Raw genomic sequence first — 57039 nt, forward strand, 5'->3', positions numbered from 1 at the left:
GAAAAGGGAATACCTGAATTTGCGTCAAAGGCAGCGTGGTATTTTTCCCGGATACGGTGAAGATAGAAAGTGACCGGCAGGCCTTCAAATGCACGAATAACGTTATTGAGATGCGTCGCCATTAACGTCAGGTGGTGTTCGTCCTCGCATTCAAAAACGGTGCCCTCCAGCTCCCAGCTGGCAACCAAATCACCCTGGCGGTTTCTGATGACGTGCGGGTGAATATGGGAGGAATACGGAATGTATTTATCCAGCGTAACGTGCTCGTTTAACTTCATTTTTTCAATAAACTCCGAGACGTCGACGGCGTCATAGCGGTTTGCCAGCAGGGCATTGGCACCAAAAAGTTTATTGGTGCCAAAACGGCCACGGGTTTTAAAGGCCAGCCAGAGCAGGCCGAAATAGTGAATATCGGTTCTGGCCTTTGCCTTCATCTCCAGCCAGGCGGGAATAAGCAGTAATATCAGGTAATAGCTGACATAGACCGCCAGCAGGACGATGGCCCCGCTGACCATCACGAACGGCACGAGGGGAATGCCGGCTATGGCGGCAGGTCGCGTCAGCGCTTTGTTCAGCGTAGCCATCGTTGCCTCCCTTATGACGCCCAGTAGGCACCGAAACCTGACGCACCGACGATAAGGATTGCGCCAATGATGACGTTGCGCATGTCATGCAGGCTCTTGCCGTCAAATAAGACTTTGTATCCCACCCACATGGTGGCCAGCGTGATGGTGACGGCGGCCAGCCCGAGCAGGCCGGTAGAGGTGTTGCTCAGCGTCTCATTGGCTTTATTAAACCCGCTGTCTGCTGCCAGCACCGGGTTTGCCATTAGCAAGGACGTGAGGACGGGCCAGTCAGTCTGTTTTCGTTTCATCATTGTTCCTCCTGGGGGCCGGGGATGGGTAACGCGCCGCGTATCACGGCGTTGGGGTAGCGCAGGGATGTCAGAACTGGCGTGGCGTTATCGGTAAGCTCGCCACGCATGACGGCGGTGGGATAATGGATTTCCGGCACGAGCTTTTCGGCGGGAGGTCGCTGCCGGTCTTCCCGCGTTGACGGTACGGCGTAGCCGATGCGCTGGATGTAGCTGGTGTGGTTAAACGCGGATTCCGGCTGTTGGCCGGTCGTGAAATTTCCCGAGTAGTAGCAACTGAGCGCACGCTTGAGGGAACCGCCGCGGCGGTAGCAGTCGGTGAGGATGCGCTCAAAGACGGACAGGTTGGTACAGGGGTCAAGAAGGTCGCGGGCGCTCACGCCGTAATGGCGGAAATTGGTGCTGGTGATTTGCATCAGCCCGACCGAATAGCGTCGGCCCTGTGCCGCCAGCCGCCCGGTGAGGCTGAGGGCCTCATTCCTGCTGGCGGGGAAATGTGAAATCACACCTTTGCCACCGGGCAGAATTTCAGCGATGGCATACGGATTCAAACCGGATTCGACCCGCGCCACATCGAGTGCCGTAGACGGGTGAACGCTGGCGGCGCACTGCATGGCCGCCGCCAGAAATACGGTGGGGGAAAGCATGGTGGCCTCGGAACGATAAACCGGGCAACGCGTACCGCCATCAGACGGCACAGGGCCGGGAAAAGGGATAAGGGCGGTTAAATGGCCTGAGTATCCTGTGTCGCCTCGCCGTCATCCCTGGGCTCAAGGAGCACCAGCTTTCCGGAAACGGCAATGCCGGGTATCAGTACCACGTTCAGGCCGGGTTTACCGTGATGGGCAAAAGCCACGCCGACTTTCGTCCACCAGGTGTTTTTTTCACCCTGTGGGTCGGGCTGACTTTCCTGGGTGACAAATACGTGATAAATAGGTTTTCGCATGTGGCCTCCTCTAATAAAAAAACGATGAGTTAAATAAATGTCACATCCCAATTCTGCATTCCGGTTTTAACGGGTCAGCGAGAACATTCAGCGGCACCCTGAATTGTGGTTATGTGACAGCCCGAACCTTATTTTTAAAGAGCAATACCCGATCTGGGAAAATTAACGACCATTCGGGCAACCATTCTGTAATGACGTTTTTATGATCAGATATCCGGGGCGGCATATAAACGATAAATTCAAAGTTAAAATGAGAGAGATAAATTAGCGGTGGAGGGGGTAAACTCTGCGAGAAATAAAAGGAAGTGAAATATATAATAAAGACGACTGTGTATTCATAGTTAATGATAGAGACATGCAGGGGAAATATTCCTGCATGTCTCTGTGACCATTATTAACGTCTTCGACGTTCAAGTTTTTCCTGACATTCCGTGCAGGTAGTTATGCCCGGCAGCGCCTGCCGTCGCTTTTCAGGAATGGGCTTACCGCATACACGACAATGGAATAATGATGGCGTAGACCCTGACTTAAAACGACTCTGTTCAATCATCTCCTCCAGTCGTTGCTCATTAAATTCCTGATCGCGGTCGATCTCATCCGGCATGTGTGGCCCTCCGGTCTGACGCCTCCTGTTCGCAAAGTGCGATACGCTTCCAGACGATGGTCAGTGATAACCCTTCGACTTTCGCCAGCAGGGTTTGCGTTACCTGCATCATGGCGGCCAACGCATCGGTCGATTCCAGGTTGGCCACCCGGCATTGTTGCCATTGCCGCCAGATGGCCGCATCCGTCTCTTCGTCCGGTTCTGGCGTCCGGCCATAAGGCACACGGACGCCCAGTAACCGGCGACGAAGGCAAACTTCGTTGGAGGTGAGGCCAAAATACTTATTGAGGAGCGCAATTGACCCGCCGAGCCGGATGGCATGATTGATACGTTGCTGCTGCAGAACCTCCTCACGGGATTTAGCCAGAAGCAGGTGTAATGCGTCGTGATGAACCGTCACAGCCAAAAACTGCGCAGACTCCCGACTGAGGATAAACAGCTCGTCCAGTGATAATTGGTTGAGGGCATTCATTTCGTCGAAAGTGAATCCTAGCGATTCACAGTAACGAATGTTGCCATCCTTCAATGCATGCAGGGCATCGGTTAATACGGCGTAATTAAGTGATGGGATAATCATGGTATTTTCTCCCTTCAGCCTATTGAGCGGCGGACTAATTTAATATTGATCCATTCGTCAATTTCCGATTCGAGCCAGGCGACACTGGCCGGGCCAATCTTGATTGAGCGGGGGAAGGTGCCGTCTTTCATATACAGATAGATTTGAGAGCGCTTCAGGCCCGTTTTTTCCTCAACCTGTTTCAGACGTAATAACTGATGAGATGTCACGTTATTCTCCTGTGGCAGATATAGCGCTAGCCGGGAGATAACACGACAACACAAAGTCGTGGTGTGGAGAAAGTTGATTAGCCCGTATTACGGGAAATACAATCCTTAATACGGGTTTTCATAGCGAAGGGCATCATCTTACTTTTGTGTTGGCAGGGAAGGGGGCGAGCCGCGCTCAAGCGCAGTCTTGAGCGTGTCGCCACTGAATCGATCGGTAATGCCTTCCTCAGATGCCCATTGTTCAAAAATGGACAGTAGTTTATACGGTTGCATGATTAACGGACTGATAGTTTCATTATTTTTGCAGGCAAGCCAGAAGAGGCGTGATAGAGGGGTGGATATCCGAGTTGGAGACGGTTGAAGTATTTCTTTTTCGATCGGTTTGTTGATCAACTTATCAAGTTCACTTTTTCTGAGGACAAAGCAGGCATCACTCGGTAATTCATGCATAGGAAAATAATATTTATGCGAATCTTTCTTTGTAGCGTTTAGTATTATATCTTCGTAATCATCTGATGAAATATCTTTAGGTAGCCTTTTTACGTGTCGTTCGATTCTTTCATGCCATGTCATCTTTTCGAAAAGTTGAAACGATTCCCCCAATAAACAGACGGTAATACCATAATTATTCGACTTTGCTCCTGTTACAGGTGATGGTATCTTTAATGAATGTGCAAGTAAACGCTGTATAAGGACATATTCATAGCCGAGTAATGTTGTGTCAATGACTCTTTGTACAGGGTGGATATATCTTCCTTCAGTACTGAAAGTTAAATTGTTCTCGTTGACAAAGGAACTTTCGGCAGGCATGAATGATTTCATCGTTGACGAGTTTTTTATTGGTCTTAGCTTTAATTTATGATTTCGTGATTTAATTTTCCTCAATATTACTGGGGATTGAAAATATATTGAAAACCGAATTTTCCCTTGCAGAGCAAATCGATAAAAATCACTTTTTCTTATTTTACACCCATTCAATGCATTGAGAAGTCTTACCGCCTCCCTTATAGTTATCCAGTCTGGAATTCCATCTCTAATGTTTAGGCAAGTTGGATTGTCTGACATAATACATCTCCTTTCACACAATGATATTGCTGATGAATTTCGCTGTGTTTTTGAAAGATGTTTAAAATTCTGATTGATATGAAATAGATCAGAATGACATGGGCTGATTTTATAAAATAAAAAATAACCTATGTTTGGTTGTGACATTTTTCAAAGAGGTAAAATAAAATGGCTCAGTGATTTGGTGTTCACTGAGCCATTTTAAATGCTATGTGTACTATCAGGAGTAATCGGAGGTGGTGCGTCTTTTATTAGAATTTATTTGTAATAACATCCATAAAATACCAACGATTACTACTCCGCCTCCAACCCAAGTAGGGCTTGTAAGACCAGTAACATCCAGTGCTACCCCCCCCAATAGCGACCCTAATGCAATTCCTCCGTTAAAACCGGCAATATTCAGTCCTGCTGCCACAGCTGGAGCTTCAGGTGCATGTATGTGAGATAGCCCTATCACTCTTGCTTGCATTGAGGGGACCGCTGCGTATGTCAATGCTCCAAGCAACCCAATAAACAGTGCCATTAACATTAAGGATGAGACAGAGAACCACATAGCAAAGAGGACGATCGCCAGACCAATAAGAATTGTCATCACGGCACGATCTGCACCTTGCTTGTCAGTCAGGCGACCACCCCAGACATTCCCGATAGCGGCCATCACGCCGTAGACCAACATAAGCAAACTACTCGTACGCTCGTCTACATGCGTTACCTGAAGTAGAATCGGGGAAATATACGTATACAGGGCAAAAGATCCTGCATAGGCCAAAACTGTAATTCCTGCTCCCGCAAGCAGTAGTGGGTTGAACATGGCTTTTAAACCGTCCATGGCATTTGCTTGCAAGGAGGGATCATTTTGATCCGTGGGCATCAGCATTGCCAATCCAATGAAACCGATCGCTCCACTTGCCGTTACTGCCATGAATATAGACTGCCAACTCAACAGACTACCGATGTAGGTACCAAGTGGTACGCCTAATGCCAACGCAATTGTAAGACCGCCAAAAACGACCGAAACAGCGGCGCCAGCACGATGTCGCCCAGCCAGTTGGGTTGCCACACTTGAAGCAACAGCAAGAAACACTCCGTGCCCTAAACCGGAAGCAAATCGTGCAATCAACATAGGCGTTAGGGACTCAGACGCACCGACGATACCATTGCCAACTGTAAACAGGCCCATAGCAACAAGTAATAATCTTTTACGAGGCCATCGTGTTGCCAACGCAGTTAATCCCGGAGCACCAATTACGGCACCGAGGGCGTAGGCTGTCACCGCTGTACCTACATGACTGACACTGACGTTTAGATCAGCTGATATCCTGGAAACTAAGCCGATCGTGACAAATTCAGTGAATCCCAAAGCAAAAGCGCAGAGTGCAAAGACATATATAACAAAAGGCATGCGTTCTTTCATAACTCAGGCTCTTCTATTTTCAATAGAAGCCAACAAAGGCAGCATTGCCTCAGCGACTCCTTTTGCGGAAGCGGGATTCTGTCCGGTCACTAATCTCTCGCTGACAATCACCTGTGGCTGAAAATTTGCGGCTGCAAGATGCTCAGCACCTCTTTGCTTCAGCGTGTCTTCAAGTAAGAATGGAACAATGGCGTACAACCCTACAGCACGTTCTTCATCGTTGGTAAAAGCTGACACCTTTTTGCCCGCAACCAGATATTCATTATCGGAAAGCCGAATATTCACCAATCCGGCGGGGCCATGACAAACCGCAGCGACAACGCCACCCTTTTCATAAATTCGTGATGAAACACCCGCCAACTCTATATTGTCAGGGAGATCCCACATCGTCGCATGCCCTCCTGCATAGTAGACGGCGTCATAGACGTCAGGATCAATCTGCGAGGGTTTTAATGTGGTTTTAGTTGCCTCGCGTAAGGAATCATTATTCCAAAAGGAGGCGTTAACCGGATCGCTGAGGTCTAAACCGTCAACATGTGTCTTGCCTCCCTTGGGACTCACGAAATCAATTTCATATCCTTCTTTTGTGAGTACATCGTAGGGGTGAGACACCTCAGAAAGATAGAAACCACTGGGTGCGGCATCTTTACTCTCGGCTTGACCTTTACGGTCATGGCTGGTCAATACAAACAGGATACGTTTGGGCATTTTAACTTCCTCTATATGGGGGGACTTAAAGCAAAATTCTTCTGACTGCATGCGACATAACAGACTTGTCATATTGAGTCTTATTGTGGAACAATCTATTTATCCTTTAAATAGACCTAAACGGACAAACACTTACCCCAAAATGAACAAAATAAACTTGAGAAATGACGACCTTGAAGTGTTTTTACACGTCGTCGACAGAAACAATTTCTCTGCCGCAGCACGAGACCTACAGATACTCCCCAAGATGGTGAGCAAGCAGATAGCCAGGCTGGAAACTGCACTTGGCACTACACTTTTTGAAAGAAACACCCGTAATCTACGTATTACAGACGAGGGCAGAGCTATAGCTGAGAGGGCTCGCGTAGCGTTGGCCGTTCTGGATGAGATGAAGGAACTTTCCCGAGGGGATAGTGAGGAGTTAAGCGGAAATATTCGTTTGACTGCGCCCGCACCGTTTGGCCGAAAATATGTTGCTCCTGCGATCGCTGCATTCTGCCAAGTACATCCGAGGGTGGGCTTTGATTTAAGGTTATCTGACCAAATCCAGGATCTTTACAGTGGTGATTTCGATCTGGCTATTCGTATGGGGGATCTGGCTGATTCTCGCCTTCTGGCCAGAAAAATAGCAAATAATAGACGTATTCTCATCGCATCGTCCGAATATCTGAAGAATCATCCACCCATTGAGCGGCCAGAAGATCTTTTAAATCACAACTGCTTAGTATTCGCTTACCCGGGTTTTTTACACAATTCATGGACGTTACGTAAAGCCGGTCATGAAAGAAGCATCAGCGTTACTGGCAACCTTATCAGTGACAACGGAGACGTATTGCATGCCTGGAGTTTGGCGGGGCTTGGCATATCTCTTCGAGAAACTTGGGATATTCATGATGAATTGAGAGCTGGGAAACTTTGCCGAGTTCTGCCTGATTGGGAAGCAAACACATCTCAGATCAGTGTTGTCCGGGCGCGGCGAGAACCAATACCCCGTAGGCTAAGTGTATTTATTGATTTCATGACTGAAAAATGGAAACGGGCACCATGGGATGATGATTAATGTTCCGAGAGGTAGTCCGAACCGGTCTAAAAGAAGCTAACCGCTTCGCTGACCAACGGAATTTGTGATAACTCGATTTGAGTTGAGGTCGTCAACGTTAATAGATAAAAATACAATGATTGTTTAGTCAATTTAAAGGTTTAGCGACTATCACTCCCCAGAGAATGTAATAGAAGACAACACGCCAATCCGAATCTCATGGCATGCTTGAAACCTTAATGCCAACCAGTATAACGCACGTAAAATATAGGTATATCAATGGGTTATCTTGATATGTTCTATCCTTGCCCTATAAAATCCTTTAATTGTTAAAATAAGTTAATATGTATAGAAGCATTAACGGAACATGTTTATAACATAATACTGTGCAGGCTTTCGATTTTATGTCGTAATCGGAGAGCTTCAGGCTCTTAAGGATGCGCAGTATGAGCTATCTGGTTCAGTTACGAAGTTTTGTTGAAGTATACAAAGCTGGTTCGATTTCAAAAGCGGCAATGCGGTTGGGCATAAGCCAGCCTGCAATGTCTGCCCACATTCATTCACTTGAGGCTTTTACCGGGTGTGTTCTCTTTACTCGTCGTTCACATGGTGTGGTGGCTACAGTGGATGGGGAGGAATTGGCGAGATTGGTGGCTTCAGATTTAGAAACGATTGAACTGAAGTTGTCGATGCTTAGATCACGTACAAGAAAGTCCTCGGGGACAGTATCTTTCATCGGGCCAGCAGAATTAATGTGGTCAAAATTACCGTACTTGGTGAAAATATTATTCAATGAAGGTATTAAATTTAAAGTTTTGACAGGAAATAGGAAGCGCATATACAGCTGTCTTCTGGACGGAAGTTGTCAACTAGGTTTCACAACTTCTATGCCGGATAAACAAAAATTTGGATATGCTGAAATTGGAATGGAAAAGTTAATAGTTGTGGTAGCGTCACTCATAGCAGACAACTTCAAAGAAAATGAGGACGTGATTGATACGCTGTTGAAGCTTCCTCTAATAGCTTACGATGAACAGTTACCCTTGATAAGGGAAGTTTTCCAGGATTCTTCGCGATTTTTTGCACTGCTTCGTCCGTCTATTACTGTACCGGATTTGCGGATTTTAGAAAGAATGATCCGAGAAAATATTGGTTGGACTGTGATGCCTGAGTATTTATGCGCCCAAAGCATAGCAGGAGGTCAGATCGTTGAAGTGAATGTCCATGAGAGACTCCCTATAAATTCAATCTATTTGGTATGGATTGATAGCTCATTACGTAACCCACTCGTTTCAGGAATAAGAGACAGAATTCTCGAACTATCAAAAAATAGCGGATTTATGGTTTGAGATACATAAAACAGGCAGCCTTATCGGCTGCCGTGTCATTATTTTATCCGTGGAGATCGCTTGGCAAAGTCATCTGCAATGTCATTCAATTTTAGGAATTTCACCCCTCGATGACCAAGCATATGAGTTAAGAGGCGTTCGAGCATCATTAACACGTGCGGGCGTCCAGATACGTCCGGGTGAATCGTAAAAGTAAAGATCGCATATTCATGCTCACGGTAGACCCAATCGAATTGATCTCTCCACAACTGTTCGATGTCCCTGGGATTCATGAAACCTTGGCTGTTGGGTTTTGTTTTCATGAACATGAAAGGAGGAATATCGTCGATTGTCCAACTGGCGGGTAATTCAATAAGGTCCGTCTCTTCTCCGCGTACCAGCGGTTTCATCCATTCGGTCGGTGTCTTGGAATAATCTATCTTGGTCCAGGAATCACCTTTCCTGACATAATAAGGCTGATGATCATGATGCATTAGTGAATGGTCATATTTGATGCCATTTTCTAATAGAAGATCTGTGGTTACAGGAGAAAATTCCCACCATGGAGCGACATACCCAGTAGGTCTCTTCCCTGTTAATTTTGTGACCATGTCAATGCCTTTTAGAAGGACTTCTCTTTCTTGGTCAGGCGACATAGATATTGGGTTTTCATGACTGTAATTATGAACCCCTACCTCATGTCCAGCATTGACAACTGCTTCCATTTGCCGAGGAAAGGTTTCGATGGAATGACCAGGCATAAACCAGGTGGTGGGGATATTAAACTGGTCAAATAGATTCAGAAGACGTGGAGTACCTACTTCGCCAGCGAACATACCGCGAGATATATCGCTTGGAGAATCTTCTCCCCCATAAGAAGATAGCCAGCCTGCAACGGCATCTACACCCACTCCAAAACCACATAGTATTTCTTTCGCCATGAGTTATTACTCCTCATACAGAAAAAATTGAAATAATATTGCGTTAAGAGGGTTTCTTGACTAATTTCAAGAGATCCTCGGTATCTAATTCATTAATTCCTTTTTGAAGTGCCATTAATTTATGCTCAGGGATGTTGTATCCCCAATTAGCCCAAAATGATTGAATGCCATGATCTAATGCATCAATAACATTTTGGATATTGTCATCAATAAATAGAATATCCTCGTTTTTATCGAAGGCTATTGATTTTAGCAAGGTAAGAGTCTTGTTTTTGTCAGTCATCCTCCCATATATTTTATTCGCGGGTATGTTTAAACCATATTTACTTAGAATGTATAATATAGACTCTTCATCCTTTCCTGATACAATATAGATATCATTAGCTGTTTCAAATAAATTTGAAACATCCAATAGCGGACGGTGTAGTTCAGCCCAAAAATCAGGGTAGAGACTTCTTGCCAGCTTCCTATAATGGATGAACTTATCCCTGAATATTTTCTTATCTTCAGTTGGAATTGATTCATATATAGCAGTGAATCTGTCATTATCTATAGCTTCATTACCAAATTCAGTGAATGAGGCAATAAAGTGACCGTCATGGCGTACAAAATTCCTTAATTTCCTGAATCGTTTAGCCATCAGGCGTGGGATGTTTTGAAGTACATCTTGGTTAAAATCACTGAGAGGTCTGTCATGTAATACATTCCATGTAATTAGCATGCATTCGTCTACTCCATCAACCACGACCCCGTCGAAATCCATTGCTATTAACATCGAATTATACCACCAGCGGTTCTTTAAGAGTTTCGCCGCGCTTCCATCTATCTATTGCATCGAATGTCTGACGCATAAATTTTCCACATTCAGCATAATAGGAGCAAGTTATGATATTCCCGTCGACAACTACATCTGCTTCAATTACATGGGCGCCGGAATTAACCATATCGTCTTTCAGACCAACATAAGCGCAGGTGAGTTTGTCTCTTAGAATACCGGCAGAAATCATAATCCAGGGACCATGGCAGAGCCCAGCCACAACTTTCCCCTGTATTACCATCTGCTTTAGAAAATCTTTAACTCTCTGATCTTGGCGAACTCTATCAGGCGCTTCATGACCGCCAGTGAGAATAACAGCATCAAAATCAGTGGCGTTGAGTTGATCAAAATTAATATTGTCTTTGGATCTTTTATCCATAGGAACAGTGATGCCATATTTCCCTGTCACTGCACTTCCATCCTTTGTTGCAATAGATATATCGTATCCTTCCTCTTTAGAACGATAGTAAGTATAAACTACATCGTGATCCTGAAAACCTGGACCAGTGATTATCACTACTCGTGTCGGATTAGACATGTTATTTTCCTTCTTATTGCGTTACGGGACGTTAATTAAAAATACATTCTGACCACAGTACATTTCTGAGATGGCATCTTTAGCTCGTAGGATATGGATCTTTCCCATTAGATGGCTTTTTACATCTAATGAAATAAAAATAAAATCATCCTCGTCATTCAACATTTTTCTATCAAGATTTTTGACGGAAAAGTATGCTAATTTGTGTAGGTCATGTTCTCTGATCAATGTGCCTGCAGCTATCTGTTGCAAAGGAGGTAAAAGATCATGTTCCTGTGATTTCTTTTCATATGCCATATTTTGCCGGCCATAATTATCTTTAAGTCTGAGTAAGTCGAATTTGTTTCTTGGATTTTCAACTTCGATTAATTCGATGCCTGATTTTCCCGAAATAGTCTGATGGAATACACCTTTTGCAATATATATGCTGTCCCCAGATTTTAACGCCTGATGTGTACCATCAAGAAATCTGGTCTCGCCATCACCATGTAGGCATATAAGGACGGTGTCTTTGAGTATATGACAATGCATTGACGTGGATTGATTCTTTGATATATGAAGGCGCCATACATCAAAAATAGAATCACAATAAACTCTATACTCATATCCCCATGGTTTTTCTATGAATCCATTGAGATGTAAGTCTTTCTCAAATGACTCACCATTATTTGAAGTTGAAAGTAGAATTTTGTTTATTTCAAGCAAGTCATATACATTTGGAGTCCGGTTGTGGATTTCCATATGGTCGCTCCCCCGCTAATTGAATTGCTGAATGTTGATTTCACTTCGGTCAATCGTTCTGTGATTTCAGTCTATAACGGTTATTTAGTACGAGAGAAATAACTTTTATGATGATTGCCTATATTGTTTCTTTTGATCAGTCCTTCATACTCAATAATTACTGAAAACTATGCTTCTATACTTGGGTACTGTTAAAGATGCATAGATTCTATGCCGTCAGGAGGTCATAGCTCACAAGCGATTAAGATGCTTAGCAAGATGCCGAACTCGGACGTCAGCACGATACATCGCATAATGTAGATATCGCAGCGTTTACGTCCCTGTTTGTAGCTCTATCTTAAGAAGTTGCCCCCATAGTGGTAGACAACACCTCAATCTTAAAGTAATCTACCATCTAGTAGGTTGATTGCGTTTGGCACCAACCTTATCTTTGAGATCACTCGACACTTCAGGAGTTGTCATGACTAATTCAAAAAAACCTTTTGCTGACGCTAATGTTATTCGCGGTACACGAGAAGCTATTCGCCAGCAGCCAGAGCTGGGCAATCTCACCTTTAACATGAAGAGTAAATCCAACGGTGGGGTATCCGTCCGTGTGGAAACTCATGCGACTATCCAGAACGGCCAGGTTGATACCAGTCGCTCCGGAAAATTTGCTAATGTTGGCGATGAACCTGCTGATTTATCGGGTACTGATAGCGGTATGGGCCCAGCTGAGTACATTTTGCAGGCACTTGCCGGCTGTTATACCGCGACTCTGACTGTGATGGCGGCAGAAAAGGGCATTGAGCTTGATGGTATTGAACTTGACCTGAACTTCGACATTAATCTGAACGGTTTCCTGGGTCTTGACGAAAAAGTTCGCAACGGGGCGAAAGCGATCCGTGTTGGCGTTAAGCTCTCCAGTCCGACCGCCAGCCGTGAACAGCTTGAAGAAATGGTTCGTGCACTGCCAGAAAGCTCGCCGATCCACGATACGTTGGCGAACCCGGTCAGTATTGATACCCGGTTGGTGTAGGTAAACCTCAGAGAGGGAAATGCCTGATGGCTATTAACCCCGACCAAAACGCGTTATCAGAGAAGGTTAAATCGCTGTTGTGAACTGATGTCCCCTTGCAGGGAACAACAGGCGCAGATAATATCTACCAACTAGTAGATTATAATTGTGAGGATTATATGTCAGTCATGACACGAGAAAGGCTTCTGAATGAAGCGGACCATCTGATGCGCGAACGGGGTTACTCTGCATTCAGCTATGCTGATTTGTCAAAGAGCATTGGTATCACCAAGGCCAGTATTCATCACCACTTCCCAACAAAAGACGTTTTGGGCGAACAAGTGGTGATTCAGGCCCATACCGATACCAAAAACCGATTTGAACAGATTGAAGCGACGGAGAATACGGTTGCGCAGATGCTTACCGCCTATGTAGAGCTTTTCATCGAAAGCTATCGCACGTCGCGTATGCCGCTGTGCTGTGCTTTGTCTTCGGAAATGGCCAATCTGCCACCGAATATCAGAGTACAGGCGACCGAATATTTCGATATGCAGATTGCCTGGTTGACCAAGATTGTCAGCCGTGGTGTTGATGCAGGGGAGCTGACTGCTGACCTGCTGCCATCAAAAATGGCTCTGCTTATTTTGAATTTATGCGAGGGCGCTAGCGTTGTTTCCCGGGCGATTAATAAGCCTGAGCTTTTCAACGATACGCTTGAACAGATCCTAATGATTGTTAAAAGAAAATAATTCTGGAGATGACCCCATGTTAGATTGGAATGAATACCGCTCAGAAGTGATGCAACGTGTTGGTGATCTGGGTAAGTTGACCCCGGAAACACTAAAAGGCGTCATGGCTTTGGGCAACGCCGGCAATAAGACCAACCTCCTGGGCGCGAAAGTGCGTGAACTGATTGCACTGGCTTGTGCGGTGACGACTCGCTGTGATGGTTGCATCGCCGTCCATGCCGAAGCTGCCGTTAAAGCTGGCGCCACAGAAGAAGAAATTGCTGAAGCCCTGGGTGTGGCAATCAACCTGAATGCAGGCGCTGCCGTTGTCTATTCCGCACGTACGCTGGATGCGATTAAGCAACTGAAAGCGCAATAGTTATCGCGTTGAAAATATAAAAGGGCATTACTGCCCTTTTTTCAGCTCTGACATACATTTTCATCATGCTCTCTGGCATTAGGTCTGATATGGCTTACATTGCCCTTTATCAGAACGAAAACAGACTTTATTCCTCGTTAAACACATTTCTTACCCATTCGGCCAAAGCCTGAACGCCCGGTCGGTTAAGGTTTTCTCGTGGCATAATGAGGTCATATCCTCGCCCGGCGGGTATTTCTATTTCAAAAGGGGCAATCAGTCGGCCCTCATCGAGGTAATGTCGAATGAGTCGTTTTCTGCCCATGATGATACCGCCGCCATTGAGTGCCGCTTCAATAGACATCTGACAATTGTTGAAGCTCAAAAAATTATCTTCAACAGGCAGGTTTTTGCCAGACTCCCTGCACCATTCTCGCCATTCGGAAAAAACATTCTGGGAGTCAACGGATTCAGACGTATGAATGAATGGGACTTCAGCTAACCAATTGTTTGCTTGCCTGATTTTTTTTGCAAGAGATGGAATACAGACGGGAACCAGCGTCTCTTCAGATAACCGTTCGCAGTAGAGATCGGGGTATTTTAGATTACTGTAGTAGATAGCGACATCTACCCGTTCAAGATTAAAATCTACCAGACCGGCTCTCACTCTGAAATTGATATTCAGCCCCGGCCACCGTTCGGTAAATACCGGTAAGCGCGGCATCAGCCAGAGAAAAGCGAAGGTAGGTGGAAGGCCGACAGACAAGGTTCCTCTCAGCCCCTGCACGCGAATATCTTCTATTTCATCACTGATGCGTTTAAGTGAAAACGCGAGTACGCCAAGTAAACGCTCCCCTTCATCGGTCAACTGAAGCTTTCTGGTCATTCTGATAAATAGTCTGAATCCGAGCATGGATTCAAGAGAACGAATGCGTTGGCTAACGGCCCCTTGCGTCAGATTGAGGGTAGTCGCCGCCTTAGTAAAGCTCATATGCAGTGCTGCCGTTTCAAACGTATGCAATAGTGCCAGTATGTTCTGTTGAGCGAGCATTCATCATTTTCCTTCTTAATTTTTCTTATGCATTATTTACAGTAATGCATATCCCAGAATTGATCGTTTGTCCACTAAGCCCCTTGTCCTCTTTAATTGGCCCAACAGACGTCCTGACAACAACGATGAGGGGAATATCTAATGAAGGGTCTTAAGTTAGTGGTTATTGGAGCGGGTTCAAGCTACACACCTGAACTGATGGAAGGCATTATCAAGCGTCAAAATGAATTTCCGATCCGCGAGTTATGGCTGGTTGATATTGAGGATGGCCGTGAAAAAATGGCGATCATTGCTGGCCTCACCCGACGGATGCTGGAAAAAAATGGGCTGGATATACCGGTTTATGAAACCCTTGACCGCACAGAAGCACTGCTCGGTGCCGATTTTGTTTGTTCTCAGTTCAGGGCCGGCTGCCTGGAAGCACGGATCAGCGACGAAAGGATATCGCTGAAATACGACATGATCGGTCAGGAAACCAATGGGCTGGGTGGGTTTGCCAATGCATGCCGCACTATCCCGATTGCATTGGCTATAGCGAAAGAAATGGAACAACTGTGCCCGGATGCCTGGTTGCTGAACTTTACCAACCCGTCGGGAATGGTCACTGAAGCGATACTGAAATACAGCAAAGTCAAAACCGTAGGGCTGTGCAATGTGCCTGTTATCATGCAAAAAGGTATTGCCAGTGCTTTAGGTGTCAGTGACATCAATGAATTTATCATACAGGTCGCGGGACTTAATCACTTCATTTTTGCGCGCCATATTTTTCATGAAGGTAAGGATAAGCTGCCTCAGGTTATTGAGCTGATTTCAGAGGGGAATGATCCTTTGGTGCCTAAAAATATTCCTCCTTTCAAATGGCCGGATCGGTTGTTGGCGAATATGGGAATGATACCTTGCCCCTACCTGCGTTATTACTACATGAGCGACGACATGTACCGTCAGGAGCTTGGCGAAGCACAAGGGGAAGGGACTCGTGGTGAGATCGTAAAGGAGCTCGAAAGAGAACTATTCGAAATTTATCGAAACCCGGAACTCGCCGAGAAACCGAAAGCGCTGGAAGGTCGGGGAGGGCAGTACTATTCGGATGCGGCATGTGAATTGATGAGCGCAATATATAACGACAAACGCATCATCATGCATGTCAATACGCGAAACGATGGTGCGATTGCGGGCCTGCCGGATGACTGTGCGGTTGAGGTCAGTTCAATGATCACCCGTTCAGGACCGATACCACTGAATGTCGAACCTTTCCCGGAAGATGTACTTCGTCTGATTCAATTGATGAAAAGCTTTGAGCAATTAACCATTGAGGCGGCCATCAGTGGCAATCGGTATACGGCATGGCGCGCTCTGGTTATTAATCCCCTGGTCAAAAGCGGCCAACTGCTTGAAAATGCATTGGATGAAGTGATCGAACATAACAAAGCGTTGATGCCGGCCTTCCAACGCAATAAATAACGCTAAGCAGACTGGTCGGTTATTTTATAACAAAGCGGTTATCACTCTGAACGAGGGGTAACCGCTTGCCGATGAGGCATCAGACCGCTAAGAGACTTTTTTAAACATAGATAAAAGGGCATTACTGCCCTTTTTTCAGCTCTGACAATGCTTGCTGATAAAACCCTGCCGATTTAACACCCGGTATACGCTGGACCAACTGCCCATCCTTGAACATCAGTACGGACGGCAGGCCCCAAATTTCATATTTGGTGGTCAGCACCGGTGCCAGATCCACATTCACTTTGCCGACTTTGACGTCGCTTTCAATCTGCTCGGCAAAATGGTTAAAAATGTCTTCACTCATCTGGCAAGGTGGGCACCAGGGGGCAGAGAAGCGCACCACAGCAACTCCTTCATGCCTCTCGATTTCTCTAAAATTATCTTCATTGTAAAGGGTTAATTCACGCATCATTCACTCCTGCAGGATGTAACTTTGCAGTAATACTACCTACCAGTTGGTAGGTTTAATTAACATAAAAAGCTATCATCGATATAAAGGTGCTTAAGCGAAGACAATGCCATGTTTTATCATTGGCTAAGCGTCATCTTATGTGGACGGCGTGCTGAGGATTATGATATTTCACTCCATCTGAATAAGAACACTGACGTATTGTAAAATCGGGATTACTTTATAAAAAAGCAAGCCCATCCATAAAGTGTCGGCCTACAGGGCAGGCCTATTCCTTTTCGTAAGGCGATGATGGAAAGAACATTATCCAGTCGTATTAATGTGGGGAGTACAGCGCATGTACTGCATACGCAGCCCCTGATGATGCGCCATATCACTATAGATGAACCCACAATCATCCTGGTCCGCCATGGCAGGAAAATAATCCGCTGGGCGCAAGAGGAGATAACGCTGGAAGCGGGGGACGCGGTGGTCATCGGGGAGGGGCACTCTTTTGATATCATCAATACACCATCACCTTTAACGGGTACGTACGAAGCTTCATGGCTGAGTTTTTGTGCCGATTTCGTCCAAAACTACTGCTTCATGCATGCCCCACGTATGAGCATGCACGAAGCAAATAAAATGGCGGAGCCAGGCAACAGTTTTCGCCGGGCCTTTTATCACACCGCGGAGGCCATTACAGATACTGAAAACATACCTGAAAGTATCGTGGCCAGGCGTATGGAAGAGATGCTGAGTTGGCTGGATGAATACCGCATTTTCTTCGCGCTGAAACAACATACCGGACTGGCGATAAAAATCCGCAAACTCGTTGCAGCAGACATATCACAAGACTGGAATACTGCGCAGGTAGCGGCTGAATTGGGTATGTCGGCCACCACCCTGAGACGCCATCTGCATGCCGAAAATACGTCATTTACCCATCTGGTGACTGACATTCGCATGTGCCGCGCCCTGACACTTTTGCAGGTGACCGATCTTTCAGTCACCCGCATATCCCTGGAAGTCGGCTATGAAAATCCGTCTAAGTTCGCCGCCAGATTTCGAACTCGCTTCGGATTCAGCCCCAGCCTGGTCCGGGTTTCCGGCCAGGCTATCGGCAACCTGGCTGCGGTTAGCGGCCCTGCGTAATCTGAAGATGCGCTTCGCCCAGTGAGTTCGCTTTTGCCATAAAGCCGACCAGGGCGGGCGTCGAGTCCGCCGTTATTCCCGGAAGTTTGTCGACACGAAGTGCCGTCAGCGTGATCTCATAACGGTGCGTTTCACCCTTCGGCGGGCAAGGGCCGCCATAACCCGGGATACCGAAATCAGTCCGGGTCTGAAGAGCCCCTTGCGGGAGATTTTTGTTATCCGCCGTTATCCCAGCCGGTAACGAGTGAAGAGATGAGGGAATATTCACCACCTGCCAGTGGATCCAACCGAGGCCTGTCGGCGCATCCCTATCATAAATTTTGAGAGCGAAGCTTTGAGTTCCTGCCGGCGCGCCACTCCAGTTAAAAGAGGGGGCAAGGTTTCCACCGCTGCACCCAAATCCATAAGGTGAACTCAGGGTCTGAGCTGCGGGGAAACGGTTTTTTTCAAGCTCATGACTTGTCAGCGTAAAACTGGCTGAAAAAGCGACCTGGCTCGACAACGCCAAGCATAATGTACTGATAACAGTAAGGTGAAGTTTGGACATTTACTCTTCTCCATCGGGGTGATTAATATCCCAATGATAAGGGGAGAGAAAGACTCCTCGCCGCCCTGAACCGGCCAGTCTTAGCTCCATAACGCCCAATAATGATATTTGTAATTCCCTGATTTCACAGGATGACGACCATCTCACCGACGGGAGCTCACCTTACACAGCATTCCCTGTGCCTGTATCCGGTGACAAAAGGACAGCATGATTTGTTCTTTTACCTATTGACCAATCAACTAGTAGGTAGGTATAGTGCAGCCATACGCTTAACCGGCATCAGGAAGCGATCGTCAGCTCCCCGGCCCGCTAAGTATTAACTCCGGCCCCAGCGGGGCTTTTCTCTCTTTCGCCTTGCGAGGTATACGATGAGTAAGTTGTTCACCCCCTACAATCTGTCAGGCATGCAGTTAAAAAACCGCGTGGTCATGGCCCCGATGACCCGCACCCGCACAATGAACGACGTGCCGGATGACGTCGTTGCACTTTACTACGCCCAGCGCGCCTCTGCGGGGCTGCTTATCACCGAAGGCATGCCTGTTTCTGAAGAAGGGCGCGGCTATCTGTATACCCCGGGGATCTACAACGCTGCACACGTTCAGGGCTGGCGCAAAGTGACCGATGCGGTACATGCGAAGGGCGGTCGTATTTTTGCTCAGTTGTGGCATGTGGGGCGGATGTCTCATACCTCTATTCAGCCGGGCAACATCGCGCCAGTTTCCGCCGGTACCGTACAAGCGGTTAACACCACCGTCTTTGCACTGACCGATTCTGGCGAACCGGGGCCTGTCGTTCCAAGCCAGCCGCGTGCGCTGGAAACCGCAGAAGTTCGACGCGTTACCGCTGACTTTGTCCATTCAGCGCGTCTGGCAATGGAGGCCGGGTTTGACGGCGTGGAAATCATGGCGGCGAACGGCTTCATTTTCGACCAGTTCCTCAGCAGTGAACTGAACCCTCGCACTGATGAATACGGTGGCTCTGTGGAAAACCGTCAGCGGTTCCTGCTGGAAACGGTTGATGCCATCTCTGCGGCTATTGGTAGCAATAAGGTGGGCTTGCGCATTTCACCGTTCGGGCGGATTTACGACCTGGCGCCTTATGAAGGTGAAGAAGAGATTTGGGCCAGTATCGCTGCGGCCCTCGGCCAACGTGAGCTGGCTTATGTGCACCTCTATTATCAACCTGTTTATACCCAGGCACCGGTACCTGCCGGTTTCAAAGCCGCGTTCCGTAAAACTCTGGGGGGCACCGTTATTGCCGCCGGCGGCTTCACCCGCGAGATTGCCGAAACCGCACTTGAGGCAGACGAACTGGATCTTGTTGCGTTTGGCGTGCCGTACATCGCCAACCCTGATTTGGTCGAAAGAATGCAGAACGGCTGGCCGCTGGCTGAAAGCGATCGCACGACGTATTACGGCGTGACGGGGTCGCCGGAAAAAGGCTACACCGATTATCCCGCCTGGGAAGCCAACTAACGCCACGAAGCCGGTGGTATTTGCGGTGCTCACATAAAGAGGCACCGCCAGACGACATTAATGGGGTATTCAGGAGCCAATATGCAAACCCTTAAGCCGATTATTACGATAGATATCTGGTCAGATCTGGTCTGCCCCTGGTGTTGGATTGCCAAAAAGCGTTTCGAACAGGGCCTTGCCGCCTTTGAACACAAGGAACAGGTCGTGGTCCGCCACCACAGTTTCCGTATTTCCGGCGACCGGCCTGCCGTGCCGTTCCGCAAAGCCCTTTACAAGAAGTTTGGCGGGGAACATGGGGCGGAACTGATGATGAATCAGGTGGGCACGGCCGGGAAGGCAGAAGGGCTCCAGTATAACTTTGACACCATGCTCTTTGGCGATACCGAAGATGCCCATACGCTGCTCGCGGCTGCACGTCACGCCAATATGGGCGACGCCATGGCAGAACGGTTTTATCGGGCCAGTGTGACTGAGGGGCGTTCCATTTTCGATCCGCAGGAGCTCATTGCGTTAGCTACAGAAGTGGGCATGTCCAGAGCCGACGCTGAAAGTGCCCTTGCCAATGAGGCCTTCCGTGCATCGGTGGCTGAAGATGAAGCCCATGCCCGGTCGATCGGGGTCAGCGGTGTCCCGCTGTTCCTGCTCAATGAAAAATATGCCATCAGCGGCGCGCAATCTGCGGACAACTTCCTGAATGCGTTGAAGCAAGTCAGGGAAGAAAAAGCGGCTGAATTGGCAAAAACCGACGGCCAGACCTGCGGCGCTGACGGTTGCAGCATCTGAAACCTGAACGAGCCGGCTGCATGACTGCCGGCAAATCTACCCTGCAAATAACGGAGTTCAAAATGAGCGATTACTTTAAAGGCAAAAAAATGCTTGTCGTGGGTGGCACCAGCGGCATGGGTCTGGAAACGGCGCGTATGGTGCTGAAAGCCGGTGGCAGCGTGGTACTGACGGGCAATAAAAAAGACAAGGCAGACGCGGTTCAGAAAGAGCTGAGCCCACTGGGTTCCGTGTCCGTGATTGCGGCAAACCTGATGACCGAAGAGGGCATGAACGCCATTCGTCAGGAGATTAATGCTAATCATCGCGATATTAGCCTGATGGTCAATGCGGCCGGGATCTTCATGCCGAAAGGCTTTACCGAGCATTTGGAAGCCGATTACGACATGTACCTGATGTTGAACCGGGCAACCTTCTTCATCACGCAGGACGTGGTGAAGAACATGCTGGCCGACGGCCGTGAAGGGGCGATTGTGAACGTGGGCTCCATTGGCGCGCAAGCCGCACTCGGCGACTCACCGGCTTCCGCGTACTCCATGGCCAAAGCCGGTCTCCACGCCTTGACACGCAACCTGGCCATTGAGCTGGCCAGTGCGGGTATCCGCGTGAACGCGGTCTCGCCAGGGATCGTGCATACCCCGATTTATGAAGGCTTCATGGCGAAAGAAGACATTGCCGGCGCAATGCAATCGCTGAACGCTTTCCATCCGCTGGGGCGTGTCGGCACGCCGGAAGATGTGGCCAATACCATCTTCTTCCTGTTGTCCGACAAAGCCTCTTGGGTGACTGGCGCAATCTGGGATGTCGATGCCGGTATCATGGCCGTTCGCAGATAAGCTCGTCGTAACCTCGCAAAGCCGCCCCATGATGGGGCGGCTGATAGGCATCTTGCTTGTAATTCAACCATTCTTAAAGTTAACATAATGAAAAAATTGAAATTTACCTTCAAAAATGCAGAAGGTGAGGAACTTGCCGGGTTGCTTGAATTGCCAGAAAATCCAAAAGCCTTTGCCCTGTTGGCGCACTGCTTTACCTGCGGGAAGGATCTGAAAGGTGCTGCACGCATTGCCAGGAAACTGACAGAAAATTCAATTGCGGTGCTTCGCTTTGATTTCACCGGGTTAGGCAACAGCGAAGGCGATTTTTCCAATACCAATTTTTCCTCGAATATTTCTGACCTGCTGTGCGCGGTCGATTATCTTCGTCGGGAATACGAGGCTCCTTCGCTGCTGATCGGTCACAGCCTTGGCGGTTCGGCAATCCTCTCTATTGCAGCCAAAGTGCCTGAAGCCAGAGCGGTCGTAACCATAGGTTCGCCAGGCGAATTGACGCATGTACAGCGGTTGTTCAAAGACAATATCGAAGATATCAGGAACCATGGCGCTTTCCCGGTAGAGCTTGCAGGCCGGGTATTCACGCTCAAAAAGCAAATGCTGGATAACATTCAGGAGCATAAAATAGCGGAGAAGGTATTTACCATGAATAAGCCGCTGCTGATTTTTCATGCTCCCAATGATGATACCGTGCTGATTGAACAGGCAGAGAAAATTTTTAAAGCCGCCAGACACCCCAAAAGCTTTATCTCACTGGGTGAAGCAGATCATCTTCTGACGCATCCTCAGGATGCGGAATATGTTGCCGGGATTATCGTTGCCTGGAGTTCTGCTTACATTTAGAGGGCGTGTAAAGCTTCGCGAAGCTGCTGGTGCTGTCGTTGGCCACTGAATAAACGGGTGTAGCATTTTGATTGCACATACAAAACTGCGTAGCATGCTTTCTTTACGCGAAAAAAGCCCTGCTTAGATGCAGGGCTAAGGGCATTGTTGCTATGGTTTATTTTTATTATTTCCCTGGCATTGCTCAACTTCCAGGTTTATTACCTTCAAGTTGAGATTCAATTAATTTAACTTTAACGCTCTCTTATTTTCCTGGAAAAATTGAAGTCACTTCGCGGGCGGTATCGACCAGAAGCTCACCGATTTTGTACCTCTCGCTCACTTCTCCATTGTTGCCGGTAGCATTTTCAGGTCGTTCAATAAACTGCCCCAGCGGAGTCGCGTTCTCATCCAGTACCACGGCAAACGGAATTTTGACTTTATCGACACCAAAGTGTGCCTTAAAGACGGCTTCAGCCTTGTCGCGGGTGATAATACCCAGACGTATTGCCGGCGCTGACGCGGCAATGGCATGGATTACAGGCAAGTTTTTATGGCAGTCGGGGCACCACATTTCAGCAGCTACCAGAATGCTGTACGAACCCGGAAGTTGCGAGAGCTTACTGATGACATCGTCAGGTAATGCCTCGTTGGCAAGCCCCTCAAAATGCCGTAATGCATTGCGGTCTTCTTCTGCTCCGCTGCCAACAAATTCGTTATAATCTGATGCTGCTTCGAGCAGTACGTTGAAATCTTGCATATGTTCTCCTTTATTAGTAACAGGTCTACGGCTTCACATAAATCTGGCAATGATAAAGGCCAATGCTCCAGGCATGACCTGAAAAGGCGTACCATTTTAGTGTCTGGCTGCCATAAGTAGACATTGCCATCCTACCTACTAATTGATAGATTATCACGTAATTTGTTAATTTTGAGGCGTCACGCTGATGGGGCGGTCTGTTGGATTCAAGATAGTGATAGCAATGATGGCATTCGCAGCCAATTCTGTGCTCTGTCGGATTGCGTTGAAAGGCGAACATATTGACCCGGTGACGTTCAGTGACCTTCGCCTGATGAGCGGGGCGGTGGTCTTGTTACCACTGTTGTTGAGACGTGAGGGGAAAAAGCAGGGCGTCTGGAGCTTGAAAAGCGGGTTCTTTCTTATGGCCTACGCCCTGTGTTTCTCCCTTGCCTATATCCATTTGGATACAGGAACAGGTGCTTTGCTCTTGTTTGGCGTTGTGCAACTGGCGATGGTGGCTCATGGCCTTTTCCATGGGGAAAGGCTGTCTTTTTCCAGAGCAACGGGGCTTGGGCTGGCTGTAGCCGGCATGGCTGCTCTTCTCTTACCTGGTGCCAAAATGCCCCCCTTGGGCAGCGCTGTTCTGATGGCGCTTTCAGGCCTTGCCTGGGCGGCTTATACCCTTTGCGGAAAGCGCTCTCCCAATGCAGCGCAGGCCACTGCGGCAAATTTCATCCTTGCTGTACCTTTTGCCCTGGTGTTGTCGCCGTTCATTAGCCAGGGAGCGCACTTCGACGGTATCGGAATTCTCCTGGCAGTGCTCTCTGGTGCGGGTGCTTCTGCAGGAGCCTATGTGCTGTGGTATTCACTTTTACCTCGTCTTGAGTCTGTTGCAGCCAGTACGGTTCAGTTGAGTGTGCCCTGTCTGGCGATGCTGGGAGGCGTAACATTTTTGGGCGAGTCATTGAGCCTCAGAATGGCATTTTCAACGCTGGCAGTCCTTGCGGGCATTCTGTTGGTGATCAAGGCACCGGGTCAGAAAATACGGCAGTGATATCAACGTGCCAGTCATGACTTGATCACTCTACAAATGGTTTTTTAGGTTTTAAAGCAATGGAATATCTAATCGTTAGCAAAATCAGTGACGCTGTGACCTCTTTGGATAAACTAATCGGGTAACCTCTATGAAATACGATTTTGATGAAGCAGTGGACAGGGCAGGGACAGACAGCTTAACCATCGACGGCTGGCGTGAATATATGTTTGGTGCCCATGAAGGCCCCGCGCCGGAAGTACCGGCCAATGGTTTTATAAACCTCTGGGTAGCAGACATGGCTTTTTCCACCCCCGAGCCGGTGCTTGAAGCCATACGTTCCCGGTTAGATAAAAAAATTCTTGGCTACACCCGCATTTATGACAGGGATTACTATGAGATTTTTGGGGCCTGGTGTGAAAGGAATTACGGATACCGGTTTCAGGAAGAAAGCATTGTTTTCTCCCCGGGTATTATCCCTGCGCTTAACCGATTGGTGCCGTTACTGACCCACGAAGAAGACAGCATCCTCATCCTGACCCCTTCTTACGCACCGTTTAAAAAAGCCGGAGACTATAGCGGTCGTCGCGTCGTCGATTGCCCGCTTAGAAATAACGAAGGCCACTGGGCGGTAGATTTTGAGGCAATGGAACAAGCCCTGAGCGATGACCAGCAGCGAATTAAAGCCTTCTTTCTCTGTAACCCGCATAATCCCACCGGGCGAGTTTGGCGACGTGATGAGTTGCAGAAAATGATAGCGTTATGCCTTAAACATGATGTGTGGGTTATTTCTGATGAAATCCACTGTGATTTATCCCGCTCGGGCGTCACGCATATTCCCGCCGCGTCAATTTTTCCTGAAAATCATAAAATTATCACCTGCATGTCGACCAGCAAAACGTTCAACCTGGCGGGTAACCTGCTGGCAAACATCATGATCCCTGATGCCTCAGTGAGAGCCGAATGGCTTCGCCTGCATGATGATTTTATCTCTCCGCTGAGCCTGGTGGCTAACAAGGCCGCCTGGTCCGAGTGCGATGAGTGGTTGACTCAGGTCAGGCACTACATTGACGAGAACTTCCGTTTTCTGCAGGACTACCTGGGGACATATCATCCGCTGGCCCGTTTTATCATTCCTGAAGGGACTTATCTTGCCTGGATTGATATCTCTCGTCTGGTAGATGTCAGTAATCAGGAAGAGGTAACCCTCTTTTTCGCCAGACATGCGGGTGTATTGCTTGAAGGGGGGCAAATGTTTGTCAGTAACGGCGACGGGCACATCCGCCTTAATCTGGCTTGTCCACGCGCTATGCTTGCTGAGGGGCTCAACCGCATAAGCAAGGCATTGAGTGCCAGTTCTGGCGATGCTACCTGAATTTTGAAAGCAGCAGTACCTACAACGGTTCGTAACAGGGCCGTATTATATGGAGATAAGAATGAACAAATACATCCTCGGGTTATCTGCTGCACTTATCGGCTCGCAGGTTCAGGCAGCAACGCCCGCAGCGCTTCCCGCACCGATCAAGCAGTTGGAAAAACAAGGTATAGAAATAATCAAACCCTTCACGGCTCCCGGCGGGGTCCAGGGCTGGTTGGGAAAATATCAGGGAACGGGGGTGACAATTTATCTGACCCCCGATAAAAAACATGCCATATCAGGTTATATGTACGATGAGAATGGAAGTAACCTCAGCGAACAGGTCATAAAAGAGGAGATTTACATCCCTGCTGGCCGCGAGATGTGGAAAACACTGTCCAAAGCTGCCGGTATCACGGAAGGCAGTAATAATGCAAATTGTCAGATTGTCGTGTTTGCCGATCCTTTCTGTCCTTACTGTACAAAATTCAGACAGGACGTGCAGCCCTATATTAAGGACAATAAAATCGCTATGAAAACGCAGTTAGTGGGTGTCATGCAGCCCGACAGTGGCCGTTACGCGGCTGCGATATTGTCTTCTGAAAACCCCGCGAAGGTCTGGCAGGATTTCGAGTTGTCGGGTGGCAAAAACAAGCCTGCACTTTTGGAGAAAACGCCGCAGCCGATTTTCTCGCAGATCCAATACAACCAGAAATTGATGGAGGATGTGGGGGCAAGCGGTACGCCAGCAATTTATTATCTTAACCACGCCAACATGCTTCAACAGATCGTCGGTCTGCCGGACCAGCAACAGATGGCCAATCTTATAGCGTGTAAATAGTTTCTTAGTCACTGGCTACGAAATGGGTAAATTCACACATGGATGTGGGGATTTTATGAGTACACCCCTTAAAATCCTATTTTTATCTTGTGTTTATGTGGCTATCAGATCTTTTCGCTATGTGTTTTGTACTGCTTTAGAATGGCGCAGCGCAAAGTGAACGGATTGAAATGTAAATCAGCTACCCTAACTAACGAAACCCGATGCAACCTGGAGAAAAGACATGAACAGAGCTCAATTGTTTTCTTATCTTTTTTTAACGGGATTTTCCGTTATAGCGTTTGCCTGTCAGGGAGGTGAAGGCGGGAAAGGCGGAACTGGAGGAAAAGGGGGATCCGTGGTAATCGGTAATCAAAACGGTGGGGCTGGTCTTAATGGAAAAAACGGAAAATCTGGGATGAATGGTTGTCCCGGTGGAACTCAGGCCGCACCCGATGGGCATTTTTATCTGCGAGGAACACATGAGCAATGTAACCCGTTTCACGCCAAAAAACAGAAATCACAGGCCACAGCGTCACTGATTGAGAGCACATAATGTAAAGCCTTGCCACCGTCTAAAAAACTCTGGTCTCTTCACCCATTATCATCAGATGTGTCAGCTATCACACCGCCAAAAGATAAGACGCATTTGCTCATGTCAAAAGAGCAGGTAAAAGTGTACTCTTATGAGTAAATTGCAGGGGTAACAGTTTAACTCAGCTGATATTGTCTTTGGATGAAGATGGAATGCTCTATGCCTAAACGTATAAAAAACAGCCGCTGGTCAGGTTACGATCCCCGCTATATCTATTCTCTCGTCGTCCGACGTTACTTTGTTGAGATGAAGACCAAAACTGAGATTGCTGAAGAACTCGAGATTTCGAGATTTAAAGCGGCGCGTCTTATCGATGAGGCAATAAAGGAAGAGTATGTGAAGTTTCTCTTTCCAAAGCAGCAACTGCTTGACGAAGAGATCGCACTTAATCTCTGCGGAAAGTATGGTCTGCAGAAGGCAATCGTGCTTTCCGTGTCAGAATCCTGGTCCAATCAGGAAGAACTGAATGAGAAGCTGGGGGGTATCACTGCAAGTTATCTCAACAATAATCTCGCTGAGGGAATGAAGGTTGGTATTGCCTGGGGACGCGTTTTATCCAGCACAGTGAGTCAACTCACCAGCTTGCCTGCATTAGATGTTGTGCAGCTATCTGGCGTTCATCCGGGCATTGAATTTAGCCAGGGCCCGATCGACCTTATCCACAGACTGTCGACTATCTCTCAGGGCAAGGCACATCCTATGTATGTGCCGATGTGGGTGGATGATGAAAGCCTGGCCCAAAAACTGGCCAGTGATCCGGCTGTGGTGGATACCCAACAATATTATTCTCAGCTGGATGTTGTCATCACCGGTATTGGCGCCTGGAAAACGGGCTCATCCAGTTTGTGTGATATTTTTCCCGAGTCGTGGCAAAAAAATCTGTTTGAGAAAGATATCGCTGCGGATGTCTGCATTACTCTCGTTAACAGTAAAGGCGAGATCCTTGATAGCCCGATGAGCCGTCTTGGGTTTGGTATTTCAACCGAACAATTGCGTAACACGAAAACCGTGATTGGTGTGGCGGGGGGAGAACAGAAGTATGAAGGCATCGTCGCTTCCCTGAAGTCAGGCCTTTTAGATGTGTTAATCACTGACTTCGATACTGCGGTGAAGCTTGTCAATTCCTGATTGAAATAGATCCCGGAACATCAGCAACAGGGGCGTAGCCCGCGCCCTTGATCACCTTCCTCTCAGGCATGCATTAGGCACTGCTATCAGTCATTCTGTAAACCCTCATGACTTAGATCAGAGCATGGCCAAATCCTCTGACATAGGTCAGTTCGCATATATAAACCTTCAAAAAATCTATTATCCGTCTGATTTATAATAAAAATCTTACTTCCCCTCTCCGGTTGACTTGATTGATCTAAAAGATGAATTACTCGATATTGCTCATATGAGCAATTATTTGCGTGCACTTATGCATTTATTTTGTGATCAGCTTATAACTTTTGCATGTTTTCTGTTTGCGCGGAAAATTGGCATGCTATAACTGCTCATGTGATAGATAATGTTTGCTCCAATGAGCAAAAAGCGAGGTGAAAAGGTGAGTACAGTCGCTATTAATGTTGCAGATGGTGCAGCATTCAAAAATTACGATGAGGTGCTGCAGCACATCCATGAAAAGCTGTATTCAGAAGGGATAGTGAAAAAGACCTATCTGGCAGCACTGCGCGAACGCGAAGCCATGTATCCAACCGGTATTTTGCTTGATGGTTATTCTGTGGCGATCCCACATTGCGACAGCAACCAAGCCAACAGCCCGTCGATTTATATTATTCGCTTACCTGAACCGGTTCAGGTTGATCAGGCTGATGGCGACGATAAATTGTGGGTCAAACTCATTATCAATTTGGTCGTTACCGATCCGGCTAATCAGTTGCAACTGCTGAAGGCCCTTTTTAGTAATCTTCAAATGGAAGACTTTTATCAAAATTTACTTGAGCTTCCTTCCGAGAAAGCGCAGGCACTTTTTATTTCCACCGTCATGCAATAAGAGTTCAGGAGCATAATGATGATTAATATCCTCGTAGCCTGCGGGAGCGGTGTCGCAACGTCAACTATCGCTGCTGATGAAGTGAAATCCGTGTGTACAGAATATGGCATTACTCAGTTCAAAATAAATAAATGCAGCATGTCAGAACTTCCTTCTGAATTACAGAATGCTGATGTGATTTTAACCACGAATAACTACAAAGGTGATATCGGAAAACCGCATATGAGTGTGGCCGGGTTTATCACCGGGATTAATGAAGCTGTGTTACGAAAAAAACTAGGGGATTTATTAACAGAGCTGGCTAAAAACTAATAAGAAAACACAGGGGATGACAAGATGGACATGTTAAAAAACATAATGCTAACGATAACAAGCATGGGGGCAACGGCAATCCTACCACTTGTCATCTTCATTTTGGGTTTGGTTTTCCGCATGAAAGTCGGTGCTGCCATTAAGTCTGGCATCACCGTGGGTATCGGTTTCATTGGTTTAGGTTTGGTTGTTAATCTGTTGAGTACATCCCTGCAGCCGGCAATTGCCTACTATTCAAAACTGGGAAGCGGATTCACTGTGGCTGATATCGGATGGCCTGCGGTGGGAGCGGCCGCATGGGTGGCACCCTTTGCCGCTTTAGTTGTTCCAGTGGGTATTATTCTTAATTTGCTACTTGTTCGGCTTAAATTAACCAAAACGCTGAACGTTGATATCTGGAATTATATGCACTTCCTGGTTCCCGGCGCGCTGGCCTATTTCGTGTTTGACAGCTTCTTTATCGGTTTTGGCGTGGCAGTCGCACTTAGCGTTATCGCTCTGTTTATTGGCGATTTAATTGCTCCCCGTTGGCAGAAATATTATGGCCTGGAAGGGACGACCTGTACCACCATGATCCATATAGGCTGGACATTACCTTTTGCACTGCTGGTCAATAAAATTATCGACCTGATCCCCGGCCTGAACAAGCTCGACGTTGATTTGGAGAGCGTACAGAAACGTCTGGGTGTTTTTGGTGAACCCGCTATCATCGGTGTCATTGTAGGTTGTCTGCTTGGACTGCTGACTAAACAGCCTGTGACCACTATTGTCCCGATGGCAATGGGGGTGGCTGCGGTAATGGTGCTCCTGCCTAAAGTGGTGGGTGTCCTGATGGAAGGACTGTCTCCAATTGGGAAAAGTGCCAAAGAGATTATGCAAAAGCAGATGGGTAAAGACGCCGAACTGAACATCGGTATGGACTGTGCACTGGCACTGGGCGACCCAGCGACCATCACCGTCACCGTTATCACCATTCCGTTGACCATGCTTTGCGCACTGATTTTACCGGGGATCATGATTTTCCCAATCGGCGTTCTGATGTCAATCATCTATATGACAACCATGACCGTAATGGCCAGCAACGGAAACGTCATCCGCTCAATTATTTCAACCTTACTGTTCAGTATTGTCGTGATGTATTTAGGAGGGTATGTGGCTCCGGGTGCAACCCAATTCCTGCATGGCGCAGGCGTCGGCTTGCAGGGGCAGGGTACGGACTTTGTACTGACTGGCCCGTGGGAAGTATTGACGTATTGGTTGAGCACTGTATTCCATTGATTTTAAAAATGAGGTTTGCTTACCATGGCACAGATTTTACCATCAATTTTTGGCGCGAATATCTTAAGTCTACAAGATGAGCTCCGTTTTTTAGAAGAAGAGAACACTGAAATATTGCATGTTGATTTAATGGATGGAACCTTTGTAAATAATATTGCCTTTGGGCCGAATCAAATTTCTGCAATGAAAAAAGCCAGCAAAATGACTTTCGACGTACATATGATGCTGGCTAATCCTGAAAGACATATTGATGATGTTATCAATACTGGTGCAGAAATGATCTCAGTGCATTATGAATCAACGCCGCATGTGCATTTTATTTTACAGAAAATAAAAAAGGCCGGGCGAAAAGCCGGTGTGGTCATCAATCCCGGTACGCCTGAAAGCGTTCTGGAATATTTGTTGGACGATATTGATTACATCCTGATTATGACCATTAACCCGGGGAAACCCGGGCAGACTTTCATCGAGAAAAGCCTCGAGAAAATTAAGAAAACCAGAGAAATGATTGCTGGCCGGCACATTCAAATTGAAGTCGACGGGGGCGTTAATCTGGAAATAGCAAAAAAAGTACAGGAGGCGGGTGCTGATTTAATTGTTGTCGGTGGCGCATTATTTAATGACAACCCTAAAGCAAGCTATCAGGCATTAAAGTCTGTCATGCATTAAGTATCCAACATACATTCACGCGCTCTTAATTGAGCGCGTAATCATTATGTAGACCGCAGACGTGGGGATTTCTCTCACGTTAAGTACAAAGATTCAGGAGAACAACCGATGAGTCATTTTGAAGGTAAAGTTGCGCTAATTACCGGTGGTGCGCATGGGATTGGTAAAGGAATTGCAAAACAATTCGCCGAACGCGGTGCGCATACCGTCATTGTCGATTATAACGAGGCTAATGGCATCAAAACTGCGGAAGAACTGACCTTTGGCAATGTTAAATCGCTCTTTGTCAAAACGGACGTATCTGATCCGCAGGCACTGGCTGAAGTGCGCAGAGAAGTTATCGAGGCTTATGGCCGTATCGACATTCTGGTTTTGAACGCAGGTGTCGCTTTTGCTAATAAAGTCAAAGACATTACTTTCGAAGAGTGGAACAAAACACTCTCAATCAACCTGACGGGTTTATTCAATACGGTCAAAGCCTTCTACGATGACTTCTTAACTAACCAGGGTTCAATCGTTTACATCTCCTCCGGTTCTGCGCTGTCAGGTACCGGCGGGGGGGTGAGCTATCCAGCCAGTAAAGCGGGGGGGGAAGGCCTTATTCGTGGTCTGGCAAAGGAGTTGGGTCCAAAAGGTGTTAACGTCAACGCTATCGCGCCGCGTCTTATCGACACCGGCGAAATGATGCGTGTTAATTACCCGACGCAGGCAGATTTAGACGCAGTACTGGAGAAAATTCCGGTCCGTCGTCTGGGCACAATCGATGATGTCGCAAACCTGGCCATCTTCCTTGCTGATAAGTCAAATTCTTACATCCAGGGACAGACGATCCTCATGGATGGTGGCCGTACAATTGCCTGACCGGAGGAAAAGAAAATGGGTGTTCAAGAAAATACTGTCAGTATTCTCAGGGAACTAGAACAAAACGCGCTCAATATCGACAATGATCAGGCACAGCATTTTATCGGGAAGATCCGTAATGCGAAGCATATTTTCCTGCAAGGTGCAGGGCGCAGCGGTATTGCCATCCGCGCGTTCGCTAACCGTTTATTGCATTTAGGCTTTTCGGTCAGCGTAGTCGGGGAAATTTCATCACCTCATACGAAAGCGGGTGATTTGTTAATTATTGGTTCAGGCAGTGGCGAAACAGGCAGTCTCAAGAGCCTTGCGCAGAAAGCCGTTGAGTGTGGTGTCGACGTGGCGCTGGTCACCATGAAGAAAGACTCTGCGATTGGCCAGTTGGCCAACTGCGTGCTGGTATTACCGGGAACGGTCAAAACTGAAAACGATCGCACTCCGGGCCAGTTTTCGCAGCCAATGGGTTCCTCTTTCGAGCAACTCTGCTTTATCACCTACGATGCCATCGTGCTGGAACTCATGGACCAACTGCGTGAAACCAGTGAAACCATGTTTAAACGACACGCTGATTTTGAGTAATGACAATGAGCGCTTCGCTGGAAGCGCTCATTCGCTTATAACATCGCATCATTAAAAAGTGAGCAAATTACCCAAGTTATCGCGTTTGGTATCATTAGGATCAGTCGTGAGATAAATCCCATCAATAACATGAACCATTGCCCCATAAACCCACTTGTCATTCACGTAGGTAATTGTTTGAAAGCTTGTCTTACCGGCATTTATCAACTCAGCGACAAACTGACGCGAGTTAATTGATACGTCCTTCTCCCCATTACCGGCTTTGATGATTTTAACGTACTGAATGTGTTGCCCTGCATTGTCTCTGCGTATACCCGAGATGTAAAAGTCTGCCATTTCTCTTGCCCCTTCTGCGCTATGCCGTATAGCCACTTTGCACAACTTAATATCTGCCCTGTTGCAAATATGCCAATGACAGATTGCACAATTTTTCCACTCATTTTGCGCCAGCGCTCAGAGCCTGTATGCGGGGTAACTCACTTGATGCAATTTGTTTGGGTCTTCTGCAGGAGGGCAACTATAACGTTAATCAAATGCTGAAACAAAAACGGCCAGCTTAGCTGGCCGTTGGATGCGTTCTGTTCGGAATGAGTGCCCTAAGCCTGGGCTTCAGCATGCTCCCATGCGGCTTTGCGAAGATCTGCGGGTTTAAGGTCGCGTGCAGGAATGATCACACCATCGCATTTACCCTGTCGGAACACCGTAATGGTATCTGCCACGTCCAGCAATTCCTCTTCCTCACTCGATACCACGATGACGCAGCAGCCTTTATCTGCCAACTGATGGATGATGCGATAAATATCCGCTTTTGCCCCAATGTCGACGCCTTTGGTCGGCTCATCCAGCAATACCAGATTGGCGTTTTGCGCAATGACCCTGGCGAGCAGAACTTTTTGCTGATTGCCTCCGGAAAGCGATTTAATCGGTCCGCTCAGCGTTCCCAGCGTATTCATCTTGCTCAGCAACTCAGCGGCGGCCTGCCGCGCAGCGCTGTGACTGACAAATCCGCCAGAACGGAATTTTTTCAGAACCGGCAGCATGGCGTTGGCATAGCTCGACATCTGAGGAATGAAGCCATCTTTTTTACGTTCTTCTGTCAGGTAAGCAATCCCCTTATCAATCGCTTTTGCCGGTGAAGAAGGATGGTATTCTTTGTGACCCAGCCGGATGTCACCACCGGTAACGGTTTCCAACCCAAACAGCGTCTGGCACAAGCGCGTTCGGCCTGCACCAGCCAGCCCGTATATACCCAAAATTTCCCCGCGATATGCCTCAAGGTTGATGCCCTTCAGGCGATCAGTCTGCAGGTTTGTGACCGAGAGCCAGGGTTTGCCCATCGCGTCGCGGATCAGACTACGGCTGTTAGACGGCGCCTGATAAGCATTTGCATCGCCCACAATAGCGTCAATGATGGCGCTTTTGCTCAGCGTCTTTTTGCCTTCGTTATAAATCACTCGGCCGCCGCACATTACGGTTGCTTCATCACAAACACCCAACACTTCGTCTAATTTATGAGAGACCAGTACTACGCCAATCTGCTTTTCGCGTGCGATACGTTGTACTGCCTGTAGCAGTTCTTCTGCCTGCGCACCTTCCAGCGCGGTCGTCGGTTCATCGAGGAAAAGAAAACGGGCGTCGCGATCAAGGTTAGAAACCACTTCCAGCATCTGCTTTTCAGGATGTGACAGATTTTTGACCAGCGCGGTAGCGCTGAAACTCAGATGGTAATCATTTAGTACTTTCTCGGTATGCGCGATCATACTTGCATCATCTATAAAGCCACTGCCTTTACGACATTCACGTCCGAGAAAAAGGTTTTGCCAGACGCTCATGCCGGGAATGAGACGGAGTTCCTGATACACACAAGCAATACCTTTGTTGAGTGCATCCCGTGGCGAAGCAAGGTGCACCGGCGTTTCGCCGATCATCAGCTCTCCACTATCCTGCGTGTTAACGCCCGCCAGGATTTTCAGTAGCGTTGATTTACCCGCTCCATTATGGCCAAAGAGGCCGTGGATCTCGCCAGGCTTTACGCTGAAATCCACACCGTGGAGAACCTGCACACCCGAAAAACCGATTTTGACCTGCTTCGCCACATAATTCATCATTCTTCGCCTTTCACTTAAGTCAGTATGCTGAACCCATTACCGATGCTGCGTTGTCTTTGGTGACCAGCAGCGGTGGGTTGTTGATCATGGCTGGAACCTGTTCACCGTTCAGACTCTTCCTGGCATTTTCAACCAGCAACTGAGCCAGTTTAACCGGCTCCTGAATCGCACCGGCTTTCAATATGCTGTTGTTCTGAACGGCTTTGACGCCTTCTTTATCCACAAACGCATACAGCTTCACTTTGTCACTGACCCCCAGTTGCTGGATTGCCGCCAGTGACCCGAGCGCGGAAGGTTCGGTGTCTGAGTACACGACGTTAATTTCTGGCCTGCCCTGCAGCATTTCAGTGGTGACTTTCAGGGAGGTTGTTTCTTCTACTTTGCCATTGACCAGCGCGACGAACTTAATGTTTTTGTTGGATGCCACGGCTTCCTTGAAGCCTTCATCACGTGCATTTGCGGCAATGGATGTTGGTTCTCCCACGATACCCACTGTTGCAGTGCCATTTTCACCAATGTCTTTCAACAGCTGCTGGCCAATGAGCTTGCCGCCTTCACGCTGATCGGTCTGAACACCTTGAACCAGCGTGACGTTTTGCTGCTTCATCCCCTCGGTATCCGGAAGGATGTTGATGGCAAACGCCGGAATTTTTGCCTGATTAAGCTGGTTTATGATCGACACGCACGGGCCTGAGGAGACGCAGTTCACTGCGACCGCATCCACCTTCTGTTCAATGAAGTTCTGCACCTGCGAAAGTTGCTTGGCGTCGTCATTATCAGCAATCGAAATTTTTACGTTCAAGCCCTGTGCCGCTGCATTGTCTTCAAAGCTTTTTTTCATGGCAACGTAATAAGGGTTGGTGAGGTTCGGCAGCGTAACGCCCAATGTTTTTTTGCCGGCACCCACGGTGCTTTCAGTATCCTCACGGTTACAGCCGGCGAGCATGCAGGACAGTGCGACTATCGCTGCACCTGCGGTGATTGTGGTACGGAGTTTCATGTTTATCTCCTGGATATATGTAGGTCAGGGTTTAAGAAGCGTTATTGTTGTGTTTTGCGTGACTTCCTGACTTTGAGCCAGGGGATCACGATTTTTTTCGAGGTACGTAAGGTATCGAAAGTGACGCCGAACAGGATGATCAGGCCGATGACCAGCGGCTGCCAGTAGGCACTGACGTTCAGCACGTTCATCAGATTCGATATTGAGGCAATAAGCATGGCGCCAATCATCGCGCCGATAAGGCTGCCAGTGCCGCCAAACAGACTGACGCCACCTACCACCGCACCCGCTATTGAGAAGAACAGTTCGTCACCACGGCCCGCCGTCGGATAGCCTGTCATCAGACGCGATCCATAAATCAGGCCGCCGCATGCCGCACAAAGCCCGGAAATTGCATACACCAACAGGGTGATGCGTGGAATGCTGATCCCCGATAAGCGTGCAGCATCTGCGTTACCGCCTACCGCATAGATGTGAGTCCCGGTGATGGTGCGGCGCAGGAAGATGACACCAATAACAATGGCCAGCAGCAGCGCTATGACAGGGAACGGAATACCCAGCGGTTTTGACTGACCGATGAGGCTGTAACCAATTTGCGTCACGCGTATCGATTCGGCGCCGGTGATAATTTGTGGTATGGATGCCGCAACCCCCATCATCGCAAAAGTGACAATGAATGGCGGCACGCCGGTGCGTTCGATTATCAGACCATTTACCAGCCCACTCAGCGCACCCACCGCCAAAACGATGGGTACGGCAAGCTGCCACGGAATGCCAAATTTCTCCATCAGCAAAGCTGCAACCACGCAGGTCATCGCCACGATGGAACCGCAGGAGAGGTCGATACCCCCGGTCAGCAGGACAAAGGATTGTCCCAGGCAAAGGAAGCCGATGACCGCGCCGTTCAGAAGCAACACCATCATGTTCGAAACAGTCAGGAAGTTAGGCGTGGCGATAAACCCGCCCAGCATGACCAGTAAGAAAACAACGGCGATACCCGCTTCTGCAGGGACTTTGAGCGGCTGCTTAGGCGGTTTGATTTTTGCAGGGGTAGTTATTGAACTCATTGCAGCTCTCCTGATAATGCATTGGCATAGGTAACGTAAGCGTCCAGGACATGGCGCGCATCTTGTTGTGGCTCGGCCACTTTCTCAAGCGGCACACTCCAGCGATCGGCCATTTCAATATTTGTGCATCCCAGCACGGCAGCAGCAGCCTGAATGGCTGCACCCGCGGCTGCCGTTTCACCCACCGGAGAAATCCAAACGGGCTTGCCCGTCAGGTCAGCCAGAATCTGACGATAGGCTCGTGACTTTGCGCCGCCGCCGGTGACAACAATGCGACCGTCGTCAGTGAAGCCATGTTGTTTCAGTACCAGACCGCCCGCCAGAAGGCCGCACAGTACGCCTTCCACGGTGGCGCGAGCCATATCCTGCATCGTTGTGGTGGTACGTAATCCGCGCATGTGTCCCGTGGCGTCAGGAAGGTTGGGGGTGCGCTCGCCGTCCAGCCACGGAACAAGCTGAAGACCGTTGGCGCCGGGTGGCGAACTCAGCGCGAGCTCGTCGAATTCGTCAGGGGTAACGCGCAGCATTTTGCGAAATGTATCGGTGACTTTGGCGGAGTTCAGTGTAGTAATCATGGGGATAAAGCGATCGGCCGCATCGGCATAACCGTTGATGGTGCCGGTGCTGTCGGTAATCCCTTTCCTGGTGATGCCATATAACGTACCGCTGGTCCCGATAGAGATACCGGTATCACCGGTTTTCAGGTTCATACCCAGTGCGGCAGACATGTTATCGCCGGTCCCGACACCCACGATTGCTCCCGCCAGTTCCTCCAGCTCAGGCATCAACTTCACCACGCCTGCAGGTTGATGCGACGGGATGATAGTGGGCCAGCGGGAAATCCAGTCAATTTGACTGTTAACCACCGCTGCCAGCTGTGGTTCCCAGCTATTGGTGAAGGGGTTGAAGTAACCCGTACCGGATGCCCCGCCGCGCTCGCACACAAAGCTACCGCTCAGACGGTAAACCAGATAATCAAACGGCAGCATGATGCGGTGGGCTTTTTCCAGCAGCCCCGGATAATTTTGTTCTGTCCAGGCCAGTTTAGAAATGGTCATTGCTGGCCCCGGAACGGAGCCCGTCAGGCGTGCCCATTCTTCCGGAGCAATCTTCTCGCACAATTCACGCGCTTGCGGTGCAGACTCCGTGTCATTCCACAGCTTCGCAGGACGCAGCGGGCGATCGTGATTATCAAGCATGACGAGGCCGTGCCCCTGGCCACCGACAGCCAGACCTGCAATACGTGGCCACCATTGTTTTAATTCAGTGAGCGCGGAGACTAATGCATCCCACCAGGCTTGCGGATCCTGCTCGCTACACGGCGGTGTGGTCGGTGGATGCAACTTACGAGCCTGTGCGATCACCTTGCCATTTTCAAGACTACGCAGCATGACGGTACAAGACTGGGTGGAGGAATCTATACCCGCAACAAGGTCCTGTTTCATTGAACTACCTCTGAACTATCGTTAAGAAATGACAGAGCTGAAAGCGATAACTGAATGACAAGCAAACTGGGTTATGGTTTTAGATACTCAGTTTTTTGCTCATATGATCAGTTTTGTTTGCTCGTTTGTAAGATATAAACAATACCCACCGTAATAAATTCGTCAATTGTCGTGTTAAGGGAACGTTACGTAGCTCTCACTTTTAGTTTCACCTGGCAGCTCTGATGGTATGTTCGTTTGAACAGTGAAATAACCTTGATTTTTTGCGGTCTGGTAGAAATTAGCTCTGAGCTTGATCTTCTGTATGGAGTTTAAGATTGTTTATTTTGGCAAGGGCAGTTATTTGAAGGGGTTTTATTTGCAAATAATCAAGTGAGATGAACGTGCTGGGGATGTGATACAGAAAGCTCATAATAAATGGTCTCAATGTTTAAGAGACGGTTAATAAAAGCAATTTCCCGCATACATTGGCAGTATGCCATGGTTTATCCGAAATCAAACGGCACTATGATAATAACCTCAGGGGGATTGTTGAGTTAAATGAACTTTTCGCCTCAACCAGATCTTGTTTCCACATTTCTGATGTTACCGAGATATCCTGCGGCAAAAAATGCGTGGTGAGAATACCTATCTGGCTATGAGAAATGACTGTGGACCGATCATTTCTATGGCTGTTTATGCAAATTAAAACAGGGTCCATTAGCTGAACCCTTTTTCAAAATTACCAATTAGTCACATCCTAAGGTTCATACCATCTGCTACTGGCGGCCCCTGACATAGGGTGGCACGAATTCCTCTCTGCATCTGTCCAAATAATCTGACCACCATTGCATCATCGCTTTACGTGCATCGAGATATTCTGCTTTATGGATGTAAGCCGCTCGAACGCTGTTACGCTCCTGGTGACTCATCTGCCGTTCAACCGCATCCTGCGCCCATAGGCCAGACTCCATCAGGGCACTACATGCCATTGCCCGAAATCCGTGGCCGCAGATTTCATCTTTTGTGTCATAGCCCATCAGGCGTAGCGCCTTATTGACCGTGTTTTCGCACATCGGTTTACACGGATTATGATCGCCGGGGAATATAAGTTCCTGATGTCCGGATATTTCCCGTATCTGTTTCAGAATAGCAATAGACTGACAGGAGAGTGGAACGATATGTGGAGTACGCATTTTTGCACCACGGCCAGAGTAGCGGACGCCGGGGATGGACTCGCGAGTGGCAGGAATGGTCCAGATTCTATTTTTGAAATCGATCTCAAACCAACGGGCGAAACGCAGTTCGCTGGAACGGATGAATAGGTGAAGGGTGAGTGAGACAGCCAGGCGGGTTAACTCTCGTCCTTGCTTGTAGTCCTCAATGCGAGTCAACAGTTCCGGTAGTCGCTCCAACTGAAGGGCGGGGTAATGACGTTTAACTGGCGGGGCGATGATACCCTCCAGATTTGCCGCGGGATTGTGCTCTATCAACTCCTGATGCACAGCATGACGCATTATGTTGCACATATGCTGCCGGGTACGTGCTGCGACTTCCAGCAGACCTTTTTTCTCAATGCTTTTCAGCAGGTCGATAAAGTGACGAGGTTTCAGTTCAGCTACCGGCAAGTGTCCAATCACAGGGAATATATGATTGTTCATGCTGGCAAGCAGGCGGGATGCGTGGTTCTCAGACCATGTTCGGTTGCTGTTATGCCACTCCAGTGCCACATGTTTGAAGGTTTTTTCTGGTGTGGAAGTGGTTCTTTCAGCAGAGCGCTGTTGTGCTGGATTGATATTTTGCGCGAGGAGTTTACGGATACCATCACGCTGTTGACGAGCATTAGCTAAAGACACGTCAGGGTAGGCGCCTAAGCCAAGGCGAGATTCTTTTCTATTGATACGATATTTGAGATACCAGAGACGTGAACCGCCTGGATTAACCAACAGGTACAGACCATGGGAATCGGAAATTTTGAAGGGTTTAGCGGATGGTTTTAAGTTGCGGATTTTTGTGTCGTTAAGAGACATTTGGGGGTCACTCCGTCATCGAACCAACATGACCCCAAATCTGACCACCAAATTCTCCCGATGCGGAGGAAAAACTAAAAATGCATCGGGAAGATTTTTCGCGCTAACTTATTGAATCTAAATCACATAAGGATTCGCAAAGAGGCATGAAAACAAGAATTTGGCTCCTCTGACTGGACTCGAACCAGTGACATACGGATTAACAGTCCGCCGTTCTACCGACTGAACTACAGAGGAATCGTGTGAACGGGGCGCATATTAACGATGACCATCCCCCTTGTCAAAGCCTGAATCACCTTAACTTGTTCGTTTGCTGACAATTTCAGCAGAGTGCCTGTTTTTACGGCATTGCGCCGCCGGATGCACCGTTGCGGTGCATTTATACCCCTAATGGGGCATACCGCAATCCGCTTACCGGGCAACAAAATCGCGGTTTGCTATCAGTATCCCTTATTACGCGGCCTGCAGCGGCATTTGCGTCCCTGCAAAAAAGCTGGCAAGCAAATTGCAAAACCTTCTGCATCTAAACGGCCAGTGTTGGTACTGGTGTTCCTTACAGGAGGCAAAATGAACTTAAGACGACTGAAGTATTTTGTGAAAATCGTCGATATCGGCAGTCTGACCCAGGCCGCTGAAGTCTTGCACATCGCACAACCGGCACTGAGCCAGCAGGTTGCGACCCTGGAAGGCGAGCTGGACCAGCAGCTGTTGATCCGCACCAAGCGCGGCGTGACGCCGACCGAAGCGGGCAAGATCCTTTACACCCACGCCCGGACTATCCTGCGTCAGTGCGAGCAGGCGCAGCTGGCGGTTAACAACGTCGGTCAGACGCTAAGCGGCCAGGTGTCAATTGGGCTGGCCCCGGGCACGGCGGCTTCGGCCATTACCATGCCGCTGCTGCAAACGGTGCGTAACGAGCTGCCGGAAGTTATGGTCTATCTGCAGGAAAGCAGCGGAACGATCCTCAACGAGAAGCTTATCGACGGTCAGCTGGATATGGCCGTGCTCTATGAACGTTCTCCGGTCGCCGGGATCGTCAGTCAGCCGCTGCTGAAGGAAGATCTCTACCTGGTCGGAACCCGGGATTGCCCGGGGCAGAGCGTGGATTTGACGGCGGTTGCGGAAATGAATCTGTTCCTGCCGCGTGATTACAGCGCCGTTCGCGCAAGGGTCACCGAAGCCTTCACTCTGCGTCGACTGTCGGCAAAAATTATCGGCGAAATTGAATCCATTACCACCCTGACGGCGGCTATTGCCAGCGGCATGGGCGTCACCGTTCTGCCTGAGTCCGCCGCCCGTTCGCTGTGCAGCGCGGCGAATGGCTGGATGGCGCGCATCAGCACGCCGTCAATGAGCCTGTCGCTGTCGGTCAATATGTCGGCACGCGGCAGTCTGTCGCCGCAGGCGCAGGCGGTTAAGGAAATTTTAATGTCGCTGGTGAGCCGTCCGTCGCTGGAAAACCGTGAATTATTGTTAGTCAGTTAGGCTATATTCCTGAATGGAATAAGTTGCTGGTTTTTATTATTTGTTAGCAGGGACAACAGACTTTAACAATAGTGCATATGTTATGTCTGATAGCCCGGAGGAAAGGGTGAACTTCCAGCAACTCAAAATTATTCGTGAAGCGGCCCGTCAGGATTACAACCTGACGGAAGTCGCCAATATGCTCTATACATCGCAATCGGGCGTCAGCCGTCATATTCGTGAACTGGAAGAAGAGCTGGGGATCGAGATTTTTATCCGCCGCGGCAAACGCCTGCTGGGGATGACGGAGCCGGGCAAAGCGTTGCTGTCGATTGCCGAGCGTATTCTGAATGAAGCCAGCAACGTTCGTCGCCTGGCGGACCTGTTTACCAACGATGCGTCCGGCGTCTTAACCATCGCCACCACCCACACCCAGGCGCGCTATAGCCTGCCGCCGGTGATCAAAGCCTTCCGCGAACTCTTTTCCGACGTACGTCTTGAATTAGTTCAGGGGACGCCGCAGGAAATTGAAGCGCTGCTGCACAACGGCGGCGCGGATATCGGCATCGCCAGCGAGCGCTTGAGCAACGACCCGACGCTGGTGGCTTTCCCCTGGTTCCGCTGGCACCACAGCCTGCTGGTCCCCAAAGATCACCCGCTGACCCAGGTGACGCCGTTAACCCTCGATGCCATCGCCCGCTGGCCGCTCATTACCTATCGCCAGGGGATTACCGGGCGTTCACGTATTGACGAAGCCTTTAACCGTAAAGGGCTGATGCCGGATATCGTATTAAGCGCTCAGGACTCCGACGTTATCAAAACCTACGTCGAGCTGGGGCTGGGCGTAGGGCTGGTGGCGGAGCAGTCAGGCGACGCGCGGGAATCTGATACCTTTACGCGTCTCGATACCCGCCATCTGTTCGATGCCAATACCGTCTGGCTGGGCCTGAAGCGCGGTCAGCTGCAGCGAAATTACGTCTGGCGCTTTATTGAACTGTGTAACGCGGGGCTGTCGCTGGAGGAAATTAAACGTCAGGCGATGGAGCCGGAAGAGGCCGCAATCGATTATCAGATTTAGCAGGATGATAAATCGGATATGAAAGAGTAAACGAAGCTATAATTTATTCACGATTATCGCCACAAAGGAAGGGAAATTGTGCGGCGTGTGAAACTGCTTTGTTCTCTTATTATGATCCTCACCAGCCAGAGCGCTCTGGCGGTGAGCTACCCGTTGCCGCCGGAAGGAAGCCACCTGGTGGGCAGCCCGCTGACCATCACCATTCCGCAACACAATACCCAGCCGCTGGAGGCCTTCGCCGCTCAGTACGGTCAGGGCCTGAGTAATATGCTTGAGGCCAACCCCGGCGTCGACGTGTACCTGCCGAAGTCGGGCTCCACGCTGGTGGTCCCGCAGCAGCTTATCCTGCCCGCCACGGTTCGCAACGGGATCGTGATCAACGTGGCCGAAATGCGTCTCTACTACTATCCGCCCGATGGCACAACGGTTGACGTTCTGCCGATTGGCATTGGCCAGGCAGGACGCGAAACCCCGCGTAACTGGGTCACCGCCGTGGAGCGTAAGCAGGAGGCGCCGACCTGGACGCCCACCGCCAATACCCGTCGTGAATACGCCAGCCGTGGCGAAAGCCTGCCCGCGTTTGTGCCCGCAGGGCCGGATAATCCCATGGGCCTGTACGCGATTTACATCGGCAGGCTCTACGCGATCCACGGCACCAACGCCAATTTCGGCATTGGCCTGCGCGTGAGCCAGGGCTGCATCCGCCTGCGTAACGACGACATCAAATACCTGTTTGATACCGTTCCGGTCGGGACGCGCGTGCAAATCATCGACCAGCCGGTGAAGTATACTGCCGAGCCGGATGGCAGCCGCTGGGTTGAGGTTCACGAACCGTTGTCGCGTAACCGCGCGGAGTATGAATCGGACCGGAAGGTGCCGCTCCCCATCACGCCGGCGATTCAGGCCTTTGTGAAGGGCGAGGGGGTGGATGTGAATCACGCGGAGCAGGCGCTTGAACGCCGTTCAGGGATGCCGGTGGAGATTGGTCGTGCAGCACTGCACGCCGGTAGCGGTTTTTAACCCTTTCCCTCACGCCAGGCGATTTCTTCCATCAGGATAACGCGCCCGCGGTTGCCGGGCGCTATCGGTTGCCGTGGCGATTCACGTTCAGGGTTTAGCTTCATCGCATTGAGCTGATGCTTTAGCTAAAGGGATGTTTTTTAAAGGCGCTATGGGTTTCAAATAATTCAGCAACGGACCGGATATGATTAAAGTCTCCCGCATGAACCACGTGAGGGATCGTTGACTGAATAAAGGTCCAGATAACCGTACTCGTTACGGCCACCTGATCGGGAACCGCGGCCGCCGGACGCTCCTCCAGCAGCCTGTTCCACTCCCTGCAGGCAGCCAGCAGCTGAGTCGTGATGCGCGCTATCCACGGATTATGCTGCTTTTCCGCCGGGCGCAGATTGTGTTCATAGACATTTTGTACCGCCTTTTCACCCGCGGCGAGAATAAAGCCCAGCGTTTGCAGATCGCTTGCCAGCGCGTCCGGCGCGACCGGCAGCAGCTTGCGCCCCGGGGCGGCCTGGGCTTCAAAATAAGAGAGTATCAGCGACGAATCCATCAGGCGAATTCCGTTATCCAGCACCAGCGTCGGCGCTTTGACCGCAGGGTTTATCCTGGAAAAGGCTTCAAAGCTGCTGAATACGGACAGCGGGTGACTTGCAAACTCGACGCCGTAGAGTTCAAGGGAAATCGCCACACGCCTTACATAAGGCGAATCCATCATGCCAATAAGCTTCATCATGATTCCTGTTTTCCTGTGCTGGTGAAATAGGCTGGGGTTAATGCTTCATTGCCGGCGGTGAAGAAACAGTACAGTAAATTCGTCATGGCGAATATCTTCAGTATCTTACGGGTTGGGTTAGTATTACTGACAGATTGTGGGTCACGTTTTACGCGTCAGGTTGTGGGAGCGGTAACATGGCGGATTTTCCCCCTATTGCGAGTTTACGTAGTTTTGAAGCCGTGGCGCGTCTTGGCAGCGTGACGCTGGCGGCGAAAGAGCTACACGTTACGCATTCAGCCATCAGCCAGCAGATTAAAGTGCTGGAGGAGATGGTCGGCCTCAAGCTGTTTATCCGTCACGGCCGCGGCGTGCAGATTAATGAAGAAGGGCGGCTCTATGCCTTACAGGTCCGCGAGGCTTTGCACCATATTGCTGATGCCACCCGGCTGGTGCAGGTCAACCCCCGCAGGCAGGAGCTGACCCTGGCGATGGTGCCCTCGTTCGGCTGCCACTGGTTGTTGCCTCGCCTGGAACGATTTCGGGAGAAATACCCCCATATCTCGCTGCGAATACAGGCGAGCCTGGCGATAACCAGCATGCAGCAGGAAGGGGCGGATTTGGCTATACGCATGGGAAAAGGCGACTGGGAAGGAACGGAGAGCCATTACCTTTTCTCCGATCAGCTTATCGTTGTGGCCTCGCCAACCTATAACGGCGGCGTGCTCCCCCGTACGCCGTCAGAGATAGCGAAGAGCAACATTATCTTTTCCATGGAGTCGTGGAAAGCATGGTGTATCAACGCGGGGCTTGAAAGAGAGATTGTGCCAGGCGGTTTGTGCATCAACGACTCAAACCTGGTGCTGGAGGCCGTCCGGCTCGGTAAAGGTATCGCGCTGGAACGCCGCTCTTTAGTTCAGGATGCGCTCTCCAGAGGTGAGCTGGTACAGCTTACGTCTTTCACCGCCCCTTATCCGTGGCCTTACTGGCTGGTTTCATCGCAGGGCGCAGAGCAGAAAAACGAAGCCGTTCTATTTAAGGCCTGGCTTGATGGGGAGGTTACCGCGTGGCGCCAGCAAACTGGCGCGGTGGAGGAGAAATGTGCGCGAGACGGTAAACCTTAGCTCCCACCGGAAAGGCGGGAGAATTTATAGCAGGATGTTACTTATCGATTAAATGAAAATCACCCTGGGTATACCTTAATCCGTGAATATTGTCAGGGGTAAAGATGCGATCGATGAGTTTAATATCAACATCGGAAATAGCCAGGCTGGCTGCGCCGGCATTATCCTGCAAATGCGCGATTTGGCGCGCGCCGGGAATGGGGACGATATCATCGCCTTTACTCATCACCCACGCGAGAGCGAGCTGGGCCAGGGTAGAGCGATATTTATCGGCCACATCCCGCAGCTGGCTGAGTAGCTGCTGGTTTTTCCGCATGGCATCGTGCTGGAAGCGAGGAAGATTGCGCCGAAAATCATCCTCGGCGAAGCCGGACCGATCGGTGATTTTGCCGGTTAAAAATCCACGACCCAGCGGGCTATAGGGCACAAATCCTACCCCTAATTCGCGGCAAGTTTTAAGAATGTTTTCTTCCGGCTCGCGGGTCCAGAGAGAATATTCAGTCTGAACGGCGGCGATCGGATGAACTTCACAGGCCCGGCGTAAAGTATTGGCAGAGACCTCGGAAAGTCCGATATGGAGAATTTTCCCTTCCTTGATCAGATCTGCCATTGTTCCCACCACGTCTTCAACGGGGACGGTGGGATCAACGCGGTGCTGATAAAGGAGATCAATAGTCTCGACGTTGAGACGTTTTAGGGAGCCTTCTACCGCTTCGCGGATATGTTCAGGACGGCTGTCAACGCCGGCCATACGCTCAAGCCCCTGACCGCCAGGAAGAATGCGGAAACCAAATTTGGTCGCAATCTGTACCTTATCGCGAACGCCTTTGATTGCTTTTCCGATCAGCACTTCATTATCAAATGGGCCATAAACTTCTGCGGTATCAAGGAAGGTGACGCCCAAATCAACCGCAGCGTGAATGGTGTTAATTGCCTGCGACTCTTCGGCTCCGCCATAGGCAAAACTCATTCCCATACAACCCAGACCTAATGCCGACACCTGAAATTTATTCTTTCCCAGATAACGTGTTTCCATTTTATTTTCCTCACTCGTACAATGTGCTGAAATATATACTTCCCTTTTCCACTCACAACAATTAATCTCTTTCTAATGCAGTATTTTACGGATGTTAACAATGAAAAATATTCCCGAATTGCAACATGTAGAAATGCTTATTCTTATTGTGAAGCATGGAAGTTTTCGTCAGGCAGCAAAAGAGTTGAATATTTCTCCACCAACGTTAACTATTGCCATAAATAATCTGGAAGAGAAACTGGGCGCGAGGCTTTTAAATCGTTCTACGCGCAGTCTTTCCCTGACCGCTATCGGCCAGGAGTTTCTGAATGACGTTACTCCTGTGCTCAATGACTACAGGCGGGTGATTGATAACCTTAATGAGCACAGAGCAAAGCCGGAAGGGGTGGTGAGACTCAATTTGCCACGCATTGTGCTGGATCTCTTCTTTCAACGTTACTTCGCACCGTTCAAAAATGAGTATCCGGATATTAAACTTGAGTTATTCACCACGGACAGAAAAGTCAATATTATAGATTCAGGATTTGATGCGGGTATACGCTATACGCAAGATGTGCCTAAAGATATGATTGCCATACCCTTTGGAGAGCCGCTATCTCTTATTCCAGTGGCGAGTGCGGATTTTATAAATAAATGCGGCGCACCCTCTTCACCAAAAGATCTCGTTAATTTCAGATGCATTAATCGTTGCTTTCCAGGTGGGGATCTGTACCGCTGGGAGTTTATTAGCGCTACGGGCGTTATAACGGAAGTGGCTGTGAAGGGCGATCTGGTGATGGATTCCGATGCGGCGATGATTCAGGCTGCGGAATCCGGATTAGGTATTGCCTTTGTATATGAGAATCTGGTTCAGGATAAAATTAAAGAAGGCGGGCTTGTCCGCTTACTGTCTGATTATCGTTATCCTGCCGATCATTTTAATATTTACTATCCGAGCCGCAAACATATCCCGGTCCCCCTGAGAACATTTATAACATGGGTGATGTCGATGAATAAAAATATCCTGCAGCAATAGCATGTGAAACGGCGGTTGAAAATAGACGGGATGAAAAACTGATTTTATCACGCTCTTTTGTATCGTCTGTACGCCTGACGCTTCTGCGGCTTTATCGTCCGGTCGCCATCCCGCGCCGTTAACGCTGTCCGGTTCCGTAGTTCCGGGGCAGTGCGAGCGCTAAATACCGCTAAACCCGTTGTAGCCCCGATCCTCCCGGTAGCCGCCGGGGTTGGTATCGCTGACGAAAATGGCGGCGATATGCCTGGCGTTTTTGAACCCAGTTTGGTCGGCTCCCGCAATCGTAGCGGAAAACCCTATTCTGCAGCCAACGACTTACCGGCAAAATCCAGCGCCAGAAGGGTTTTCGGATGCAGCGCGGTGGCCATACCAATACAGGTGTAGTAGCGTCCGCGCACTGAAAGCCGCCATAGCGCGCTGGGATCGGCGCCGACATACTGCAGGAAGCGCTTTAGCGGTACTTTGCTCGCACGGCAGATTTCACCGTTTCACTGGAAGGGGCAGGGACAAAAACGTTGGGCGTTATTCGCTGCGACCAGCCCAGAACCATAAATATGGCTGCCCGGAACGGCAAGCGGCTGGAACGCATACCAGACGCTGTGGTAAATGAAGTGCTTGCCAGGCTGGATGCAATTTTACGTTAACGCAGGACGCAGAAAAGCAAAAAGCCTGCTTTAAAAGTAGGTTTTTCAAATTTGGCTCCTCTGATAGGGAGTGCCTTTGCCACTAACTTGCTGATTAACAAGCTAAATATAAACATTGGGGTTGTCAAGACCACCAGTATGATCACCATTTAATGATGAGCATATTGAGTGTGGGATGTCTCCAATCTTTCTCTCACAATAAAAGGGAAGTAACAATATAGATATATTTTATCATTTATATCTTGACATAATTTTTGTTATAGTATCAATATGATAGTTAATGAATTGTATGTTTTCAAATTGTTATGGAATCTAGATACACTATTATGTGAGTTGCTATGAAAAGAGAAGACGCTTTTAAAAAATTTAATATCCTTAAAGAACAATACAATATATCTAAAGATGTTCTTTCTGATGCTAATGAAGCAACCACTCGTCTTATTGTTATTGATAGTGTTCTTGATATTCTTGGTTGGGATAAAACCGATTTCAATCCAGAAATGTATTGCGGCAGTGCAGGGTATTCTGATTATTTATTATCAATAGATGGAAAGCCAAAATTAATTGTAGAAGCCAAAAAAGTGGGGGTTACTTTTGGTCATAAATATAAAAAAATCAATTCTAAAGAATACACTGTTTCGTATTTCAAAAGTGCCTTCAAGAGAAATTTGTTTGATGTTATTGAACAAGCTCAAAAATATTGTATCGAGAAAGGAGTTCAAAATGCAGTAATCACAAATGGTTCTGAGTGGCTTGTTGCTCCAATGCTTCCTAAACCAGGGAAAACTATAGATTTGATGAAGGGTATTTATTTTGGAAGTATCTTTGATGATGACTTTTCATTTGATTATTTTTGGTCATTGATATCAAAAGATTCTGTAGAGAAAAATGAATTAGACTATTATCTATCAGAGATTAATCACTCTCAATCAGAAATTTGTCATATTTTAAGAGGGCATTTAGGGAATCTAAAATGGCGAAGAGTATCGAGTGAGCCATATTTTGATGATTTTTATGAGTATTTCTTTTCGCAGATTACAGAGACAAATCAAAGAAAAATGTTGGAACATTGTTTTGTTTCCGACTCTAAACTAGAACAATTTAAAGGAGAATTGAAAAGGGTATTAAGAGATACAGCACCTCATTATTTGCCTAATGATACACTAGACTTTGAACCCTTAGAGGGTAAGGATTTTTTGTTAAACAATAGTGATGGTAAGGTTGTTATTATAACAGGATCGGTAGGGTGCGGAAAAACAACTTTAGTCACAAAATGTCTTGTAGAGGCACGACAAGCAAAAGATATATATGCAACACCAATATTAATAGATTTAATTAATGATGTATCAAAAAATACTTTAAATGCAAAAGAAATAGTTTTTTCTTATTTGTTTGAAGAAATAAAAACGAATTATAACGATGAGTTTGATATTGAAAACTTAAGGAGGACATTTTCAGATGAGCTAAGGATTTTGAAAAATGGGCCTTTTAAAGATAAATTTCTACGTGATCCTGGTAGTTTTATTGATAAGGAAGCTGAATCACTTGATAAATTGAGTTCTGATGTTCAAAGTTTTGTCCTGAGAATTTTCAGGAAAAGAGTCAGAGAAAATAAATCAGTTATTATTATAATAGATAATGTAGATAGAGCCTCGGAAATTTTTCAAGAAGAAATATATGCCTTATCTCACATGATTTCTAAGGACTCTGGAGCGACAGTGATTATAACTCTAAGAGAATTCACTTTTTTTAGAAATAAAGAGAATGGCTTTTTGGATGTCAGGCCAGAGGATAAAGTGATACATTTAAAAGCTCCTGATTTCAATAAATTAATATCATCAAGGTTACGATATATCAAAGACTTTGCTGATTCTGATTACAGAGTAAAAGATTGGCGAAAGAAATATGATTATCAGGAATTTTTTGATTATATACAGTATTATGCAGATTCTTTGAAAAAACATTTTCAATTATCAAGTGATGGTAATACTATTCTGGAAATATTATCCTCAGTTTCTTGGCATAATATAAGAACATTCTATCATTTAGTAAAAAGAGTACATAAACAACTTGGGGATAAAAAACCGTGGTCAAAAAATGATATCATAGCTGCATTAATGTGTAATACTGAGCAGGGAGAACGCTCATATATCCCTAATGTTTTTAGGCCATATGGTGATGTTAATCAATGTTATTTTTTGAAAGTTAGGGTGCTATCTTTTCTACATGATGCTGTTTCCGATGGCGAAGTATCAAAGGGAGTGACTTTCGAGCGCATAATATCTTTTGCTCTATTTTATGGATATAGACGAGATTGGATTATTAAGACTATCGAAGAATCTGTGAGGGAAAGATTAATTGAATGTATTGAAACTCCATCCGACAGTGATATAACACTGGAATATAAAGTAAATAGTACCCATTCTTTTAGAATATCACCACTTGGTGTATCACTAATTGTAGAAATTTGTTTTACGGCAGTATATATTTCTTTTATATCTATAGACTTGCCTTATCATGAAACAAAACCATATTCTGAGATTGAGAGTCTCTTTAATTTAATATATAGTAAACCAGAGCGTGGTTATCCAGATGGTCTTAGTAGAGATAGTATTGAAAATATTTTAAATAGTAATATACCCAAAGTATCATCTCAATATCTATTGGCGGAATTTGAAAGGGAAAAACTGACTCTTCTAAAGTTAAAAAATCATACAGAAATAAATATGACAGAAAGAAGGGTTGCGGAAATAATTTCAAAATCATCACTGATATTTGATGATTGTATTAAGGCGAGTGATTGTAAATCATCTCAACAGTTTACTTTTGAATTTGATGATCAACTGGATGAGTCTGTAACTTTAGATATAAATTGCATAATACCAGAGAGTTTTAAAGATGTTGAGTTTAGTAAAAGAGAATATGAGCATCTAATATTCATAGCAATTGTTATTCTTACGTATACTGGTATAGAAGCAAGTACTGGAGTGGAAATTACAAGAGTCATCAATGAACATTTGGTTGATGATGATAATAAGAAGTTTCCTAATAATATATCCAGAGCTTTAAGAAGCAAAAAGTTTTCTGAATTATCATGGCTATTAATTAGGGGGGATTTGCATCATAAGTTTAAAAAATTCTCTCTTAATAGTGGATGGCAGGATTACTGGTGTGAGTATTTTTATGAAACAGCACCTGATATACTGAAATAGAAAAATCTTTACTTAATATTATTTATAAGTATTTCGCATAATTGTGCCACACGCATTTAGAGATCTTCCGACATACTCAACCTGTGCAACGGAGGAGATCGATATGCGTAAAGTCCGTTTAGATATTACCATGATAAATTTATTAAAACTAATATGAAATATAGATCCTATTCTGAGTAAATCACTCAGAATGTTGGGGCTATTTATGTGCTGGAACAAGATAAGGAGAAGTCAAATCAAGGCCGACAACAATTAACTTCAGTGAGCTATTTTCAGACATTATTTTATTTGCTTTAACATTAAGATACTCAAGCAAATCCTTAAAATATAGTCGCTTTCTGGTGATGGGGTTTTGCCAGTATTTTTTATCGCCATTATAGGTGAGTAATAAACAGCCAGTTTTACAACCGTCATATCTTAAGTACTGCCCAACCAGTTGATGTTCAAGCGCACGCTCAAAATCAGCGATGCTCCATCTTTTATCTGCCAGTTTTACCTCAATTACGGCTTTATGCTGTCCGCATGGGCTCAGGAGACAAATATCGGTCTTTTTACCATCGGCAACCTCACTTTCCCGAACCACAGAGTAAGTTGATTTGGCAGCAGCTTCCAAACGCCACGCCAGCGTGGGTTGTATATGTGCTTCGAGTGTTACGGTGCGAAGAATATCCCGATCGGTGAAATCACTATGAGATAAGGCATACTGCAAATCTTGCAATCGGTTAATCATTATTTGGTACAGTGCTTCCTGATGATGTGGTGGTTGTTCTAAATAGTTATCGAGTTTTAGTACGGCTTCCTCTGTCAGCGAGACACTATCTGAGTTCAGCGCAGCTCTTTCTCTGGCTAAATATTCAAAACGCGCCTTTGATAAATAAAAGTGTGGCTGTTTAGCGAGTCGTATAATTTCGGTGACTGTCTTGTCGTTACTAATATTCAGAAGTCTGTCGAGCAGCGCACCGCGTGCTTCTTCTGCTCTGTCCCTGAGGTCAGGAGTAAAAACACCATCATGTTCCCGATCGTCTTCACGTCTAATAAACTGGTATGCAATATCCAGTAGTTTTCCAGTCATAGAAATATTTTGAGAAATATCACTATTGTAAAATGGGGACTGATGTCTTCTTGATGCCTGATGTGAAAACAGAGTTGCATAGAGACTTGTAATATATGAATCTTTCTCGGGGCATTTTCTGAACACATGTTGAAAAGTTTCCATGCCAATATCTGGTGAAAAAATGAAGGCGTATCTCAGAAACGCATAATATTCGGGGTTATAAGGTGCGATTTTATAGGCAGACATACAGTTCTGGGCAATAATTTTCTTTTTATCGTCAGAGATTACATCAATCAGTGACATTAAAATCTTTTCAACAGGAGAGCCGCCGCTGTTAATCGTCTCTTTATTTACGGCCAAAAGATAGCTATTAGCAACGTTGAAGATGCCATCCGATAATAATTTACGTAAGGTGATGTCAGCACTGGCAATCTGACCGATTATCGGGCAATGATTACCATTCTTTATATGATGAATGGCATACTGAAGTTCTGAACCAATGATCTCTTTAACTATATCTGGAAAGGTTATGGCTAACTCATTAATGAAAGGCGTAAAGTTATTTTGCAGGAATGTAGCATATTTTATAGCCAGTGATGCCTCACTGTGATTTAGCCTCTTTTGCCATCCCTGATAATCACTTTCGGCAAGTAATCCCATTATCGCAATGATTTCACGCCGCTCTGGTGAACTTCTATTTATCCGTTTCTGCTCAAATTGGAGCTGAATAGGGCTTTTACGCCAATATTCCCGAAGGGCTGTTTCAATCTGTTCTATATCATCATCGCTAAAAGTCTTTTTTAGTATATCTCTGCTCCAAAATTCTTCAGGTGAATAGTGTCGATGTGTTTTTTGCAACATAACAGCGACATGATTTAGCACTGAAAACTGGGTGTCATCAGAAAGCATCCATGTACTGTCTGTTGTGGTTGCATCGTACCAGATTAACCATTTGTTTATTTCTTCATCCTGCCGACTTTTTTCAGCTTCCTGTCTATTTTTTTCTTTTTCCTTACGAACCTCTTGCTTGCGAATAGATTCTATGTCGATTGGTTTTGGTCTTAACCATTGGTGTACTGAGGATAATAATGTTTCATCATCACTAACCGCATTGATTAATGAATCATGAAATTCTGGAGTATTATCGACTAGCGGAGTGAAACGGAATAAGAATTCCAGTAATACAGAACGTAGCTCAGGGGATGCTTTATCGAAAAGTAGTGCAATTAACCAATGTAAGTCATTTTTATTAAAAGTGGATATGATGATGCGTTCCTGAAGAAGAAAAGCATCAATATCATGTTTGATGATTTGAGATAATAAACTCCATTCTGTTATGAAAATGAATTTTCGGATTGTTGTTATTGTTATATTATTTAGGTTGTTTTTGATAACAGATAAGTCATCATTAACATAACTGAAATCAGCTTCGTTAAAAAGATGACAAACTAGACAAGAAAAAATCAGACTTTTATTTTCGATGTGAAACCCACTGGCTAATTGTCTGGCGCAGATCTTGGCCAGTGCACATGTTAAATAACCATAGCGACTTGTTGGATGATAATGTCTAGTTTCCAGAGTGTTATTATCGAGGATGAGTTTCGTTAGCTGCTCCCGAAATGCAATAGCAGCATCAGATTCAGGCGCTATTTCTGTTGCCACATTATATAATGCCCATTTAAATCCATTGGTTGAGCTTTTGGGTTCCGTTGTTCTCTTTATCAGAATCAACAAATTATCTACAGAGAGCAACTGAGGGAACAACTCTTCGGCGAAATGAAAAATGAACTTTTCAGGCCATAACTCAGGCAAGTTTATAACATCATGTACTATTTTTTGTTGGAGTACATAATCATCAGTTGCTGCGATGGCTTTTATTGCCCTGAGCCGATCGGTTATTTCAATACTCGGGTCGTACACGGCCTGTTTCAGTAACGCATTACAATACTGAAATTTTCCTGTCCAGATAATCTCCAGCAATAACTCTCTGACGTCATCGTTCTGGTATCCCTCAGACCATAATTTTTTGATTACTGGCTGAAGCTCTGTATGCGAAAACCGTGTAACTTGCACTAGCGGAATATTGATGCCTCTTGATGTTCCATGCTTATAATTCAATACGAAATTTTTCATTACTTCCGAGCGGACTTCTATTGGCAAGGATCCAGGATCACCCCCAGAAAGCAATATTTCTGGTGCTCTATTTATCAGTTCTTTGCATACATATGGATCCCAGAGAGACAGCCAGGCAGTAACAGAACTCATTGAAGGAATAACAACAGGAAAATTACAACGTTCTGAAAATAACAAATTGAAGCATGCGCTGATGGGCATTCCCTTCTTAATTAAATGCTGCAACCGACGAGCGGCTAAATATTCTAGTACTGAGCGGTGATGAAAGCGGACCCGCTCGTAGGTCGCAGACTCAAAAATGGCCAGTCTCAAGAGTGTTTTAATATCTTTGGGTAACCAGTCATTTAATATTTTTTGGGGATTTAATGAATGGCTATCTGATTTGAACGATTCAGAAATACCGATTGTGAGTTTACGCGTCAGGCTCATTGCCAGAGCTAATTTTTCTACTGCATTCCTTATCTCTTGCGGAGATTTTAGGACCTTTTCACATCGGCTATAATTTTCTGTCAGCCTGTGTTGAATATCTGATTCATGTAGTATTAACGCCGAATCAAACCTCTGGTGTGTGTTCCAGTATGTGATCAGTGAGAGCAGGTCCTGTGGCCGACTGGCAAAGACTTCGGCATCTAGAGTATAAAGCTGTTGCAGAAAATGTTCCGGATCAGATACAGCAGATTCACAAGTAAATTTTCTTATTTGCTTGTTCGTCATTGGTCGCATGTAAAAACAGTGAAGCCGATGATAATCATCAGACTGCTCTTCGGTTTCCTTTTCCAGTTCTTCCAGAGGATTACTGAAGGCGGGCTGAGTAAACCAGTCGGAAACCATATTTTTAAAGAATTCACGCCCGGACGTCTGTGAAATGGGGATTATACTTTCTTCGAAAAGTTGATTGTCGGGTAACCATTCTTCAAGGATGGTAGAATCGTAGCTATTCCAGTCACTGTGGCGACATGACATAACAATTCTGACTCTGGAAAGGTGTTTTTCTAATTGCTGATGAAGTTTTCGCAATACTCTATTGAACTCCTCACCTTTTAGTTTTAATTCATCGACAGCATCCAGAAATAAATAGGCGCAATCAGAGCTATTTTCCCATTGTTTAAACCTGACCCTTTCATAGGGATGGAGTATATCTACAATGAGGTCTTCCGCCAGTGCTTCTGTAGGAATAAAGAACGAAAACTGACCTGACTGATTTAACTTTGTCGATTGCTCCTTCATCTCTCGCGATTTTCCTGCCCCTGCTTCCGCCAGAATAATGATGCGCGAATATTTCAGCAATTCATCCCAGCCGATAGTATTACTATCTTCAAACCAGTCAGCATAAATCTGTGCGGGAATTTCTTCCTGCGGATTACTGGATTTATAGAAACGTCGGTTTACGTTGATATAATTAGCCATGGTTTTCCTTGCTGAAATATTGCATCCATAAATGGATTCCGCTGGAGCATATACGAGTGTAATCCCAGTGGAACATTCTGTTCAACAACCGATTGAAACACTGAAGAATTTTTGTCTCTTTCTATTACGGTTGAATTTTCTTGCTGCTGATTACTTAACGCAGTGTCCTTACCCGGCACCTGCAAAATCAGGTGCCGGGATTGGTCTCCTGAAGATATTCCTTACTGGCGACATATGACGCGCTTTGCGTCTTTTTTATGTCGTTCACCCAGCTACATCTCTATGGTGGGCCGGACTGAGGCACTGCAAGGCGCGCGGGTGTCCAGTAAGGCTGGTAAGACCAACTCCGTCCGGTTCCACCACCCGCAAGATTGGTCTCTTCGGTGGTGGTTCAATTAATCACTTACTGGAGGCTGCCACTATGGCTACGATCCCCACTCAAGTATATCCGTTACTTGCTGTTCTCTTCAATGCTGCCACGGATTTTACCGTACCGGCCGATCACTGCGAAACCGTCGCCGAAACCCTGATTGAAAGCAACAATCCAATACTCAAAATAGCGCTCTGCGGCAGACTCAACGCCAGTCTGTCCGCTGCTCCAGTCCACGTTGTTAGAGCCCGTCCTGCCCCATCTTATTGAAAGCCTGACCGTCGACACCCTCTCTGTAAATTTGCCCCGTTTCGAGCTTGAATGTACAGATCTTTGCTGCTACTGCCTCGCACTGACGCAACCGGACTGGCGTCCTCCACACTGACCAATGCCCTTACCCACCGCTGGCCCAATAGCGAAAGATTGATTGCTGAAGCGTTCGACTTCGAGCCTGGAAAAATCAG

Annotated in this window: 55 protein-coding genes, 1 tRNA gene and 4 pseudogenes (2 of these 60 running past the window's edge); 31 read left to right on the forward strand and 29 right to left on the reverse strand. The window is 47.2% G+C overall.

Features of this window, described 5'->3' with window-relative positions; all coding sequences use genetic code 11:
• From ABLU88_RS03150 to ABLU88_RS03195, 10 genes are all read right to left on the reverse strand, one after another.
• A protein-coding gene (locus tag ABLU88_RS03150; RefSeq protein ID WP_196588745.1) for a VirB3 family type IV secretion system protein crosses the window boundary here: on the reverse strand, positions 1–584 show its 5' portion. 2164 nt of this gene lie to the left of the window's left edge; 584 of the gene's 2748 nt are visible here — the first part of the coding sequence; it begins with the start codon at positions 582–584; its stop codon lies off the left edge, out of view.
• Positions 585–595: 11 nt separating this feature from the next.
• Entirely contained in the window at positions 596–874 is a 279-nt protein-coding gene (locus ABLU88_RS03155; RefSeq protein ID WP_038423423.1) for a TrbC/VirB2 family protein, read from the reverse strand.
• Complete coding sequence (locus tag ABLU88_RS03160; RefSeq protein ID WP_159214478.1) at positions 874–1521, reverse strand: lytic transglycosylase domain-containing protein; 648 nt, start codon at positions 1519–1521, stop codon at positions 874–876. The genes ABLU88_RS03155 and ABLU88_RS03160 overlap by 1 nt, the downstream gene beginning before the upstream one ends.
• Before the next feature lie 77 nt (positions 1522–1598).
• On the reverse strand, positions 1599–1820 hold the full coding sequence (locus ABLU88_RS03165; protein WP_159214477.1) for a hypothetical protein: 222 nt from the start codon (positions 1818–1820) through the stop codon (positions 1599–1601).
• A 394-nt stretch (positions 1821–2214) separates the two neighbouring features.
• Positions 2215–2424, reverse strand: a complete 210-nt coding sequence (locus ABLU88_RS03170) for a TraR/DksA family transcriptional regulator (protein ID WP_159214476.1) — start codon at positions 2422–2424, stop codon at positions 2215–2217.
• The gene (locus ABLU88_RS03175) at positions 2414–3001 is read right to left on the reverse strand and encodes a DUF2857 domain-containing protein (RefSeq protein WP_159214475.1); all 588 of its coding nucleotides are present in this window, start codon (positions 2999–3001) and stop codon (positions 2414–2416) included. The genes ABLU88_RS03170 and ABLU88_RS03175 overlap by 11 nt, the downstream gene beginning before the upstream one ends.
• A gap of 14 nt (positions 3002–3015) precedes the next feature.
• Entirely contained in the window at positions 3016–3210 is a 195-nt protein-coding gene (locus tag ABLU88_RS03180; protein ID WP_009635172.1) for an AlpA family transcriptional regulator, read from the reverse strand.
• A 138-nt stretch (positions 3211–3348) separates the two neighbouring features.
• Positions 3349–4275, reverse strand: a complete 927-nt coding sequence (locus ABLU88_RS03185; RefSeq protein ID WP_120150989.1) for a hypothetical protein — start codon at positions 4273–4275, stop codon at positions 3349–3351.
• 220 nt (positions 4276–4495) lie between these two features.
• Positions 4496–5689 carry an MFS transporter gene (locus tag ABLU88_RS03190; protein WP_024359931.1) on the reverse strand — a complete coding sequence of 398 codons (1194 nt, stop codon included), beginning with the start codon at positions 5687–5689 and terminating at the stop codon, positions 4496–4498.
• Between the two features lie 3 nt (positions 5690–5692).
• On the reverse strand, positions 5693–6397 hold the full coding sequence (locus ABLU88_RS03195) for a type 1 glutamine amidotransferase domain-containing protein (RefSeq protein ID WP_120150987.1): 705 nt from the start codon (positions 6395–6397) through the stop codon (positions 5693–5695).
• Positions 6398–6539: 142 nt separating this feature from the next.
• On the opposite strand from ABLU88_RS03195, the gene ABLU88_RS03200 reads away from it, so the two are divergent.
• Positions 6540–7457, forward strand: a complete 918-nt coding sequence (locus ABLU88_RS03200; protein WP_032693554.1) for a LysR family transcriptional regulator — start codon at positions 6540–6542, stop codon at positions 7455–7457.
• 425 nt (positions 7458–7882) lie between these two features.
• On the forward strand, positions 7883–8785 hold the full coding sequence (locus tag ABLU88_RS03205) for a LysR family transcriptional regulator (RefSeq protein WP_120150986.1): 903 nt from the start codon (positions 7883–7885) through the stop codon (positions 8783–8785).
• Between the two features lie 38 nt (positions 8786–8823).
• Here the strand turns inward: ABLU88_RS03205 and ABLU88_RS03210 are convergent, their stop codons facing one another.
• Genes ABLU88_RS03210 through ABLU88_RS03225 form a run of 4 tightly spaced genes read right to left on the reverse strand, consistent with a single transcriptional unit; the run spans position 8824 to position 11801 of the window.
• Complete coding sequence (locus ABLU88_RS03210) at positions 8824–9705, reverse strand: polysaccharide deacetylase (protein ID WP_196588741.1); 882 nt, start codon at positions 9703–9705, stop codon at positions 8824–8826.
• A 43-nt stretch (positions 9706–9748) separates the two neighbouring features.
• The gene (locus tag ABLU88_RS03215) at positions 9749–10480 is read right to left on the reverse strand and encodes a hypothetical protein (protein ID WP_024359928.1); all 732 of its coding nucleotides are present in this window, start codon (positions 10478–10480) and stop codon (positions 9749–9751) included.
• 4 nt (positions 10481–10484) lie between these two features.
• The gene (locus ABLU88_RS03220; protein WP_159214473.1) at positions 10485–11060 is read right to left on the reverse strand and encodes a DJ-1/PfpI family protein; all 576 of its coding nucleotides are present in this window, start codon (positions 11058–11060) and stop codon (positions 10485–10487) included.
• Positions 11061–11081: 21 nt separating this feature from the next.
• Positions 11082–11801 carry a cupin domain-containing protein gene (locus ABLU88_RS03225; protein ID WP_024359926.1) on the reverse strand — a complete coding sequence of 240 codons (720 nt, stop codon included), beginning with the start codon at positions 11799–11801 and terminating at the stop codon, positions 11082–11084.
• 460 nt (positions 11802–12261) lie between these two features.
• On the opposite strand from ABLU88_RS03225, the gene ABLU88_RS03230 reads away from it, so the two are divergent.
• From ABLU88_RS03230 to ABLU88_RS03240, 3 genes are all read left to right on the forward strand, one after another.
• The gene (locus ABLU88_RS03230; protein ID WP_032693557.1) at positions 12262–12819 is read left to right on the forward strand and encodes an OsmC family protein; all 558 of its coding nucleotides are present in this window, start codon (positions 12262–12264) and stop codon (positions 12817–12819) included.
• A gap of 158 nt (positions 12820–12977) precedes the next feature.
• Entirely contained in the window at positions 12978–13547 is a 570-nt protein-coding gene (locus ABLU88_RS03235; protein ID WP_024359925.1) for a TetR/AcrR family transcriptional regulator, read from the forward strand.
• 16 nt (positions 13548–13563) lie between these two features.
• Positions 13564–13905, forward strand: coding sequence for a carboxymuconolactone decarboxylase family protein (locus tag ABLU88_RS03240; RefSeq protein WP_032693558.1), 342 nt, complete (start codon positions 13564–13566; stop codon positions 13903–13905).
• A gap of 127 nt (positions 13906–14032) precedes the next feature.
• Here the strand turns inward: ABLU88_RS03240 and ABLU88_RS03245 are convergent, their stop codons facing one another.
• Positions 14033–14935 carry a LysR substrate-binding domain-containing protein gene (locus tag ABLU88_RS03245; RefSeq protein ID WP_159214472.1) on the reverse strand — a complete coding sequence of 301 codons (903 nt, stop codon included), beginning with the start codon at positions 14933–14935 and terminating at the stop codon, positions 14033–14035.
• 141 nt (positions 14936–15076) lie between these two features.
• Between ABLU88_RS03245 and ABLU88_RS03250 the strand changes: the two genes are divergently transcribed.
• On the forward strand, positions 15077–16396 hold the full coding sequence (locus ABLU88_RS03250; protein WP_120150985.1) for a 6-phospho-beta-glucosidase: 1320 nt from the start codon (positions 15077–15079) through the stop codon (positions 16394–16396).
• 121 nt (positions 16397–16517) lie between these two features.
• On the opposite strand, the gene ABLU88_RS03255 is transcribed toward ABLU88_RS03250, so the two are convergent.
• On the reverse strand, positions 16518–16847 hold the full coding sequence (locus ABLU88_RS03255) for a thioredoxin domain-containing protein (protein WP_015697014.1): 330 nt from the start codon (positions 16845–16847) through the stop codon (positions 16518–16520).
• A gap of 288 nt (positions 16848–17135) precedes the next feature.
• On the opposite strand from ABLU88_RS03255, the gene ABLU88_RS03260 reads away from it, so the two are divergent.
• Positions 17136–17981 carry an AraC family transcriptional regulator gene (locus ABLU88_RS03260; RefSeq protein ID WP_046373123.1) on the forward strand — a complete coding sequence of 282 codons (846 nt, stop codon included), beginning with the start codon at positions 17136–17138 and terminating at the stop codon, positions 17979–17981.
• Here ABLU88_RS03260 and ABLU88_RS03265 read toward each other — a convergent pair.
• On the reverse strand, positions 17965–18528 hold the full coding sequence (locus tag ABLU88_RS03265) for a YbhB/YbcL family Raf kinase inhibitor-like protein (protein ID WP_032693561.1): 564 nt from the start codon (positions 18526–18528) through the stop codon (positions 17965–17967). The two genes, ABLU88_RS03260 and ABLU88_RS03265, sit on opposite strands and share 17 nt — an antisense overlap.
• A 368-nt stretch (positions 18529–18896) precedes the next feature.
• Here ABLU88_RS03265 and ABLU88_RS03270 point away from each other — a divergent pair, with 368 nt between their 5' ends.
• From ABLU88_RS03270 to ABLU88_RS03285, 4 genes are all read left to right on the forward strand, one after another.
• Positions 18897–20003, forward strand: a complete 1107-nt coding sequence (locus ABLU88_RS03270) for an alkene reductase (RefSeq protein ID WP_032693562.1) — start codon at positions 18897–18899, stop codon at positions 20001–20003.
• 81 nt (positions 20004–20084) lie between these two features.
• Entirely contained in the window at positions 20085–20786 is a 702-nt protein-coding gene (locus ABLU88_RS03275; RefSeq protein WP_159214470.1) for a DsbA family oxidoreductase, read from the forward strand.
• Positions 20787–20848: 62 nt separating this feature from the next.
• Entirely contained in the window at positions 20849–21622 is a 774-nt protein-coding gene (locus ABLU88_RS03280) for an SDR family oxidoreductase (protein WP_196588740.1), read from the forward strand.
• 87 nt (positions 21623–21709) lie between these two features.
• Positions 21710–22462, forward strand: a complete 753-nt coding sequence (locus tag ABLU88_RS03285; RefSeq protein ID WP_007374395.1) for an alpha/beta hydrolase — start codon at positions 21710–21712, stop codon at positions 22460–22462.
• A gap of 244 nt (positions 22463–22706) precedes the next feature.
• Here the strand turns inward: ABLU88_RS03285 and ABLU88_RS03290 are convergent, their stop codons facing one another.
• Entirely contained in the window at positions 22707–23201 is a 495-nt protein-coding gene (locus ABLU88_RS03290) for a thioredoxin family protein (protein WP_120150983.1), read from the reverse strand.
• 187 nt (positions 23202–23388) lie between these two features.
• Here ABLU88_RS03290 and ABLU88_RS03295 point away from each other — a divergent pair, with 187 nt between their 5' ends.
• From ABLU88_RS03295 to hxlB, 11 genes are all read left to right on the forward strand, one after another.
• The gene (locus ABLU88_RS03295; RefSeq protein ID WP_159214469.1) at positions 23389–24237 is read left to right on the forward strand and encodes a DMT family transporter; all 849 of its coding nucleotides are present in this window, start codon (positions 23389–23391) and stop codon (positions 24235–24237) included.
• A gap of 130 nt (positions 24238–24367) precedes the next feature.
• Positions 24368–25591: a PatB family C-S lyase gene (locus ABLU88_RS03300; protein ID WP_015697022.1), complete on the forward strand. Its 1224-nt coding sequence runs from the start codon at positions 24368–24370 to the stop codon at positions 25589–25591.
• A 61-nt stretch (positions 25592–25652) separates the two neighbouring features.
• On the forward strand, positions 25653–26414 hold the full coding sequence (dsbG, locus tag ABLU88_RS03305; RefSeq protein WP_196588739.1) for a thiol:disulfide interchange protein DsbG: 762 nt from the start codon (positions 25653–25655) through the stop codon (positions 26412–26414).
• 223 nt (positions 26415–26637) lie between these two features.
• Positions 26638–26949, forward strand: a complete 312-nt coding sequence (locus tag ABLU88_RS03310) for a hypothetical protein (protein WP_071825604.1) — start codon at positions 26638–26640, stop codon at positions 26947–26949.
• Between the two features lie 198 nt (positions 26950–27147).
• Entirely contained in the window at positions 27148–28116 is a 969-nt protein-coding gene (locus tag ABLU88_RS03315; RefSeq protein ID WP_015697025.1) for a sugar-binding domain-containing protein, read from the forward strand.
• 418 nt (positions 28117–28534) lie between these two features.
• Entirely contained in the window at positions 28535–28984 is a 450-nt protein-coding gene (gatA, locus tag ABLU88_RS03320; RefSeq protein ID WP_047611334.1) for a PTS galactitol transporter subunit IIA, read from the forward strand.
• Between the two features lie 18 nt (positions 28985–29002).
• Entirely contained in the window at positions 29003–29296 is a 294-nt protein-coding gene (locus tag ABLU88_RS03325) for a PTS sugar transporter subunit IIB (RefSeq protein WP_024359913.1), read from the forward strand.
• A gap of 24 nt (positions 29297–29320) precedes the next feature.
• Positions 29321–30574: a PTS transporter subunit IIC gene (locus ABLU88_RS03330; protein ID WP_020439340.1), complete on the forward strand. Its 1254-nt coding sequence runs from the start codon at positions 29321–29323 to the stop codon at positions 30572–30574.
• A gap of 24 nt (positions 30575–30598) precedes the next feature.
• Positions 30599–31243, forward strand: coding sequence for a ribulose-phosphate 3-epimerase (rpe, locus tag ABLU88_RS03335; protein WP_159214467.1), 645 nt, complete (start codon positions 30599–30601; stop codon positions 31241–31243).
• A 108-nt stretch (positions 31244–31351) separates the two neighbouring features.
• Positions 31352–32104: an SDR family NAD(P)-dependent oxidoreductase gene (locus ABLU88_RS03340; RefSeq protein ID WP_120150978.1), complete on the forward strand. Its 753-nt coding sequence runs from the start codon at positions 31352–31354 to the stop codon at positions 32102–32104.
• 15 nt (positions 32105–32119) lie between these two features.
• Positions 32120–32680, forward strand: a complete 561-nt coding sequence (gene hxlB, locus ABLU88_RS03345; protein ID WP_024359910.1) for a 6-phospho-3-hexuloisomerase — start codon at positions 32120–32122, stop codon at positions 32678–32680.
• 51 nt (positions 32681–32731) lie between these two features.
• Here the strand turns inward: hxlB and ABLU88_RS03350 are convergent, their stop codons facing one another.
• From ABLU88_RS03350 to ABLU88_RS03380, 7 genes are all read right to left on the reverse strand, one after another.
• On the reverse strand, positions 32732–33016 hold the full coding sequence (locus ABLU88_RS03350; protein WP_032693573.1) for a DUF3892 domain-containing protein: 285 nt from the start codon (positions 33014–33016) through the stop codon (positions 32732–32734).
• Positions 33017–33276: 260 nt separating this feature from the next.
• The gene (locus ABLU88_RS03355) at positions 33277–34788 is read right to left on the reverse strand and encodes a sugar ABC transporter ATP-binding protein (RefSeq protein ID WP_224238143.1); all 1512 of its coding nucleotides are present in this window, start codon (positions 34786–34788) and stop codon (positions 33277–33279) included.
• A gap of 19 nt (positions 34789–34807) precedes the next feature.
• On the reverse strand, positions 34808–35788 hold the full coding sequence (locus ABLU88_RS03360; RefSeq protein ID WP_024359909.1) for a substrate-binding domain-containing protein: 981 nt from the start codon (positions 35786–35788) through the stop codon (positions 34808–34810).
• A 41-nt stretch (positions 35789–35829) separates the two neighbouring features.
• On the reverse strand, positions 35830–36855 hold the full coding sequence (locus ABLU88_RS03365; protein WP_032693575.1) for an ABC transporter permease: 1026 nt from the start codon (positions 36853–36855) through the stop codon (positions 35830–35832).
• A complete protein-coding gene (gene xylB, locus ABLU88_RS03370) occupies positions 36852–38300 on the reverse strand; it encodes a xylulokinase (RefSeq protein ID WP_072351807.1) in 1449 nt (482 codons plus the stop codon). The genes ABLU88_RS03365 and xylB overlap by 4 nt, the downstream gene beginning before the upstream one ends.
• Before the next feature lie 758 nt (positions 38301–39058).
• Positions 39059–40309 (reverse strand): integrase arm-type DNA-binding domain-containing protein, encoded by a 1251-nt coding sequence (locus ABLU88_RS03375; RefSeq protein ID WP_196588738.1) that lies wholly within the window; start codon positions 40307–40309, stop codon positions 39059–39061.
• Positions 40310–40470: 161 nt separating this feature from the next.
• Positions 40471–40546, reverse strand: a tRNA-Asn gene (locus tag ABLU88_RS03380).
• Between the two features lie 330 nt (positions 40547–40876).
• On the opposite strand from ABLU88_RS03380, the gene nac reads away from it, so the two are divergent.
• From nac to ldtA, 3 genes are all read left to right on the forward strand, one after another.
• Positions 40877–41794, forward strand: a complete 918-nt coding sequence (nac, locus tag ABLU88_RS03385) for a nitrogen assimilation transcriptional regulator NAC (protein ID WP_046878091.1) — start codon at positions 40877–40879, stop codon at positions 41792–41794.
• A 106-nt stretch (positions 41795–41900) separates the two neighbouring features.
• Positions 41901–42851, forward strand: coding sequence for an HTH-type transcriptional regulator Cbl (cbl, locus tag ABLU88_RS03390; protein WP_014229985.1), 951 nt, complete (start codon positions 41901–41903; stop codon positions 42849–42851).
• 78 nt (positions 42852–42929) lie between these two features.
• On the forward strand, positions 42930–43871 hold the full coding sequence (gene ldtA / locus ABLU88_RS03395) for a L,D-transpeptidase (protein ID WP_348836154.1): 942 nt from the start codon (positions 42930–42932) through the stop codon (positions 43869–43871).
• A 121-nt stretch (positions 43872–43992) separates the two neighbouring features.
• Here ldtA and ABLU88_RS03400 read toward each other — a convergent pair whose 3' ends face one another.
• Positions 43993–44598: a glutathione S-transferase family protein gene (locus ABLU88_RS03400; RefSeq protein ID WP_004852315.1), complete on the reverse strand. Its 606-nt coding sequence runs from the start codon at positions 44596–44598 to the stop codon at positions 43993–43995.
• 179 nt (positions 44599–44777) lie between these two features.
• On the opposite strand from ABLU88_RS03400, the gene ABLU88_RS03405 reads away from it, so the two are divergent.
• Positions 44778–45704 (forward strand): LysR substrate-binding domain-containing protein, encoded by a 927-nt coding sequence (locus ABLU88_RS03405; RefSeq protein WP_348836155.1) that lies wholly within the window; start codon positions 44778–44780, stop codon positions 45702–45704.
• Positions 45705–45741: 37 nt separating this feature from the next.
• On the opposite strand, the gene ABLU88_RS03410 is transcribed toward ABLU88_RS03405, so the two are convergent.
• A complete protein-coding gene (locus tag ABLU88_RS03410) occupies positions 45742–46740 on the reverse strand; it encodes an aldo/keto reductase (RefSeq protein ID WP_187227934.1) in 999 nt (332 codons plus the stop codon).
• Between the two features lie 100 nt (positions 46741–46840).
• Here ABLU88_RS03410 and ABLU88_RS03415 point away from each other — a divergent pair, with 100 nt between their 5' ends.
• Positions 46841–47755, forward strand: a complete 915-nt coding sequence (locus ABLU88_RS03415; protein WP_348836156.1) for a LysR family transcriptional regulator — start codon at positions 46841–46843, stop codon at positions 47753–47755.
• 159 nt (positions 47756–47914) lie between these two features.
• Here the strand turns inward: ABLU88_RS03415 and ABLU88_RS03420 are convergent.
• A pseudogene (locus tag ABLU88_RS03420) lies at positions 47915–48216 on the reverse strand (molybdopterin-dependent oxidoreductase); the annotation flags it as partial.
• Positions 48217–48219: 3 nt separating this feature from the next.
• Here ABLU88_RS03420 and ABLU88_RS03425 point away from each other — a divergent pair.
• Together ABLU88_RS03425 and ABLU88_RS03430 are read left to right on the forward strand one after the other, a co-directional pair.
• Positions 48220–48399, forward strand: a pseudogene (locus tag ABLU88_RS03425) (type II toxin-antitoxin system PemK/MazF family toxin); the annotation flags it as partial.
• 338 nt (positions 48400–48737) lie between these two features.
• A complete protein-coding gene (locus tag ABLU88_RS03430) occupies positions 48738–51611 on the forward strand; it encodes a P-loop NTPase fold protein (RefSeq protein ID WP_181251586.1) in 2874 nt (957 codons plus the stop codon).
• A 199-nt stretch (positions 51612–51810) separates the two neighbouring features.
• Here ABLU88_RS03430 and ABLU88_RS03435 read toward each other — a convergent pair whose 3' ends face one another.
• Complete coding sequence (locus tag ABLU88_RS03435) at positions 51811–56205, reverse strand: hypothetical protein (protein WP_348836157.1); 4395 nt, start codon at positions 56203–56205, stop codon at positions 51811–51813.
• A 421-nt stretch (positions 56206–56626) separates the two neighbouring features.
• Here ABLU88_RS03435 and ABLU88_RS03440 point away from each other — a divergent pair.
• Positions 56627–56936 (forward strand): annotated as a pseudogene (locus ABLU88_RS03440) (hypothetical protein); the annotation flags it as partial.
• A 2-nt stretch (positions 56937–56938) separates the two neighbouring features.
• Positions 56939–57039: pseudogene (locus ABLU88_RS03445) on the forward strand (helix-turn-helix domain-containing protein); its annotated part runs 19 nt beyond the window's last position; the annotation flags it as partial.

This window comes from Klebsiella sp. GW_Kp182 (assembly GCF_040062275.1).
Lineage (GTDB): Bacteria > Pseudomonadota > Gammaproteobacteria > Enterobacterales > Enterobacteriaceae > Klebsiella > Klebsiella michiganensis.

Bases quoted from the DNA above. Each gene is read 5' to 3' on its own strand.
- ABLU88_RS03225 (WP_024359926.1), bottom strand. From the start codon at position 11,801: ATGGAAATCCACAACCGGACTCCAAATGTATATGACTTGCTTGAAATA.
- ABLU88_RS03280 (WP_196588740.1), top strand. From the start codon at position 20,849: ATGAGCGATTACTTTAAAGGCAAAAAAATGCTTGTCGTGGGTGGCACC.
- ABLU88_RS03360 (WP_024359909.1), bottom strand. From the start codon at position 35,788: ATGAAACTCCGTACCACAATCACCGCAGGTGCAGCGATAGTCGCACTG.
- ABLU88_RS03350 (WP_032693573.1), bottom strand. From the start codon at position 33,016: ATGGCAGACTTTTACATCTCGGGTATACGCAGAGACAATGCAGGGCAA.
- ABLU88_RS03365 (WP_032693575.1), bottom strand. From the start codon at position 36,855: ATGAGTTCAATAACTACCCCTGCAAAAATCAAACCGCCTAAGCAGCCG.
- ABLU88_RS03195 (WP_120150987.1), bottom strand. From the start codon at position 6,397: ATGCCCAAACGTATCCTGTTTGTATTGACCAGCCATGACCGTAAAGGT.
- ABLU88_RS03210 (WP_196588741.1), bottom strand. From the start codon at position 9,705: ATGGCGAAAGAAATACTATGTGGTTTTGGAGTGGGTGTAGATGCCGTT.
- ABLU88_RS03435 (WP_348836157.1), bottom strand. From the start codon at position 56,205: ATGGCTAATTATATCAACGTAAACCGACGTTTCTATAAATCCAGTAAT.
- ABLU88_RS03405 (WP_348836155.1), top strand. From the start codon at position 44,778: ATGGCGGATTTTCCCCCTATTGCGAGTTTACGTAGTTTTGAAGCCGTG.
- ABLU88_RS03185 (WP_120150989.1), bottom strand. From the start codon at position 4,275: ATGTCAGACAATCCAACTTGCCTAAACATTAGAGATGGAATTCCAGAC.
- xylB (WP_072351807.1), bottom strand. From the start codon at position 38,300: ATGAAACAGGACCTTGTTGCGGGTATAGATTCCTCCACCCAGTCTTGT.
- ABLU88_RS03310 (WP_071825604.1), top strand. From the start codon at position 26,638: ATGAACAGAGCTCAATTGTTTTCTTATCTTTTTTTAACGGGATTTTCC.
- ABLU88_RS03375 (WP_196588738.1), bottom strand. From the start codon at position 40,309: ATGTCTCTTAACGACACAAAAATCCGCAACTTAAAACCATCCGCTAAA.
- ABLU88_RS03200 (WP_032693554.1), top strand. From the start codon at position 6,540: ATGAACAAAATAAACTTGAGAAATGACGACCTTGAAGTGTTTTTACAC.
- nac (WP_046878091.1), top strand. From the start codon at position 40,877: ATGAACTTAAGACGACTGAAGTATTTTGTGAAAATCGTCGATATCGGC.
- ABLU88_RS03265 (WP_032693561.1), bottom strand. From the start codon at position 18,528: ATGTCCAAACTTCACCTTACTGTTATCAGTACATTATGCTTGGCGTTG.
- ABLU88_RS03235 (WP_024359925.1), top strand. From the start codon at position 12,978: ATGTCAGTCATGACACGAGAAAGGCTTCTGAATGAAGCGGACCATCTG.
- ABLU88_RS03190 (WP_024359931.1), bottom strand. From the start codon at position 5,689: ATGAAAGAACGCATGCCTTTTGTTATATATGTCTTTGCACTCTGCGCT.
- ABLU88_RS03285 (WP_007374395.1), top strand. From the start codon at position 21,710: ATGAAAAAATTGAAATTTACCTTCAAAAATGCAGAAGGTGAGGAACTT.
- ABLU88_RS03175 (WP_159214475.1), bottom strand. From the start codon at position 3,001: ATGATTATCCCATCACTTAATTACGCCGTATTAACCGATGCCCTGCAT.
- ABLU88_RS03250 (WP_120150985.1), top strand. From the start codon at position 15,077: ATGAAGGGTCTTAAGTTAGTGGTTATTGGAGCGGGTTCAAGCTACACA.
- ABLU88_RS03295 (WP_159214469.1), top strand. From the start codon at position 23,389: ATGGGGCGGTCTGTTGGATTCAAGATAGTGATAGCAATGATGGCATTC.
- ABLU88_RS03170 (WP_159214476.1), bottom strand. From the start codon at position 2,424: ATGCCGGATGAGATCGACCGCGATCAGGAATTTAATGAGCAACGACTG.
- ABLU88_RS03430 (WP_181251586.1), top strand. From the start codon at position 48,738: ATGAAAAGAGAAGACGCTTTTAAAAAATTTAATATCCTTAAAGAACAA.
- ABLU88_RS03245 (WP_159214472.1), bottom strand. From the start codon at position 14,935: ATGCTCGCTCAACAGAACATACTGGCACTATTGCATACGTTTGAAACG.
- ABLU88_RS03260 (WP_046373123.1), top strand. From the start codon at position 17,136: ATGATGGAAAGAACATTATCCAGTCGTATTAATGTGGGGAGTACAGCG.
- ABLU88_RS03255 (WP_015697014.1), bottom strand. From the start codon at position 16,847: ATGCGTGAATTAACCCTTTACAATGAAGATAATTTTAGAGAAATCGAG.
- ABLU88_RS03340 (WP_120150978.1), top strand. From the start codon at position 31,352: ATGAGTCATTTTGAAGGTAAAGTTGCGCTAATTACCGGTGGTGCGCAT.
- ABLU88_RS03290 (WP_120150983.1), bottom strand. From the start codon at position 23,201: ATGCAAGATTTCAACGTACTGCTCGAAGCAGCATCAGATTATAACGAA.
- ABLU88_RS03270 (WP_032693562.1), top strand. From the start codon at position 18,897: ATGAGTAAGTTGTTCACCCCCTACAATCTGTCAGGCATGCAGTTAAAA.
- ABLU88_RS03330 (WP_020439340.1), top strand. From the start codon at position 29,321: ATGGACATGTTAAAAAACATAATGCTAACGATAACAAGCATGGGGGCA.
- ABLU88_RS03155 (WP_038423423.1), bottom strand. From the start codon at position 874: ATGAAACGAAAACAGACTGACTGGCCCGTCCTCACGTCCTTGCTAATG.
- ABLU88_RS03415 (WP_348836156.1), top strand. From the start codon at position 46,841: ATGAAAAATATTCCCGAATTGCAACATGTAGAAATGCTTATTCTTATT.
- ABLU88_RS03160 (WP_159214478.1), bottom strand. From the start codon at position 1,521: ATGCTTTCCCCCACCGTATTTCTGGCGGCGGCCATGCAGTGCGCCGCC.
- ABLU88_RS03240 (WP_032693558.1), top strand. From the start codon at position 13,564: ATGTTAGATTGGAATGAATACCGCTCAGAAGTGATGCAACGTGTTGGT.
- ABLU88_RS03325 (WP_024359913.1), top strand. From the start codon at position 29,003: ATGATTAATATCCTCGTAGCCTGCGGGAGCGGTGTCGCAACGTCAACT.
- ABLU88_RS03165 (WP_159214477.1), bottom strand. From the start codon at position 1,820: ATGCGAAAACCTATTTATCACGTATTTGTCACCCAGGAAAGTCAGCCC.
- ABLU88_RS03230 (WP_032693557.1), top strand. From the start codon at position 12,262: ATGACTAATTCAAAAAAACCTTTTGCTGACGCTAATGTTATTCGCGGT.
- ABLU88_RS03205 (WP_120150986.1), top strand. From the start codon at position 7,883: ATGAGCTATCTGGTTCAGTTACGAAGTTTTGTTGAAGTATACAAAGCT.
- rpe (WP_159214467.1), top strand. From the start codon at position 30,599: ATGGCACAGATTTTACCATCAATTTTTGGCGCGAATATCTTAAGTCTA.
- ABLU88_RS03275 (WP_159214470.1), top strand. From the start codon at position 20,085: ATGCAAACCCTTAAGCCGATTATTACGATAGATATCTGGTCAGATCTG.
- ABLU88_RS03300 (WP_015697022.1), top strand. From the start codon at position 24,368: ATGAAATACGATTTTGATGAAGCAGTGGACAGGGCAGGGACAGACAGC.
- ABLU88_RS03355 (WP_224238143.1), bottom strand. From the start codon at position 34,788: ATGATGAATTATGTGGCGAAGCAGGTCAAAATCGGTTTTTCGGGTGTG.
- ABLU88_RS03215 (WP_024359928.1), bottom strand. From the start codon at position 10,480: ATGTTAATAGCAATGGATTTCGACGGGGTCGTGGTTGATGGAGTAGAC.
- hxlB (WP_024359910.1), top strand. From the start codon at position 32,120: ATGGGTGTTCAAGAAAATACTGTCAGTATTCTCAGGGAACTAGAACAA.
- ABLU88_RS03400 (WP_004852315.1), bottom strand. From the start codon at position 44,598: ATGAAGCTTATTGGCATGATGGATTCGCCTTATGTAAGGCGTGTGGCG.
- ABLU88_RS03220 (WP_159214473.1), bottom strand. From the start codon at position 11,060: ATGTCTAATCCGACACGAGTAGTGATAATCACTGGTCCAGGTTTTCAG.
- ABLU88_RS03410 (WP_187227934.1), bottom strand. From the start codon at position 46,740: ATGGAAACACGTTATCTGGGAAAGAATAAATTTCAGGTGTCGGCATTA.
- ABLU88_RS03315 (WP_015697025.1), top strand. From the start codon at position 27,148: ATGCCTAAACGTATAAAAAACAGCCGCTGGTCAGGTTACGATCCCCGC.
- dsbG (WP_196588739.1), top strand. From the start codon at position 25,653: ATGAACAAATACATCCTCGGGTTATCTGCTGCACTTATCGGCTCGCAG.